This is a genomic window from Helicobacter cetorum MIT 00-7128 (assembly GCF_000259255.1).
Taxonomy (GTDB): Bacteria; Campylobacterota; Campylobacteria; order Campylobacterales; family Helicobacteraceae; genus Helicobacter; species Helicobacter cetorum_B.
On the sequence record NC_017737.1, the window covers coordinates 1,094,117 to 1,151,787 of the forward strand.

Here is a 57,671-nt window from a genome sequence, read left to right on the forward strand (position 1 = left end):
ATATTTTAGTTAAGGGAGCGGATTATCTCAATAAAGAAGTAGTAGGGAGTGAATTTGCCAAAGAAGTGCGTTTGATTGAGTTTGAAGAAGGGCGTTCTACAAGCAAAATTATAGAAAAAATTACAAGGACATACAATGATTAATCTAATAGAGCAAGAATTTTTAGCCCATAAAGAAGCGTTAGAAAAAAGCTTACAAAGTTTGCAAGTAACTTTAACTCAAAGTGTGCATCTTTTGATAGAAACCTTAGAAAATCAAGGGAAAATCCTTATTTGTGGTAATGGGGGGAGTGCGAGTGATGCGCAACATTTTGCTGCAGAATTAACAGGGCGTTACAAATTAGAGAGAAAGGGTCTAAGTGCCATAAGCCTTAATACGGATACTTCAGCACTCACCGCCATTGCGAATGATTATGGCTACGAAGAAGTGTTTTCTAGACAATTAGAAGCAATAGGAGTGCAAAAAGATGTTTTAATAGGGATTTCTACGAGCGGAAATTCCAAAAATATCTTAAAGGCTTATGAAAAAGCAAAAGATTTAGGGGTTAGAACTCTTAGTTTAGTGGGGCGTGATGGTGGGCAGATGAAAGCTTTGAGTGATATAACCCTTATTGTTCCTAGCAATGATACACCAAGAATCCAAGAAATCCATATTCTTATCATTCACATTTTGTGCGATTGTATTGAAAGGCATTTTGCAAATAAGAATTAAATTTTTTTATTTTATTATGATTTTATTAGGTAGGGTACTTTGACAAGAAAAACAGATGGATTTCTGAGTGTAAAACAAGCGAGTGTTTTTGCAAGCGAATATCTGAATAAGAATGTTACCTCTTCTAATATTTCATACCTAATTCAATATGGACTAATTAAAAGGTATGAAATTGACAAGAAGACCTTCATAGCTCAAAAGGATTTGGTGCGGTATTATCAGCAATATAAAGATAGAAGGCAAAACGATTATAAAACTAAATTGGGCGATGATTTAAATTGGAATTTATCTTTTGAACATTTGAAAGAAAAAGACACTACAAAACATGTGCATAGATTACACCCCTATAAGGGTAAATTTATTCCTCAGCTCGTGGAGTATTTTTTAGATAGTCATACAGACAACTTTAAAAAGGAGGTTATTTTTAAAGAGGGCGATATCATTTTGGACCCTTTTTGTGGCAGTGGCACAACATTAGTTCAGGCTAATGAGCTAAGCATGCATGCTGTGGGTATAGATATTAGCTCATTTAATGCGCTCATTTCAAATGCGAAAATCAAAGAGTTTGATCTGAAAGAATTAGATAATGAATTAAAAAAAGTAACTAACTCTTTAAAAAAATATATTTTAAAAAATTCAAATCTAGCTTTTGAAAAAGAATTATTAGAAGAATTGAATGCTTTTAATCAGCAGTACTTTCCCTCGCCAGAATTTAAGATTAAGGTGAGACAAAAACAAATCAATGAAAAAGAATATGCTTTAATTAAAGAGCAAGAATTCAATCTAATCTTTAAAGCATTACAGCAAAAATATCAATTGAAAATTAGACAAGATGATACCAACTCTTTTTTAGGGCAATGGTATTTAGAGCCTGTTAAAAAAGAGATAGACTTTGTCTTTGAAGAGCTAAAACAAGTTAAAAATAAACATTTTCAAGGAATCATTAGTGTTATATTAAGCCGCACTTTAAGGAGTTGTCGTGCTACTACTCACTCAGATTTGGCTACTTTGAAAGAGCCTGTCATAAAACCTTATTATTGTAAAAAACACGGTAAAATTTGTAAGCCCTTATTCTCCATTATTTCTTGGTGGGAACGTTATTGTAAAGATACTTTAAGGCGTTTGAAAGAATTTCAGCCTTTAAGAACTGATGCTGTGCAAATTTGCTTACAAGGCGACAGCAGAACGATTGATATAATCAAGGCTATTGAAAAAGAAAATGAAGAATTGGCAACATTGGTTAAAAAGCAAAAAATTAGAGGAATTTTTTCCAGCCCGCCTTACGTGGGATTGATTGATTATCACAATCAACATGCCTACGCTTATGATTTATTTAATTTTGAGCGAAATGATGACTTAGAAATTGGTCCTTTATTTAAGGGACAAGGTTTGCTTGCAAAACAATCTTATATTGAGGCAATAGCACAAGTTTTAAATAATGTAAAACAATATTTACAAATTGATTACGATATATTTTTAGTAGCAAACGATAAATTTAATCTCTATAAAGAAATTGCAAAAAAAGCTAATATGCAAATTATCAAAGAATACAAACGCCCCGTATTAAATCGCACGGAAATTGATAAATCCGCTTATGCAGAGATTATTTTTCATCTAAAGGAAGCAAATGGCACTAAATGAAAGCGTGAAAGAAAAAATAGCTATAGAAGTTATTAAGACACTTGTTAGCAGATTTGATAATTTTCCTAACGAGTATTCTTTAAATAGAAATGCACCTTTTCATACAGCTTTTTTAAATGCGTTTAAAGATGAATTTTGCACTAAAGCCTCTGATATGGAATTTTTTATTTCATTAAGCAGTTGGATGCATGGATTTAACACAACACTTGGCCAATCTTTTTTTGAAAATATTGCTCATCATATCAGTAATGGCGAAAAAAGAGAATATACTTCTAAGCGACTAGGCAATTTAAAAATATCACAAACTCAAAGGAGCAATATTGCTCAAATTATCGCTAATTTAAGCACTTCTGCTCAAAAACCTGATTTGGACTATGAAAATAAATTGTTGTTTTGTGATTATGATGATTCAAAAATTGATGCGATGGATTTTTCAGCAGATATTTTTATTGAGGATGATAATGCCATTTATGCTATTGAGTTAAAGTCTGTAAAGCCAAATTCCGGTGAGATGAGGGGTGAAAAGCAAAAAATATTAGAGGGGAAGGCAGCCCTGTTTAAAAAATTTCCCCATAAGGAAATTAAGTTTTACATAGGATTTCCTTTTGACCCAACTATTAACCCAAAAACCGAAAAAGTAAGTGGTTTTAATAAAGATAAATTTTTAAAACAAATTATCAATATGACCAAGTATTTTGATAAACAAGAGATTTTAGTGGCTCAAGAATTTTGGGATCTCTTATCTGGTGAAAAAGAAACAATGGAACAAATTTTAGAAATCATTAATCGTATCTCAACTACTGATTTTATAAATAATTATTGCTACCTTATGGATACCTCTAATCGTTCTTATCAAAAATATCAAGAAATTTTAAAAAATTGGTTTTTGATTTCTGAATTAGAGTTAGTACAAAATGATTCAATTATTAAGGAAAGAATAAGAGGAAATCAAAAATTGACAGGAATATACAATAAGCAAATATTTGAGAATAATGGGAGCAAAAAAGGTGTGTATGGGTTTGATAGATATAATGAATTGAAAGGGTTGGTGTCAAGAGGACAGAAAGAATTAAATGCAGAAGATTGAGGTTTTTAAATAGACCGACATAATGACTTGCTAATTGTCAGATTTAAGCATAAAACTGATAGAATACCCGAATTGTAGTTCCTGGTAAGAACATGCAATTGTATGAAAATTAGCAATTTAACCTGTTGTGAAAGGAAAGTAAATATGAAAACCAAGTTGGAACGATATGTAGGAAATTTTATCAATGATAATTTTGACAAAGCAGATCAGGAAAAATCAGATTATTTAAAATTTGAATGGTTTGTTAATTCCATGCATTGCTTTGAATGTTCTAGTCAATCCTATAATCAAAAAACAACAATAGGTAAAGAAATTTCATTGGGAGCTGCTGAGGGCGGAGATGCATTTTTCTTGCTTGTTGGAAATAAGATATATTCTGCAAAAGATAATGTTGATGAAATTAATGAAGAGATTAAAAAGAATAAAAATAGGGCTGAATTACACCTTATTCAAGTTAAAAAAAGTAGTCATGCAAAATTGGGAGATTTTAAGAATTTTGTAGAAATTCCTATAAAACTAATCAAAAAAGAGGGAATATCTGAGAAGCAAAAAGAATTACAGATGCTAGCTAACTTCATACGAGAAATCCTTAATGATAATCCAGAAGCAGTTTTTGATTTTGTGCTGACTTTTTACACTGAAAAGAATGAAAATGATATTAAACGTTTGAGAGAGGAGTGGTGTGAAGATATAGAATATGTTAAAAATAGATATGTCGAGTATGGAGAAGCGTCTATAAGGCTAGAAGGTTCACTGAAACTACAAAATTTGTATGAAAAATTTATTTCTAATGATTATAAGTTAATTATTGATAAATCACATGCTAAATTGGAGGATAATTATTTAATAGGTTTTTTAAGTGCAGAAGAATTACTTAATTGTATTGCTCCTGAAACTGATAACAAAAGGATTCTCTATCCTGATGTTTTTAAAAATAATATTAGATTGTATTTAGGTAATACGGAAGTGAATCAAAAGATTGAAGAAACATTAAAAGAGGAGCCCAAAAAATTTCATCTATACAATAATGGATTGACAATAACAACTAAAGATACAAGCGAAGCTACAAGAAGCTTTATTGTAGCTCCAGTTAATATTGTGAACGGATGTCAAACAGCAAATAACATATACAATGTGTTTAAAGAACATTCTTTAAATATTAGTAATGTAAAAATTCCTGTTAAAATAATCAAGGCCAGCGATGATGAATATGAAAAAATAACTATTAGAACAAACACCCAAAATGGTATTTCTGAAAAAGATTTGGTATCTATAAATGATATTCAAAAGGATTTAGAAAATGTTTTAGCTAAAGAAAGATTTCAGGGAAAGACCTTTTTGTATAAAAGACAAAATGCTAAGGAAAATGATAATAAGGCGGATTATATTGTGAAAATAGATGATGTTTTACGAGCATTTTTTTCTTCTGTTTTGTATCTCCCCCATAAGGTTTCAGGTTATTTTGATAAAACTACTAGTGCTTTGCTTGATATAGTGTTTGAGGATAGGCTTATCAAGTTATATCAAATAGTGGTTTCTTTATACAAGGCTTTAAACAAATATATTGAGATGCAACACCCACATTTTTCTAGAATGCGTTATCATGTATTCTATTTACTCTATAAATTTATAAATAAGGATATAGAGATAGATAATTTAGAAAAATACTTTGTAAAAGATAAAGTGAAGAAAAATTTTGAAGAATTGACAAATGATGAGCTAAAAAAACAAGATGAATTGATTAATAGTATTTATTCAAATCTATATCAATTAAATGATAAAAGTAAAATGGACAAGATTGTTGATTACTTAATTGATACCCTTAAAGAAAAGTATCCGGATTTTATAGATATTGATACCAGAGAAAAAGAAAAAATCTTGTATAGAACTGTGGATAAGACCCAACGAGGAGAGCAGTTATTCAAAAATTTTGAGGAAAATTTTAATAAAAATATTGAAGATATAGTTAATGAAATTAACTAACCAATGAGAAGTAATCTATTGAGAAGGTGATTAAAGAGAGTCTGAGAAGTCATTTGTAGGCTAGAGCTGATTGCTATGCCTTTTCATGCTAAATTATTAAATAAAACAGGTTGGCTTTGCATGCTTTTATTCATTTTTAAACTCATAGTATCATCTTAGCAAAAGATAATCTTAGGGTTAACAAATTACAACAGAAAACCGTTATGCAAATAAGCTAAAAGTAGTTGTAACAAAAAATTTAGACAACGATAGATGACTTGACGATTGCAAACACAAAACCCAACAAAGAAGAAAAGATTAGAATAATTAGAGAAGTTTATCAGTCAAAATTGCATGAAAGATGTTAAATTTCTGAAAGTGGATATTGTTTATAAAGTTATTAAAATAAAATTTACTTAATTAATATTAAAACTACCAAGTCAAATAAGATATAGTTTAAATGAGCTAAATTCTATGAGCCAAATCTTTGCAATCGCTAGATAGTAGTAATACTAGATTTGAGAAGCCTAATAAATTAAAAAGTGGCAGAAGGGTTCTTGAGATTTTCTTGGAAGTAATAGAACTTATAGAAACTTGCTAGTTTGTTTAGAAATACGGGTATTTAAGTATGCTGAGAAATTGGCAATTATTTTAAAAGGTTCGAGCTGGGCTGTAATTTGACTTATGGGGAAGTCTTGGAAATAGTTTTAAAAATAAAAATAGTCTAACTAGACAGCAATGCTTTGATGCTATAAACTACTTTCAAGCTCTTGTAGCAAGCTTATTGATAGCCTCAGCATTCATATCATCTTGATGGGTTTTAAGCACTTTAGAATACATATCTAACATGCGGTTAATTTCTATGAGTGCACCCATTTCACGCACCGCATTCACATTGCTCTTTTCTAACATAAATTGTCTTAAAGCCCCAGAATTAGGCACATTTTCAATCCCTTTGCTCTCATAGGTATAGAGATTTTGCCCTATTTTTTTAAGCATTTTAGGTTCGCTAAAACTCACTAAGGCTAGAGAGCCTGCTTGAATAAGTTCGTTATTATCCCTAAAATTAATGTTGCCATTTTTATCCACTTCAATTTGTGCGTTAGACATCATCATAATGCCTCCACTTTCATTTAATCCAGAGCGTGAAAGCACCTTCAAGCCATCTTGGGTAACCAAAAAGCCCTCTTTATCAATGCTAAAACCCCCATTTCTTGTATAAGCAATACCTTGTGGGGTCTCTACAGCAAAATATAAATTAGGGCTTGTGAGAGCAAAGTCTAAAGAATTATTTGTTTGTTGCAAAGCTCCTAGGCTCTTATCGGTATAGATTTCTGATAAAATTGGCACACGATTAAGATTGCGATTGAGATATTGTGCTGCCTCTTTGGTTTGGTCTTCTAGAGGGAGCTGGTCTCTATGTTCTTGATACAATCTTAAAAAATCACCTGTAATGCTATCATCTCTTTTAAAGCCATTGGTATTGAGATTAGCCAAATTATTAGAGACTAAATCTAGGCGGTTAAATTGTGTAACCATAGCACCTGCGGCAGCATAGTATCCATTTTGCATATGAACTCCCTTTAATTTTAACCCGTATGAATGACAAGTAAGTGTATTGATTTTCTGCTAGGGGTTATAAAATCCCCTTATTATATCAATATTTTAAGAAGTTATTTTTTAATTGTGAATTTCTTTAGGGATTTGATAGTCTTCTATCATTTTGATGAGTTTTTGATTGAATAAATCAATGTTGTTTTCATTCAATAAATATTTTTTGCTCTTAATAGCTTTTAGGATTTGTGTGGTGCATTTTATGCTTAAGTGTCTAGCATTTAAATAGCATTGCAAGTTGGTTGTTAAAGGCATAGTGCGTAAGTCATGGATTTCTACATTAGGATATTTTAATAGATTTTTAGCTACAGAGCCCTCAAAAGTCAGATTGTCTTTTAGGGTTTCTTGGCGATAGTAAGTATAATAAGCTAACATAGCTTCTGGGTCGATCCAAAAGATAAAGTGTATATTAGGATGCTTTTTAACAAAATCTTCTAGTTGTTTTGCCCATTGGAGGTGTTGCTGTTTTTTCTCTTGAAAATATGCTAAATCATAGTTATGTTTAAGATATGTTTTTATCATATGATTTACATTTTCTTGGGGGTTATTTTTACTTCCCTCAATCTTAAACATCATTGGATAGTCGATAAATTTATGTCGCATAGGCGTATTTTTAAAAAAGTCAATATCAAAATCAATATGCAAATAATTGTGAAAGAAATAGTAAAGTGATTTTTTAAAAACAGGTGGATAATATAGATAGGCTAGGGTGCGTATAAAATAAGGATATCCTCTTGCTTCCATAAAAGCTGGAAAACGCTGTCCATTCTTGGTTTGACGCAGAACAAAAAAATCCATTACGATATTTTTAATAGTTCTTTTTTGGGTAACAAGAGATAAAAAAGGTAAAATTGCCGAAATTTCAGCTCCACTTAATGCAAACTTGATAGGCTTTTTTAGGTATAAAATATCCTCTACTTCGTTTAAATTGATATTTAAACTAATGCTAGAGCCGGTTATAATATTATCAAATGGGTAATAAGTGTTTAGGGCATCAAAGAGTAGTGGCTCATCTTGTTCTGTGCTATAGTCTATCCTATAGTTGGCTTTTCTAAAAAACATAAAGGGATCTATAGCATAAACAAATAGTGGTGGGGTTAGAATAAGTATTGCAATAAAACCTACTACAATAGCAACATACTTTTTATACGATTTTTCCATAACTAAAGCCTAAAAATTGAAGTATATGAATTTTGTTTTAGTATTGAAAAACATGCAAGTAAGTCCAATACCAAGCAATAAGCAAGTCAGTAAAGTTTTTTGCATATTGATTGCATTTTGTTGGTATAACATGGCACTATTTTTATTAAAAAAAGCAACTATACAAATTATCAATAGCATAATGAGTAGGGTCTTTAAGTAAAGGGGATTGTGAATGTCTAGGCTCATTAAATCGGTTTTTATAGTTGGGATAAAAGGCGTTTTAAAAAGACTTTTAATATCAATCATCCCCCCTAAAACCCTTAAAGCACTATCCAAATCTTTAGCCCTAAAAAACACCCATGCCATATTGATAAAATTAAAGGTGATAAACCATGCTAAAATCTTTGGCATAACAAAATGAAATCTTTTAGCTACATTAGAATATATTCTATGCACACTGAGTGCAAGTCCATGTAATAATCCCCAAATGATAAAAGTCCAACCAGCCCCATGCCAAAACCCCCCAATTAAAAACACCACGATTAAATTTCTATAAATAAAGATTTCTTTCACCCTATTACCCCCTAAGGGGATATAAAGATATTCTTTTAAAAACCTGCTTAGTGTGATATGCCATCTTCTCCAAAAATCTTGGATATTGAGAGCTTTATAAGGGCTATTAAAATTGATAGGGAGCTTAATGTTAAAAAGTAGGGCAATGCCTATTGCCATATCACAATACCCACTAAAATCAAAATATAATTGAAAGCTATAAGATAAAGAAGTCATCCAAGCTTGGATAAGGCTTAAGCTAGTAGCCTTATCAAATCCAAAATCTGCAAAATGAGCGATATTATCCGCAATCACAACTTTTTTAAACAAGCCTATAGAAAAAATAAATAACCCTAGGGCTATATTTCTATAATTTAAAAATTGATTGCTCTTATCTATAAATTGAGGCATCATTTCTTTATGATGCACAATAGGTCCAGCAATGAGTTGAGGGAAAAAGCTTACAAATAAAGCATAATCTAAGAAATGTGAAAAATTAAAGGTTTTTAATAAAACGCCAGCGTTTTTACTCTCTCTCTCTCTCTCTCGTGGGTGGCTAGCCTATGATGTTTATAAGTATCCATTAAATAAGCGATTTGTTGTAAGGTGTAAAAGCTAATGGCTAAAGGTAGGACTAAGTGTAATAATTCAAAATGGCTGTTAAATACTCCGTTAAGATTGTGTAAGAAAAAATCCGTGTATTTAAAAAAGCCTAAGAGTAAAACATTAGCGCTTAAACCTATGATAAGCAACATTTTTCTTTGTGTTCTTAAATGAGATTGAGTTATTTTTAAGGCAATCAAATAATTAAAAACAATAGAGCCACAAAGTAAAAGCAAATGTTTTTTACCCCAAAAACCATAAAAGAATAAACTTGATAGAACAAGCCATAATTTAGGAAATAGTGGGTTTTTTACATAAGCTTGTAAGATAAAATACATAAAAAAGACAATAGGTAAGAAAGCAAAGATAAACAAGGGAGTGTTAAATAACAAAATATTGCCTTAAGTAAGAGATGAATTAAATAAGGATTATAGCGGAAAAATTTAATCTTAAAATTAGTCATAATTTAACGATTTTAACCCCACTACCGCCTAAATTTATAGGGGCATCGCTAAAGCTACTAACCTTGGGGTGTTTTTTCAAAAATTCTTTCACAAATTTTTCTAAAATCCCACTTCCTTTACCATGACAGATTAGCACTTCTTCAAAGCCCCCTAAAAGAGCGTTATTTAAAAAGGCGTCTAGTAAATCCAAAGCTTCTTCAGTGCGTTGTCCCCTTAAATCAATGCGTAAGCTCGCCTCTTTGGGCTTAGGAATAATCGTTGGGGTTGGTTTAATCTTGTTTTGCTTAATCTTATTTTGGGGTTTTTGAATTTTTTTTAATAAACTTCCATGCACTTTCAAACGCATGCCAAGCTCTGTTTCTATGGAGTAATAGCCTTTATCTAGCGTTTGAATAATGAGCACGCTTTCATTTTTATAGCGTGCTTTTTCATGCACTTGAAAACTCGTTATATTTTTTTCTTTTTCAAAGCTCTTCTTATGCTGGTTTAAAATCTCGTTAGCTTTTTGGATTTCTTTATGCATAGAGCTGGTATTTTTTAAAGCGACTTCACTTTTTAATAAATTTAAGGCTTGTTGATAGGATTTTTCTAATTCAAGTTTTTTCTTTTGAAACATTTCTTTTTGTTTTTCAACTTCTAAAAGCCATGCGTTTTTCAGATTTTCTTGCTCTTTTAAGGCGTTCTCTAAGCTCTCATTTTTTTGTTTCAGCTCTCTTTCTAATGTGCTTGAATTTTCAATCAAAACATTTAATCTTTCTTTATCTTCGCCATAAAATGCCTTAGCATCTTTAATTAAAAAGTGTGGCACACCATAGCGAAGAGCTGTTTCAAACGCATAGCTTTTGCCTATAACACCTTTCAAAAAGGTGTAAGTGGGGCGTTCTTTTTCTTCATCATAAAGAGCGGCTAGTAATTCCACTTCTTTATTCTCTGCCATTAAAACGCTTAGGCGTTTGTGGTGTGTGGTAATAATGATTTTATTGTTTTGTTTGAGCAACTTTTCTAGCAAGGTTTTATACAAACTGCTTGCTTCATCAGCATCGGTTCCTAGCTCAATTTCATCAACGCCTAAGAGCATGTTCTCTTGGGATAAAAGAGTGCTAAATTGCTTCATTCTGCCAGCAAAAGTAGAGATATTGTTCGCACTATTTTGGGGGTCATTAATAATGGCGTGAATTTCTTTAAAATAAGGGATAACAGACTTGTTAGCATTAATTTTCATAGGAATGAGATACTTGCTTAAAAAAGCCGCGCTTAAAAGCGATTTTAAAAGCATGGTTTTTCCGCCAGCATTCACGCCTGTTACAGCGAGCATGGATTTTTCAAACTTCAAGTTTAGGGGCTTTGGCTCTTTTAGAATGGGGTGTGAAAAGTTTTCTAAAATCAATTTTTTTTGCGTAAAACTTGGCATGACAAATTCTAAATTATATTCTTTAGCAAAATTTAGCCGAGCTTGTAAGCTATCTAAAAAGTCAAATTCTTTGAAAATGAATTTTAAAAATAAAAGGTGTTTTTGTAGGCTATTACTTAAAGTTTGACAAATTTCAAGGGTGCAACTTTCTATTTCGTTATGAACTTGCGTGATTTTTTGCGTGATTTTTTGAGCGTTTTCAGGCAAGAGATAAAAATAACCATTGCTACTTCTTTCTAGCACAACGCCTTTAATCGCACTAGAAAACCCACTCTTTAATAAAAGGCATTCATAGCCATGCTTAAGGTGGCTTTGAGTATCCACTAAATAAGGGGCAAGCTCTTTAGAATGGGCGTAATTTTGAATGATTTTTGCACTCTCTTTTTTAAGGCGATTTAAGCTCTCATTTAAAGCATCTAGCGTGGCATTAGCCCCTTCTTTAATTCTGCCTTCATCATCAAGCATGTGCATTAAATCATCAAAAAAAGCGGGTAGAATAATAGCGTTAAGGCGTTCATAAAATTTTAAATGCGTGAAATTTTTAAAAGTATTTTTTAGAATGACGATGTAGCGCAATCTTTTGACAATCTCATCAATTTCATCTAAATGGAGTGTGCCAAACTTAGCGAGTTTGACAAAAATAAGCTCACTCTCTCTCACACTTTTTGGGGTAGGTAAGCCAATCGTATCCACTTCATTTAAGTAAGTGAAAGCTTGTTTCAAATCATTTTCTAAAGTAATACCACTTTCTTTTGCAAAAAAAGTTTTAAAAAGAGCGAGAAACTCTTTTAAATCTAGGCTTTCTTCTAGGGGTTTTTGTGAAGTATTCATTGGGGTTGTATCAAGGGGTCGTTAGTCAATAAATGACAAGAGTCTAAATCCACAAAAACATCTTGCATAGGCGATTGTTTTTTCCCTAAAAAGCTTAAAGTTCCACTCACTAAATTAAAAGTCTTTTTATTTACCTTAATATCTTTGCATAGCAAGGTTTCTCCCCTTAAAAACGCTCTTTGCAAAGCGATTTCTCGCTTATTTTGTTTGTTTTGCTTATAAGTATAAGCACCTATACCTACACCTATAATACCTACGATTAAAAAAGCTAAAATTTTTTGTTTAGGGCTAATCAAACCAAAATCTTTTAAAACTAAGAACAATAAAGACAGCGTTAATAATAAAACAACAGCCACACCCATTACATTTCACCCCTTAATTGATAGGTAATATCCCCCGCTCCAAAGCCTATAACAAAGCCTTTTTTGATAGTTTCTAGTACCTCATCATTGACTAAAAGCTCTAAAAAATCTCCCTTTTTACGCACTCTATCTATAAAGGTAGGGTTATAGTGTTTAAAATGCTCTTTTAAATCAATTTCTCGCTTAGTTTCGCTCGCGCTATAAATAGGTAAAATAATCAATCTGGAGCAATGTTCTAAAAAACATTTTTTAAACTCTTCTAAATTATCCATTAAGCGAGAGTATTTGTGTGCTTGCCAAATGACTATAATTTTTTCCTGTGTGTTTAACAAATTCGCATAGATTGAAGCGCTTTTTAAAGTCGCACTTATTTCTGTAGGGTGGTGGGCATAATCATCAATGAGAGTTAATGCGCCTTTTTGCAGAATATCAAAGCGTTTTTTGATGCCTTTGAAATTTAATAGATTACTTCTAATTTCTTCTAAATTTAATTCATCTAATGCGCTTAAAATCGCTAAACTCGCATTAGTAGCGTTATGTTCGCCTAGTCCCCATACAAGAAAAGTCCCCAAGTTTTTTAACTCAAATGAAGTATAAGGCTCATCATCTTTTAAAATATATTGAATATTTTTAATGTCTTTTTTTTCTAAAACTATGGCGTTTTTAGAATAGCTTTTTAAAAAGGGGTCTTCTTTGTAGATTACTCTTTTTTTAGCGTGGTCTAAAAAATATTCATAAGCGAAGAAAAAACGCTCTAAATCGTGGTTATAATGCTCTAAATGTTCTGGCTCGGTATTTGGCACAATCGCGCAATAGGGGTTAGAAAACAAGAAACTTGAATCGCTTTCATCCGCTTCAAAAACCAAGCTATTATTCGCACTCTCTCGCACATTAGAACCAAACTCTTTAGAATGCGCTCCAATAATGGCTCCAAAAGTGGGACAAATGGCACTAAGCATGGCAGTGATACTACTCTTACCATGAGCACCGCATACGCTAAAAACTCGCTTGTCTTTAAGGATAGAATATAAAGCGTCTTTACGAGATAAAATAGGGATTTCTAATTCTTTAGCTCTTTGGATTTCTATATTGTCTTCTTTGATAATGGCTGAATGAATCACAACATCTTGTTCTTTTAAGGCATTTGGATTATGCGGGATATTAATCTCTACCCCTAAGGCTCTTAAAGCCTTTACGCTGGGGCTACTAGCAATATCAGAGCCACTAATTTTAGCACCTTGAGCCTTAAGATATTTGGCTAAACCTGAAATGCCAATGCCCCCTATGCCGATAAAGTGGATTTTACAATTTTGTAGGTTTTTTAATAAAACTTTTGGGGTTTCAAGCATGATTTTCTCTATAAGTTTCTATTATCTCTAAAGGCTTTTCTAAAAGGGGGGTGTCATAGACAAGGGCTAAACGCACATAATCAGTGCCGATATGATTACGCCCTAAATACAAGGCTGGTAAGGTTGTAATGCCTTCGTTTTGATAAAGCATTTTGGCAAAACTTTCGCCATTTTTAACCGCTAAATACACATAAAAGCTATTAGGATAAATGAGTGTGTCTTTAAAAATTTTTCGTGCTAGTTTAAGATTGTTGGCATAAATGTTGCGCAAAATTTTTGCATGCTCTTCATCTAGCCAAGCGACTTCACTAGCCTTTTGGATTGCATTAGCGCTTGTATAACCTAAATAGGTGCGAAAAGATTTGTATTTTTCTAAGATATGGCTATCTCCTGCAATAAAGCCACTTCTAAGACCCGGAGCACTAGAGCGTTTGGAGAGTGAATGGACAACCAAAACATTTTTAAATTCTTTATTATTAGCAAGGATAGAAGCTTCTAAAAGCGAAGGGGGGGGCACATCTTCATAGATTTCACTATAACATTCATCATTGATTAAAATAAAATCATATTTTAAGGCGAGTTTGACCCAAGCGATTAACTCTTCTAAAGAAAGGGTTCTTCCGGTTGGATTATTAGGGGAATTTAAAACGACTAGATTGACTTCTTCTAACTCTTTTTCATTCAAGCTTGGAGTAAAATTATTTTCTTTAGTTAAAGGCATTAAAATGCTTTTTGCTTTAATAAATTTGCTTGCCCCTTCATAGATTTGATAAAAGGGATTAGGGTAGGCAATCGTAGGGTTTTTATGATTGAATAAAACAAAACTAGGAAAATTAAAGAGCACTTCCCTAGAACCCAGCGTAGAGACTAATTCATTTTCTTTTAATTCTATATTGAAACGGCGTTTGAAAAAACTTCTTTGAGCCCTTCTCAAGCTCTCTTCAAACGCGCTTTTAGGATAGATATTAAGCGAATTAGCGTGTTCTTTTAGAGTGTCTTGAATGAATTTAGGTGTCTCAAATCGTGGCTCGCCTATGCCTAAATCTAGCCCTTTTTTTAAAGGCGTAATATCTTTAAACAAGGCTCTTAATCGTTCAAAAGGATAAGGTTCAAATGTCATGATGTGTTTTAATTCCAAGAAAAATAAAGTGTTTTTTAAAAACTTTTTAGCGATTATAGAATACTTTTACTTAAAAAGAGAGATGATTAAAAAAGTTATGGATTTAAATTTGGTTTAAAATAATGTAATGCAGATAATTTTAGATAGAATGGCTTTTGATTTAACTTGTGTTTTATAGCTAAAAAAAATATAAAAAAGGAATTAAGGTGTTATTTGGAATCAAAATGGGGTTATTGCTTGGTGTTGTGATGACACAATTTTATGGTTGTTTGAGTCATCAAGGCATGTTTGCGCCCCCTAATTTAGATTTAAATTACACTCTTCAAAATAAAAAATCTTTAGCTCATAATCCTAGTATTGCATTAGCGCCTATTGAATTTAGTTTCAAAGATTCAAAAATTAGCCCTTACTATTCCAAGCAATATGCTCTAGCATTAAAAAAGGGCGTTCAAAAAATTTTAAAAAACCAAGGTTATGAAGTTCTAAAAAAGCCCCATAGGACATTTAAGACTCTTTTTGCAAAATTAAATGTGCCAAAAGAATCTCCCTTTTTAAAGCTCAAAATTCAAGCGCATTTAAAATTGGATTTTAAGCAAGTAGGATTTATGCAAGAAGAGAATGCCAATAAGAGCTTTATTTTGCTTGCCAAGGGGTCTATCTTGTTAGATTTTAATCATAATCAAGAAAAATTAGGAACTTTAGCTGTGCCTATAGAAACTAAAGTATTTATGCCAAAACTTGATGATAGCATTGAAACTTATGCGTATGTTAGAGGAAAAGAAGATGCTGATAATAATGCCAATATTAAGCAAGCGCTTAGCCAAATTTATCATTTTATTATGCAAAGCTTAGAGGAAAGATTAGACCAACAAACTTTAATTACTCTTACTAAGCCTTCTAGCAATAAAGAAAAAATCAAACACCTTTAGGTATAATTAACACTAAAAAAGAGAAGATTTAATGCTAGAAAACAGAGTTAAGACCAAGCAAATTTTTATTGGTAATGTTGCTATAGGGGGTGATGCCCCCATAAGTGTGCAAAGCATGACCTTTAGCAAAACCGCTGATATCAAAAGCACTAAAAATCAAATTGATAGGCTCAAACTCGCTGGGGCTGATTTAGTAAGAGTGGCGGTGAGTAATGAAAAGGACGCACTAGCTTTAAAAGAATTAAAAAAAGTGTCTCCTTTACCCTTAATTGCGGATATTCATTTCCATTATAAATTCGCTTTGATTGCAAGTGAAAGTGTAGATGCTATTAGAATTAATCCTGGAAACATCGGCTCTAAAGACAAGATTAAAGCGGTAGTTGATGCGTGCAAAGAAAAAAATATTCCTATAAGAATTGGCGTGAATGCCGGAAGTTTGGAAAAGCAATTTGACCAAAAATATGGGGCGACTCCAAAAGGTATGGTAGAAAGCGCTTTGTATAACGCAAAGCTCTTAGAAGACTTTGATTTTACCAATTTTAAGATTTCTTTAAAAGCAAGTGATGTTGAACGCACCATGCAAGCTTATAGAATGCTACGCCCATTAGTGAATTATCCTTTTCATTTAGGTGTTACAGAAGCTGGTAATCTCTTTAGCTCAAGCATAAAGAGTGCAATGGCTTTGGGGGGGCTTTTAATGGAAGGCATTGGAGATACCATGCGAGTATCTATCACAGGTGAGTTAGAAAATGAAATCAAAGTGGCTAGAGCGATTTTACGCCATAGTGGGCGTTTGAAAGAAGGGATTAATTTAATATCTTGTCCTACTTGTGGGAGAATTGAAGCGAATTTAGTAGATATGGCAAGCAAGGTAGAAAAACGCCTAAGCCATATTAAAACCCCTTTAGATATTAGTGTGATGGGCTGTGTAGTCAATGCCCTAGGCGAAGCTAAACATGCAGACATGGCGATTGCATTTGGAAATCGTAGTGGTTTGATTATTAAAGAGGGAAAAGTCATTCACAAATTAGCTGAAAAGGATTTGTTTGAAACTTTCGTAATAGAAGTGGAAAATTTAGCTAAAGAAAGAGAAAGAAGTTTAAGTTAAACAGGAAAGGATAGGTATGACCAATAAATTCAAAAATTTTGTGAGTAATTACCAGCAATCTAGTAACTATAAAGAGCCTTTAGGCTTTGGCATTGCAAGAGTGGATATTGCCCCTATTTCAAAAAAGATTTTATGTGCGACTTATCCGATACTCAATTGGAAAAATGAAAATCTAGGCTCTTATGCGGTGTTTTGCAATTCATTTTCTAAAGAAAGAGTGATTTTAGAGAGCACGAGTGAATGCGTAGTAGAGATAGATGAGAGTTTTGTTTTAAAAGCACTAGAATTTTATACGCCTTTTTTGAATGAAGCTTATTCCAGTAAGACAGCTCATAAAAACATTCAAGTTGTCTTAGAACTTCAAAAAGCCTTAGAAGAAAATCGTTTGAAAAATAGTAGTGGAGAGTATCTCTATCGTTTGGTTATTATCTATGAAGATAAGCCTTGTGAGAGCGTAGAGAGTGCGTATATGAAACTCTTAGCCCTATCTTTAGGTAAAGCCCCTTTGAGAAGTTTGAATTTAGATGGTATTTTTTCTCAACTTTCTAATGTGGCTTGGAGTGGTAACAAGCCTTATGAATTAGAATGGCTTAGAGAGAATGAAATAGCTCTAAAAATGCGAAATAATTTTCCTAGCATTGATTTTGTGGATAAATTCCCACGCTATCTCATGCAAGTGATTCCTGAGTTTGATAATATCCGCTTACTAGATAGCTCTAAAACTCGCTTTGGAGCGTATTTAGGAACAGGGGGTTATACCCAAATGCCCGGGGCTAGTTATGTGAATTTCAATGCGGGTGCAATGGGAGTGTGTATGAATGAAGGGCGTATCTCTTCATCAGTAGTTGTTGGCGAAGGCACTGATATTGGTGGGGGAGCGAGCGTTTTAGGCGTTTTAAGTGGGGGGAATAACAATCCCATTAGCATTGGAAAAAATTGTTTGCTAGGGGCTAATAGTGTTACAGGTATTAGCCTAGGCGATGGCTGTATTATTGATGCAGGTATTGCCATACTAGCTGGAAGTATCATAGAAATTGAAGAAAATGAGTTTAAAAAGCTTGTTGAGGTTAATAGCAATTTAGAAAAACATGCCAATAATCTTTATAAGGGCAAAGAGCTTTCAGGAAAAAATGGCATGCATTTTCGCTTGAATAGCCAAAATGGCAAGCTCATTGCTTTTAGAAGTGTGAAAAAGATTACTCTTAATCAATCGTTGCATTAAATACCATAAAAAAAAGGGATTGTTATGATGAAAAAAGGCTTGTTGTTGGTTGTTTTGTTAGCTGTAGGGCTTAGTGGGGCTGAAGAAACTCCTAACGCTCAAACTCTACCTAAGCAAAACACGCCCCCTGAACTTAATCCCACTAATACTAAGGGTGTGCCAAGCCCTAACGCTCAAATCAATCCTAAAGAAAATTCTAATTTATTAGACAAACTAGGTTCGCCCGAAAACGCTGAGACCAAGCTTTCTGCAGGCATTGATTTAGCCAAAAAGGGGGATTATCAAGGAGCATTCAAACTCTTTAGCCAATCGTGTGATGAGGGTAATGCTCCGGGTTGTTTTGCGGTTGGGGCGATGTATATGAATGGAGTAGGTATACAAGTCAATAGGCTTAAGGCTGCTCGCTATTATGAAATGGGTTGTAGTGGGGGTGATGCGACTGCTTGTGCGAATTTAGCTCAAATGTATGAAAATAAGAAGAATCCTACTCTAAGTGATAAGGAAAGTGCGCTCCAACTTTATGCGGTAGCTTGTCAAGGAGGGGATATGGTTGCTTGTAATAATCTAGGTTGGATGTATGCTAATGGGAGTGGGGTTCAAAAAGATTATTATAAGGCAATGGGTTATTATAAATTTTCATGCGAAAATGGGAATGATATGGGGTGCTATAACTTAGGCTTAATGTCTAATGTGAATAATATTTATGGTATTGATAAAGCACAACTTAATCAAGTAGACTTGAATTACCTAGCTTGTAATGCGGGGGATATGATGGGGTGTGCGAATTTGGGCTGGATTTATGCTAATGGAGCTTTGGGAGCCCCAGTGAATAACCACTATGCGGCTAAATATTTTCAAATCGCATGTGATGGGGGGGTTTTAGGGAGTTGTAATAATTTGGGTGTCTTGTATCAAAGGGGCTTAGGCGTGCCTCAAGATGACCAAAGGGCTTTAGATTTGTTTTCATATGTGTGTGATAATGGATTGGAATCAGGGTGTAATAATTATGGGAATTTTAAAGAGCGACTACTACGCTTAAATCCTAATTATGGTCGTTTGTTTATGCCCTCTAATTCTTATGATATGCCATAATATAAATATAATTTTTTGAAAAGTTGAGGGGGTTTTGTGTTTTCTTCCATTTTAACAATCCTTAATCGTTGCATTACTAATACTTTTATTTTTTCTTTTAGTTTGTTGGTATTGTTTGGCTTTTTGCGTATTTTGTTTGTTCTGTATGGTGTTTTTATGGAGCAAATTTCTTTTAGTAGCTCGGATTTTTTGCTGACTTTATTGAATGGCTTAAAATATGATGCAAGAAGTTCAGCCTTTTTAGTGAGTGTTTATTTCCCATTGAGTTTTATTCTTGCTATTTCAAAAAATAAACATGCCCTCATTCTTAGAAGAAGTCTTGCTCAAATCTTGTTGATTCTATGCGTAATAATTGGTCTTTCTAATATTGGATTTTATTTTATCTTTCATAGCGCATTTAATGCAAAATTATTTCTTTTGAAAGATGAGAGTTTTACTACCATTTTAAGTATGGGATTTTTAGAGTTTCATCTAGCGTATTATTTGGTTGCATTGATATTGATTGGGGCTATTGTATATTTTAGTTATCTTAAAATTTTAGTAATTGAAGAAAGACTAATGACAAAAGTTTCTTATTTTGTGGCACACAAAATAGGGGGGGGGGGTGAAACCCACTCTTAATATTTTATATATTCTTATTTTTGGTCTTCATATAGTCTTTTTGTTTGCCTCTTCTTTTAGTTTTAAAATGGGTTCATTAAGTCATAGGGTGCGTTTAGTGGATAATAATTTTTTAAGGATTGTTACGCCAACAAGTTTGTATGTGTTTTTAGAGCTTTGTCAAGATAATTCCAAGAAACTTACTTTAAAAAATTTTACCCCTAAGAGTTTAGATGAAATTTATCAAGAGCTAAATACTAAAGACTTAGATACTTATCTAAGCCATAAAGTGCGAGGCGTTGGCAAAAAAGAAATTTCGCATGTTTTTTACATTGTTTCGGAATCTTTAAGCGAATACTATTTTAATAAAGAATTTGATTCTATAGGACTTATGAGTGGATTAAAAAGTCTTTTGAAACAAGAAAATGCTTATAAAATGGAATTATTTTTGCAAAATGCAAGCATGACAATAAAAACTTTAAGCACTCTTATGAGCGGGTTAATCCCTTTTGAGAATGTATCCTTGCCACGCTCTAGTTTTTTGCAAGGGAAAAAGACTTTTGTAACAAGTATTGCTCCTAAAATGCAAGAATTGGGATTTTCAACTAATCTCTACTATGCTGGTTCATCTAATTGGCATAATTTGGGTGATTTTGCAAAAAATCAAGGATTTAATCATTTTTACTCCTATGCCTCTATGATTGATTATGCTAAAAAGAATTATTATCCTAAGCCCATAGAAAACAACTATGGATTACACGATAACATTCTTTTTGACTATATATTGGATAATACTTATTCTAGTTTAAAAAGTTTTAATTTAATTTTGAGCTTATCTCACCATCCTACTCGCAATGTTAATTTGAAAGCTTTTGATGTGCCTACTGAAAAAATAGAACGCTTTTTTCAAAATAATAAAGAGCAAGCACAATTTTTTGCCCATGCGTATTGGTATGATAAGATTTTGAGTCAATTTATCCAAAAAGCTAGACAAAAATATCCTAATGCCTTATTTATCATTACGGGCGATCATTTTGATAGAAACTTTTCCTATCCTAGCAAATACCCCTTAAAAGAGCATTCTAGTGTGCCACTTATTATTCTTTCTCCTTTTAAGCTCTATAATCTCAAAAAAGTTGCCTCACATATTGATATTAGTCCAACCATTTATGAATTGAGTGCTCCTTATAACTTTGAGTATAAAAGCTTTGGAACACCCTTTTATGCACGCTCATTTTTTAAGCAACCTTTTGATTTTGCTCTAGGTGATGAAGTGGTTGCTAATACTTGTATGGTTGCTAGTGATAACCTCATAGAAGAGTTTAAAAAGTCTTGCAACAAAACTAACGCTTCTAGGGCTTTAGAAAAGCTTAATTTGATTAGAGCTCTTTCGTTTATACTTTTTGAAAAGACGCCTTAATTTTATCATGCTTTTAGGCGTTTAATAAGTTGAGAATAAAGAATCATATTTTGTTTTAAGCTGTCCCTTAATATTTGGTAATTGGGGCAAAACTCTCGCACTAAATTCCAAAAATTTTTAGAATGGTTTTTATGAATAGTGTGAGCAAGCTCATGGATAATCACATAATTGATTTCTTCTTTTTTAGCACAAACAATCAAAAGCGCAAAGCTTAAGCGATTATTATAAGAGCAACTTCCTAAAACCCTATGATTATTTCTAATATTAAAACCTTGGTAAGAAGTTTGCATTTTTTGAGCGATTAGGGGGAGTTGTTGCTCTAAATAAATTTTTAAAGCTTTTTTGAGACTCAATAAAGAATGCTTTGATAGGCTTTCTTCTTGATTAAAAACTAAAATTTGATTTTGAAGAGCATTGAGACGATTATTAAGAGCGTATTGCTTTGTTTTCATCTCTAAAAAGGCAGTTCTTAACCAAGTTTCTTGGTTTTTTAAAAAATCGTTTGCCATTTTTTGAGAGCAAGAGTAGGGGATTTTTAAAATTACTTCTAAACTAGGCATTACACTTAAGCTTAGAGTTTTGATTCTTTTGCTCTTTTGAATGGTTATAGGAATATCGTTTAACATAATAAAAGCGATTTTACTAAAGTTTATGTTAGAATTGCAAGACTTAAAAGATTTTAATATCCTACAAAAGGGGTAGCATGAAAGTATTATTATTAGAAAATGTGAAAAATTTAGGAAAAGCCGGCGATGTTTGTGAGGTTAAAGATGGTTATGGAAATAACTTTTTAATTGCTAATAAAAAGGCTAAGCTTGCCACTAATGAAGTGATTAATAAATATAAAGCTGAAGTTAAGAAGAAGGCTGAGTTAGAGGCTTTAGAAAAAGCTCAAAAAATGCAAATGGTAGAAACCTTGCAAACCATTACGCTTAAAATTTCTAAAAAAGTTGGGGCAAATGGCTCATTATTTGGAGCAATTACTAAAGAAGAAATTATAGAGCGTTTGCTTAAAGAGCATGCGAGTTTGAGCTTGGATAAAAAAGACCTTGAGCTTAAACAACCTATCAAAAGCACCGGAATTTATGAAATTGAAGTTAAGCTTGGAGCTGGGATTGTAGGTGCGTTTAAAATTGATGTAATGGCTGAGTAGAAAATGTTTGAAGCAACAACGATTCTAGGTTATAGAGGGGAGATTGATGGCAAGAAATATGCCATTATTGGAGGTGATGGACAAGTTACTTTAGGTAATTGCATAGTAAAAGCGAATGCGACCAAGATTAGAAGTTTATACAACAATCAAGTTCTAAGCGGGTTTGCTGGAAGCACTGCTGATGCTTTTAGCTTGTTTGATATGTTTGAGCGTATTTTAGAGAGCAAGAAAGGCGATTTATTTAAAAGCGTGGTGGATTTTAGCAAAGAATGGCGTAAGGATAAATATTTGCGTCGTTTGGAGGCTATGATGATTGTGCTAAATTTTGAGCATATTTTTATCCTAAGTGGCACAGGCGATGTTTTGGAGGCTGAAGATGGTAAGATTGCCGCTATTGGAAGTGGGGGTAATTATGCTCTAAGTGCGGCTAGAGCCTTAGATAATTTTGCACATTTAGAGCCAAAAAAGCTCGTAGAAGAATCTTTAAAAATTGCAGGAAATCTCTGCATTTACACTAACACTAATATTAAAATTTTGGAGCTTTAATGGGTAAAATAAATATGACTCCCAAAGAAATTGTTGCCTATTTGGACGAATATATTATTGGACAAAAAGAGGCAAAAAAGTTTATTGCTATTGCTTTAAGAAATCGTTACAGACGCTTGCAACTTGAAAAGTCTTTGCAAGAGGAAATCACGCCAAAAAATATCTTAATGATTGGTTCTACTGGTGTGGGTAAGACTGAAATTGCAAGAAGAATGGCAAAAATTATGAAACTCCCTTTTGTGAAAGTGGAGGCGAGCAAATACACTGAAGTGGGCTTTGTGGGTCGTGATGTAGAATCTATGGTAAGAGATTTAGTGAGTAATAGCATAGCGCTTGTTGAAAACGAACATAAAGAAAAACTCAAAGATAAAATTGAAGAGGCAGTTATTGAAAAGATTGCTAAAAAACTCTTACCCCCTTTGCCTAGTGGTGTGAGTGAAGAAAAAAAGCAAGAATATACTAATAGTCTTCTAAAGATGAAACAAAAGATTGCTAAGGGTGAATTGGATAATCAAGAGATTGAAATTGAGGTGCGTAAGAAAAACTTTGAAATTGATTCAAATGTGCCTCCAGAAATCTTAAAAGTGCAAGAAAATTTAATTAAAGTTTTTCATAAAGAACAAGATTCTATTAAAAAAACTCTAAGCATTAAAGAGGCTAAAGAGGCTTTAAGGGCTGAAGTAAGCGATACGCTCTTAGATAGCGAGGCAATTAAAACGGAGGGGTTAAAGCGTGCACAAGAATCAGGTGTGATTTTTATTGATGAGATTGATAAAATTGCAGTAGGCTCTAAAGATGGGGCACGCCAAGACCCAAGTAAAGAAGGTGTTCAAAGAGACTTACTGCCTATTGTAGAAGGAAGTATGGTAAGCACCAAATATGGCTCTATTAAGACAGAACATATTCTATTTATTGCAGCAGGGGCTTTTCATTTAAGCAAACCTAGTGATTTAATCCCTGAATTACAAGGGCGTTTCCCTTTAAGAGTGGAGTTAGAGAGTTTGGATGAAGAGAGCATGTATAAAATTCTTACCCAAACTAAAACTTCTATCATCAAACAATATCAAGCTCTTTTAAGCGTAGAGAATGTAGAGATTATTTTTGAAGATAGTGCGATTAAAGAGTTAGCAAGGCTTTCTTATAATGCTAATCAAAATAGTGAAGACATAGGGGCTAGAAGATTACACACTACGATTGAAAAGGTATTAGAAGATATTAGTTTTGAGGCTGAAAACTATGCTGGACAAACTATCACTATCACCAAAGAGCAAGTTAATTCTAGATTAGAAAATTTAGTCGCTGATGTGGATTTAGTTAAATATATTCTATAGAGCTATAAAGATTTAAGATTATGAAAACAAAGGCAGGTTTTGTAGCTCTAGTTGGTAAGCCAAATGCAGGGAAAAGCACTTTATTAAACACCTTACTGAATCTCAATTTAGCGCTTGTCTCACATAAGGCCAATGCAACAAGAAAGCTAATGAAGTGCATTGTGCCATATGAAGATAAAGAGGGTTATCAAAGCCAAATTATCTTTTTGGATACTCCGGGATTACACCATCAAGAAAAATTACTTAATCAATACATGCTCTCTGAAGCCCTAAAGGCAATGAGCGATTGTGAATTATGCGTATTTTTAGCCTCAGTACATGATGATTTAAAAGGGTATGAAGAGTTTTTAAAATTATGTCAAAAACCCCATATTGTAGCTTTAAGCAAAATTGATATGGCAACAGAAAAACAAGTGCTAGAAAAATTACAAGCTTATCAAACCTATGCGTCTCAATTTTTAGCTCTTGTGCCATTGAGTGCTAAAAAGTCTAGGAATTTAGATGTGCTTTTAGAATGTATTAGCACGCATTTAGAGCCTAGTCCTTGGCTTTATGAAAAAGACTTGATGAGTGATGAGAAAATGCGTGATTTATATAAGGAGGCTATTCGAGAAAGCTTGTTTAAGTTTTTGAGTGATGAAATTCCTTATGAAAGCGATGTAATCATTGATAAATTTATTGAAGAAGAACACATAGATAAAGTCTATGCTTACATTATTGTAGAAAAAGAAAGTCAAAAAAAGATTGTAATAGGCAAAAATGGGATTAATATCAAGCGAATTGGCACTCAATCACGATTAAAAATGCAAGAATTAGGCGATAAAAAAGTTTTTTTAGATTTGCAGGTTGTAGTGCAAAAAGCATGGAGCAAAGAGGAAAAAAGTTTGCAAAAACTTGGCTATGCCAATACGCACAAGAAACAATAATCATATTTTGTTAAAGGATTGCTGATGAAAAAAATGCTATTTGCTTTACTGGCGTGTGCATGGAGTTTGGATACAATGCATGCTAATGAGCGCTTATTGGAAATTCTAAGCATTTATCAAAAACAAGGGTTGCAAAGTGTTGGCGAGAAGTTAGATTCCTATATGAAAGACAAGTCTTTTTGGATGGACGAACTTAAAGATAAAGATACAGACTATGGCTATTATGAAAATAAGCGCTTTTTATTTGTGGCCAATAAGTCTAAGCCAAGCCTAAGTTTCTATAAGATTCAAGATAATATGCTTGAAAAAATCAATGATTCTAAAGCCCTTGTTGGCTCTAAAAAGGGCGATAAAATTGTAGAGGGCGATTTAGCTACGCCTATTGGGGTATATCGCATTACACAAAAATTACAACATTTAGACCAATATTATGGCCCTTTAGCCTTTGTTACTAATTATCCTAATTTATACGATACACTTAAAAAGCGCACAGGGCATGGGATTTGGGTGCATGGAATGCCCTTAAATGGCGATAGGCATGAGCTAAATACTAAGGGTTGCATTGCGATTGAAAATCAGATTTTAAGCTCTTATGATAATTTATTAAGGGGCGAAAAGGCGCTTTTGATTGTCTATGAAAATCAATTTTTGCCAAGTTCCAAAGGAGAGTTGGCTACGATTTTAAGCGCACTTTATCAATGGAAAGAGGCTTGGATTAAGGGAGATTTTGAGCGTTATATGAGTTTTTATAATAAAAATTTTACTCGCTATGATGGCATGAAGAAGAGTGCTTTTAGAGAATACAAAAAAAGGGTCTTTGCCAAAAAAGAGAAAAAAAGCATTTCCTTTTCTTCAATCAACATTGTGCCTTATCCCAATTCTGAAAATAAGCGTTTGTTTTATGTGGTATTTGAACAAGACTACAAGGCATATCAGCAAGCCAAACTTTCCTATACTTCAAATGCAAGAAAAGAGCTTTATGTAGAAGTTAAAGATAATGAAATGTCTATTTTAATAGAAAAATAAAAGGCATTTTCAATAATTTTAATCAAATATTGATGATAAAAGATTAAAAATACATCATATTTTTTTTTAACTTAAACACCAAGAGTTTGTGTTGTATGATAAGTGCTTGATACTCTTATGGGTGCTTGAGCTAAGATTTAAAAAAGTCAATGTCATTTTAAAACAAAGAGCGCAAGACTACCTAGTATTGGGTTTTAAAACTATTCAATACCTTAAAAATAGCTTTTTGGGGGTAAGAGCTTTTAAAACCCCCTTAATATGATGAAGTGATTATTTAGGTTAAAATGGGTTTTATGCTTTTTGATAGCCAACGAAGTAGCCAAGCTATGCAATGTTTTTTAAAGTTTTTAGTTTAAGGCGATTTTGAGCGTCTTTTTATCTTATGGTTTATTTAGTGGCTATCTAGTTGTATTAATGTTCATCGTATTATTAAAAAGAGAGCTTAGGGCTTATTATGGATTTTTTAAAAAGCTAGAGTTTCAGCCAATCTTTAGCTTGTTTTTCTAGCCATGCGACATCACCGCTTGCAAAAAATTCTATCTTTGGGGGGTTATATAAACATTCTTTGAGAGCATATTGTTGTTGCAAATATTCCACAATGGCATCACCTGAATGAATGAGTAGGGGGGGATTAAAGCGTTCAGTAAAATAGTGTGTAATCTCATTGGCAATCAAAGGAAAGTGTGTGCAACCTAAAATAATCGCTTGTGGGGCTGTAGTTAGAGTATGGAAGTAATACTTCATGCAATTTTTTAAAAGCTCGCCCCCTAAAATTCCCTCTTCAATCAATGGCACAAAAAGAGAAGTGGCTAAATTAGAAATATTAGAATAGCCTTGTAAGTTAAGGGCGTTTGCATAAGCATTAGATTGGATAGTAGCCTTTGTTCCTAGCACTAAAATAGGGGCATTTTTATTTTTGATTTGTTGTTTGATGGCCAAAATACTTGGCTCAATCACACCTACAATAGGGATTTTTGAATGCTCTTGCATGTCTTTTAAAGCTAAAGCGCTCGCTGTGTTGCATGCTACAATCAATAATTCAATCTTGTGTGGCTTGAAAAACTCTAAAGCCTCTAAGCCAAATTGTTTGATAGTTTTTGGGTCTTTAGTGCCATAAGGCACTCTAGCGGTATCGCCATAATAGATAATTTCAGCAAACATGTTAGCGTTTAAAAGACTCTTTAAGACACTTAAACCCCCCATACCACTATCAAAAACACCTATTTTCACTAAAAAATACCCTAAAACAATTTTAAAAACAAAAGATTTTATTTTTCATTCATAAGATTTAAAAATTCTTCGTTGTCTTTGGTTTGTTGCATTTTGGAATATACAAAAGTGAGCGCCTCTACATCGTCCATTTGTTGCATCACATTTCTTAATACCCAAACTTTTGTTAAGCGTTCCTTGCCAAGTAAAATATTATCCTTTCTTGTGCCTGATTTCAAAATATCAAAGGCTGGATAAATGCGTCTGTCAGCAATGGTTCTAGCTAGGACAATTTCGCTATTTCCGGTGCCTTTAAATTCTTCAAAAATCACTTCGTCCATTCTAGAGCCTGTTTCTATGAGTGCGGTTGCGATAATTGTTAAACTTCCGCCTTCTTCAATATTTCTAGCAGCTCCAAAAAAGCGCTTGGGTCTATGCAAGGCATTAGCATCTACACCCCCACTTAAGACCTTGCCACTTGAAGGTGTTACGGCGTTATAAGCTCTTGCTAAACGAGTGATAGAATCTAGTAAAATCACAACATCTTTACCCATTTCCACTCTTCTTTTAGCTCTTTCTAGCACCAATTCAGCGATTCTTATGTGATTATTTGCGGGCAAATCAAATGTAGAGCTAAAGACTTGACCCTTAACACTTCGTTGCATATCCGTTACTTCTTCGGGGCGCTCATCTACTAAAAGAATAATAAGTTCTACTTCAGGATGATTAGAAGTAATGCCTTGAGCGAGTTCTTTCATCAGTTCTGTTTTACCGGTTCTTGGAGGGGCAACAATTAAAGCTCTTTGACCCTTACCCACAGGGCTAAATAAATCTAGCATTCTACCGGTTACTTTAGTAGGTTCGTATTCCAATTTGATTTGTTCATCAGGGAATAGGGGAGTTAGATTGTCAAATAAAGGACGATTTTTAATCTCATCTAAAGGCAAGTAATTAACAGCCTCTATCTTTAAAAGGGCATAATATTTTTCATTTTCTTTTGGGGAGCGCACTTGACCGGTTACTATATCGCCATTCCTTAAAGCAAAGCGTCTGATTTGAGCAGGGCTTACATAAGCATCATTTTGACCATCCGAAAAACTTCCATCAAAGCCTCTTAAAAACCCATAACCATCATTCATAATTTCTAAAATTCCGGTAAAAAGAATGTATCCGCCTTGGGTTACTTGGTTTTTTAAGATTTCAAACATTAAATCTTGGCGCTTAAACTCTTGGGGATTTTCTACTTTGAGCTTGTTGGCAATTTCTAAAAGCTTTTCTGTAGGATAAGTGCGTAAATCTTCAATGCGATAGCCACTTACTGGCGTGTGCGTTTTGACTTTGTGAGGGCCCTTGTGGGTTGGCGTTTGTTCGTTCATGTTAAATTAATTTCCTTAACTTTGTAATAAAGAGATTTTGCAATGGCTAATACCGAAAAATGAAATATTCAAAAACAAGGCATTTTCTAAATTTTAATATTGTAAAGATAATCAAAATATACCAAGTAGCGTGTTTGCCACATAGAAGTTCATAATGACTGCGCCATGCTATCATAAAATTTTTATAAAAGTCAAATTATTTGAAAAGGATTTTTAGAGAATTGGTTTTAAAAATGCCTCAAGTAAGTGCTACACAAATGATATTTGCCCAAATTTTAGTCAAAAATGGTATAATTGAAATTTAAAGTTTCAAAAAATAGCGCTATCTTAGAGATTATTTTATTTTGAAATGATAGTGTCATTTATAGTAGTGCTTTAGATTTTAATTTTTAATTCAAGGAATGCAGTCAATGAAAAAAGGAATCCATCCAGAGTATGTCCCTTGCAAGGTAACTTGCGTAACAAGTGGTAAAGAAATTGAGGTAATGAGCACCAAATCTGAAATGCGTATTGATATTTCTAGTTTTTGCCACCCTTTCTATACCGGAAGTGATAAAATCGCTGATACCGCAGGAAGAGTAGAGAAGTTTAAGCAACGCTACAACTTAAAATAGTTTTACAAACAAAAGCGTGGCTTTTTTGTGCTATATTTCTTGCCAACCCCTATAGGTAATCTTGCTGATATTACGCTACGCACTTTAGAGGTTTTAGAAAAGTGCGAGTATTTTTTGTGCGAAGATACAAGGGTTAGCAAGAGATTGTTGCACTTGCTTACACAAAATTCTATTATCAATCATTCTTTCCCCAAAATCGCAACCAAAGAAAGGGAGTTTATTGCCTTCCATTCGCATAATGAGCAAGCCTTTTTGAAAAATACAGAGCTTTCTTTTTTTGATAAAGAAATCGCTGTGATGAGCGATGCAGGTATGCCATGTTTGAGCGATCCGGCTATGAGTTTAGTGGCACATGCGATTAAACATAATATTAAATATGATATTTTGCCCGGAGCTAATGCGCTTACTACAGCCTTTTGTGCGAGCGGATTTTTGGAGGGGCGCTTTTTTTATGCGGGATTTTTACCTCACAAGAGTAAGGAAAGACGCTTAAGAATTACTAAAATTTTAAACGCCCTAGCTTATTTGGAAGAAAAAACGCCTATTATTTTTTATGAAAGCCCTCATAGGCTATTAGAAACCTTAAAAGATTTAAAAGATTTAGCTTTAGGCATGTCCTTATTTGTCGCTAAGGAGCTGACTAAACTTCATCAGCAATATTACTTTGGGGAAGTTTCTCAAATCTATTTACAACTTCAAAAGAGCAATATTCAGGGGGAGTGGGTCTTGGTGCTTTTAAACGAACAAGCAATTGAGCCTTGTATGGGGCTATCAGCATTATTGCAATTAGATTTGCCTCCTAAAATTAAGGCTAAAATTGAGGCGCACATGACACATAAAAATGCCAAAGAGCTTTATCAACAGCATTTGCAAGAAAATGCTTGAACTCATTTAAAACAAAGGTCTCATCATGCAAGCAGTTATTTATGGCAAACAAGTTATTTCTCACATTTTAACTAAGCATTCTACAAAATTTCAAGAAATCTATTTGTCTAAAGAAATTGATAAAAAACTTTTTTTCGCTCTTAAAAAAGCATGCCCTAACATCATTAAAGTGGATAATAAAAAGGCTCAAGCTCTTGCTAAGGGGGGGAATCATCAAGGGGTTTTAGCCAAAGTAGAAATGCCTTTAGCTTGTTCGTTAAAAGAAATCAAAAAAGGCGAAAAGCTTTTGGTGCTTTGTGGTATTACTGATGTGGGTAATATTGGGGGGATTTTTAGAAGTGCATATTGTTTAGGAATGGATGGCATTATCTTGGATTTTGCTAAAGAATTTGCCTATGAGGGGATTGTGCGTTCAAGTCTAGGGCTTATGTATGATTTACCTTTTAGTGTTGTGCCTAACACATTGGATTTAATCAATGAATTAAAAACGAGCAAGTTTTTATGTTTGGGAGCTACTATTAAAGGCTCTAGTAAGTTAGAAACCCCCATTGAAAAATGTGCGCTTTTTTTAGGTGGCGAACATGAGGGCTTGTCTAAAAAAATTCTTGCTAAAATGGATACGCTAATAAGCGTAGAAATGCGTAGAGATTTTGATTCGCTTAATGTAAGTGTGGCAGCAGGGATTTTAATAGATAAAATCAATCAATAAGGTGGAGTAAAATGCAACAAGAAGATTCTATAAAAGATACTCAAGAAAATTTGGAAGTTCCTAATGTTATTTTTAATATTTCTAAAAATAATACAGATTTAGAAGAAACACATAATCTTTTAGATGAAAATTTACAAGCTTTGAAAAATATTGGCGTTCAAGAAATTTGTAAGAAAACAAGAATTTCTTCAACCAATTTAAATTACTTGCTAGAAAAGCGCTATGAATCTCTCTCAAGAGTGCATGCTAAAGGATTTTTACAGATTTTAGAGAGAGAATATAAAATGGATTTGAGTGCTTGGATGACCGAGTATGATAGAGTGTGTGTGTTTAAAAGCGATATTAAAACGCCCTCTATTAACCAAGCTCCAAATGTTAAGAATAGCTCTGATAGCATGCATAAAATTGAATTAGATTATAAAATTAATCAAGCAACTTCTTTTACTCCTAAAAATTCCTCAAAGCTAAAATGGTTTATTGCTGTTGTAGTAGTCGTTGCGATTGTCTGTGTGGTTACTATGCATAATTATTATGAAGATTATCAAGCTAATCATAAAGCCTTGCATAATGAAGTGGATAAAAAACCTACAGAAACACCTATATCAAATCTAGCTACACAGCAAGAAACTCAAGCCTCAAAAGAAGAGAAAAAAGAGGAAGAAGAGATTGGAAAAAAAGAACCTGAAATCATCTATATCACACCAAAGAGAGATATTTGGGTAGAAGTGATTGATTTAGATGATAGGGCTAATTCGTTTCAAAAAACTCTCAAAGAAACTTATTTGTTAGAAACCAATAATCATCGCTTGTTGTTGCGTTTTGGACATGGGAATTTTTCTTTAAAACTTAGTGAAGAATCACGAGCATATAACGATAATAAAACCAAGCGTTTCTTTTATGCACCCAAAAAGGGTTTGGAATTGATTGATGATAGTCAATATAAGAAGTTGCAACAATGAAATACAAAAATATTTTGGCAATTCTTATTATAGGTGGAGCTTGTTTTTTAAGGGCGGATTCTTTAGACCTTAAAACCAAGAGTTTAATGGGAGATAGAGCATATTATACCAATAAGCACTTTTTAGAGCGCTTGTTTAAAAATCGTGCTTTTTACTATGACAAGTTAGGGCGTATAGATTTATTGAAATTGCTCAATACTCTGAAAGAAAATGGGCTTTTATCGCTTAATTTTGATAAGCCAAGCGCACTCAAAGTTACCTTTAAAGCTCAAAGCAACGCTCTTTTATTTGCTAAAAGCATTAGTAGTTCTTTAAGCATGATGGGGTATTCGTATGTGTTGCCTATTAAAATGCAAAGTTCTTCTAGAATGAGCACTTTTTCTTATGAGATTAAGGCTGAATATGCCCTAGACCCTAATATCTTAATTGATACTATGAAAAAACATGGTTTTAATTTTGTGGATATTAGGCGCATCTCTTTAAAAGAATGGGAATATGATTTTTCTTTAGTAGAGGCTAAAATGCCTAATGCTAGGGTTTTAAGCTTGAGTAATGAGCCGGTTGAATTAAAGGAAGCGAGCGGGAAATATTGGCTGAGTGTGAGTCAAAATGCTCGTTTAAATATAAGCTCTAGCAATCCTTTATGGCAACCAAAAATTGTCTTTTATGATAATAATCTTAAAATCATTCAAGTAATTTCTGAACACAATAGAATGAAAGAAATCACCATTAATTTACTTGAGGGCGTGCGCTTTATCCAAGTTAGCGATACTAAAAATCCTATTGTCTTAAAAAATGGTATCAGCGTGGTTTATGACTCTAGCCATGAATAGTAGGGGGGAATGTGATAGAATGATAGATGATGGCTTATTAGAATTTGCAACAGAAAGTGTTCAGCGGTATTCTAATAAGGATTTTGGCGAACAACAAGTCAAGAATAGCCTTATTATGCCATTTCTTAAAGCACTAAACTATGATTGCTTTGACCCTAATATTATCTCTTTAGAATATCGTCCACCTCTTTATAAAGGCCAACAAGCTTGTGATTATATTATTACTTCTAAAAATAAGAGTAAGTTTTTAGTAGAGGCAAAAGCTATCAATGAAAATTTAAACAAGTATATTAATCAATTAGCTAGTTATTTCAATGCTAGTGTTGGGGTGCGTATAGCCATACTTACTAATGGAGTGCAATATTGGGTTTTTAGTGATTTAAAAATTCCAAACCTTATGGACGAAGAACCATTTTTGAAATTAGATTTGCTCAATTTAAGTTTGCAAGATAAAGAGATTTTAGAATATTTTACCTACGAAAATTTTGATGCTAGTAGGATTATTCAAAAAGTTTTAGAAAGAAAGTGTTATCAAGAAATTAAAGACATTTTAAAAAATGCTTTCACAGAACCTAATGAAAAATGGGTTAATTTCATCTCACAACAAACTACCATTAAAGAAATTTCATTCAACACAAAAGACTTGATTAAGAAAGCTTTTAATGAAATAATCCTAGAGCAACATCATTGCACAGATGAAAGCTATCAAGAGATTGAAAAAAGTAGCGTTATCCAAGAAGAATATAATGGCTTTGTGGTGTTAGATGAGAGAATAAAGTGGAAAAATAAGGTTTGTGAGTCTTTTATCTTTCTTGAAAAAGTGGAGCAAACTAAAGATAATCAAGAATTATTATTCAAAACCCTTATGAGATTATATGAGCTTGATGGTAAAAAGTTATTAGAGTTAGCCAAGCAAGATTATCGTGATTCTACTAGAAAATCAAGCAGTAATAGTGGTATAAAGCTTTCTTTAAGCAAGGAAAGAATTAAATCTAGTAGTAATGTAGAAATTAAAAAATTGCCAACACCTACACCCATATATTATTACGCCACGCTTAGTAGCGATTCAATTAAAAAGCTCATTATAAACTTGCTTAAGGAATTTAAACTTGAAGAAGAGAGTTTTAGAATTAAGCTTAGAGATAAAAAGGAAGAGTTGAAATAGAATTGTCTAAAAAATGCATGTTTTGCTAAAGTTAGGGGCTTATGGCATTCTTTTAAGAGCTTCAAAATAAGATAAAAATCTACTACAGAGATAATAAGAGAATAAAAACCAAAATATTAAAATAATATGCTGTTAATATTTTTAAGAGTTTAAAATTAATGATTTTAGTCAAAGAGTGCCGTTTAAATCTATTGAGCATACTTAAGAGCAACCTTAAAGATTACTCTTTTAAAAATTTATTGCTAGGATTATTCAATAATCTTAGGCACAATGAAGTAATTATCTTGGCTGTGTTTGCTTTGACTTAAAATATCTTGTGCTACACTAGGCTCATTTTGTGCTATATCTTCTCTTAGGGGGGTGCTTAGATTGGTATTAGTATTCAAATCGCTTGTTTCTAAAGCAAAGATATTTTCTACAAAGCCTAAAGTCTCAGCTAAATGGCTTTTAACACTTTCTTTATGCTCATCTTTAATCTCTAGCATGCTTAATTTTTCTAAGCGTTGTAATAATTTATCATCAATTTGCATTGTTTTTCCTTCAATTTAAAATAGGGGTTCATCCATGACTTCTGGGGCTTTAATACCCATAAGTTTTAACACGCTACTAGCGATGTTGTTTAAGGCTCCGTTTTTTAAGGCTTTGACACCATTTCCTAAAACAAAGCAATACACACTTCCAGCGGTGTGATTGGTTAAGGGATTGTGATTTTCATCTTTCATATGCTCGCAATTTCCATGGTCGCTTGTTAAAAGCATGGCATAATCTAATTCTTTAACTAATGAAAGGATTTTTCCTAAACATTCATCTACTACTTCTACGGCTTTAATGCTTGCTTCAAAGTTTCCGGTATGCCCCACCATATCACCATTAGCAAAATTAACAATGATTAAATCAGCGCCTAGTTTCATTTGCTCTAAGACTACAAGGGTTACTTCTTTGGCACTCATTTCAGGCTTTAAGTCATAAGTAGCCACTTTTGGGCTACTAATTAGCACTCTATTTTCATTTTTAAAAGGAGTCTCTACTCCGCCATTGATGAAGAAAGTTACATGGGCGTATTTTTCAGTCTCAGCGATATGGCTTTGAGTTAGGTTATGAGAAGAGACAACTTCAGCGAGCGTGTTTTGAATGTTTTCTTTAGGAAATAAAATAGGGTAGGAAAATGTTTTGTCATAAGGTGTCATGGTAGCGATATGGAGTTTTTTAAAAGTTTGACGCTTGAAAGCATTAAAATCTTTATCGCCTAAAGCACTCACTATTTCTTTAGCCCTATCATTTCTGAAGTTTATAAAAATAAAGCTTTCATCATCTTGCATGCCTAAATAACCTTTAAAGCAAGTGGGTAAAATAAATTCATCGGTAATGTTTTCGTTATACTGACTTTTAATATATTCACTAGGACTTAAAGGGGTGGGGTTTGTAAGACCCATTAAGCTGTTATAGGCGAGTTCAATTCTCTCAAAGCGTTTGTCTCTATCCATGGCATAAAATCGCCCGCTAATGGTGGCGATTTGAATGTTTTCATTACAAATAGCCTGCATTTGTTCTAAATAAGTTAAAGCACTTTTAGGGGCAACATCTCTGCCATCAGTGATTAAATGCAAACAGACCTTTTTATTGAGCTTTTGACTCTCTAAGGCTAGAGCGATAAAATGCTCAATATGTGAATGCACGCCCCCATCACTCATCAGCCCCATAAGATGAACAACCTTGCTTTTATGGATAGTATCTAAAAAAGCGGTGTTGTTTTTAAGCTCATCATTTTGAATGCTTAAAGAAATTTTGACTAAATCTTGATAGAGCACTCTACCAGCCCCAATACACATATGCCCCACTTCAGAATTTCCCATTTGTCCTTTAGGTAAGCCTACGCTTAAGCCATGCGTGTCAACGAGACTATAAGGCAAAGTTTCAAACATCAAGTCATAAGTAGGCTTTTTAGCATGAAAGAAAGCATTATAATCGCTATCTTTGCGATACCCAATGCCATCAGTAATAATAAGAAGAGTTTTTTGTGCCATATTTTAAAGTGTTTTAAGGCTCTTGCATGATAGCAATGCGATTGGCCAAAATGGCGTTTCTTTGCCCTTTGGTGCAACGCTTGCATACTTCATGGGGTTGCTTTTTAGTGTGGGTTTTAGCAAACCTTGGAGATACTTTTGGCTTATGGGTGCTCTTAGTTTTAGCGTGAGTGTTTTTAGCCATATGAGCGTGTGTCATAGGGCGTTTATGCTCTTTATTTTCAAACTCTTTGTAAGAAGTTTTAATTTCTTTGATTTCTTGTGTTTCTTTAGCCTTAACTTCTTTTATAGCTTGAATCTCTTGGGTTTTTGACTCTATGGGAGCTATTTGGGGTGTAATCTGATTTTTATTAACACTTGCTAAAAGTTGTGGCATGGTGTTGCCAATAGGGTCTAGGGCTAAATTGCTATTGGCGCTTTTTTGTAAGGCTTGATCCTTTTTGGCATGCTCATTAAAGAGTTTAGATTCTTTTAGGTGCTTGATTTTATCTTGAATGTCTTCATAATATTTTTCAGCATCTTCATTGGATTTTTGGTTTCTTTCCCAACGACTACCCTTATTGTAAGATTTAATCATATTTTTTAAATCGCCGTTATAGCGTGTTTTCCAATAGATTAATTCTTTAAGGGCTACTTCAGAAGCAAAGGTATTATTTTGGATAAGTAATTCACCCATTACATTGCGTAAAAAGGGGCTGTCTTTGTGTCCGTAGCTTTTTAATACGCTTGGAATATAAGCATGATAGACACCAGCACTTGGGTCAGAAAAATTCACTCTATAAGTTCCTGCACATGACTCTTTCCATGCAATACTTGCTAATTCATATCCTAGATTTTCCTTAGAGCCAAATTGATATGCAAATCGTAAGACTTCTTTTTGCTTGGGGTTAAATTCTTTAATATTATCGCATTTAGTCATTGCGGCAATATGTGTAACAGGAGACATGTTTTTATGTTTAATATTCTCAGCATTCTTTTGAGAACTTTCCTCTGCGTGTAAACTTAGGCTTAAAAGCATGCTTAGACTCGCACCTACAAAAAGGGCTTTTAGCTTAGTATTAGTAAATAAGGTTAAATTTTTCAAATGCTTACCTCTGTATTGAATTAAGAATTTATAAATAAGGGCAAATTTGAGTATAATTCTACCACAAATTTAGCCTAGCTTACATTTAGGATAAAGTTAAATTTTGAGGGAGACATAAATTTTGGTTGCAGAAGAATTATTAATAGAGATTTTGACTGAAGAATTACCCGCACAAGCGCTATTGAATGAATATAAAGAAATGCCTCAAAAATTAGAAATGCTTTTTCAAAAATATGCACTAGAAGTAGGGGAATTGGAGATTTTTTACACCCCTAGGCGTTTGTGTTTGTTTATCAAAGATTTCCCCCTTTCAACCAAAGAGACTAGAGAAGAGTTTTTTGGAGCACCCATTGAAATTGCTTGTAATAACAAAGATAAAACGCAAGGCTTAAATGCGGTGGGTTTGGGGTTTTATAAGAAATTAGGACTAGAATTAAAAGACAATAAACATTTCCAAACAGCTTTTAAAAACAATAAAGAAGTGCTTTATTACGCTAAAATCAATGCCCCACAGCCTACAAAACATCTGATTATGCCTATTATTGTGGAGTTTTTAGAGAGTTTGAATTTTGGAAAATCTATGCGTTGGGCTAGCGTAGAAAAGAGCTTTATTAGACCTATTCATAATATTTGCGTGTTGTTTAACCAACAAGATTTCAATGATATTGAAGTAAAAGAATATGGTTTTAAAACCAAACAAGCCACACAAGTGCATAGACAAGAGAGTTTTGAATATATTAAGGTTAGTAGTCCTAAGGAATATTTTGAAATTTTAGAAAAACACCATGTTATTTTAGATTCAAAAAAGCGTGAAACTAAAATCCTTCAAGAGATTAGAGAGTTAGAAAAGCATTACAATATTGTAGTAGAGATTGATACTAATTTACTCAAAGAAGTCATAGCCATTACGGAATACCCTACAGCACTTTTTGGGGAGTTTGACAAGGAATTTTTGAAATTACCCAGTGAAATTATTATCACTTCCATGAAAGAAAATCAACGTTATTTTGCTACCTTTAATAAAGACAGCAAGACATTACACAACGGCTTTATTGTGGTGAGTAACGCCATTAGCAAAGATAAGCAAAAAATTATTCTAGGCAATCAAAAGGTTTTAAAAGCTCGTTTAAGTGATGCAGTTTTCTTTTATGAAAATGATTTGAAAAAGCCCTTAGATAACGCCCCTTTAGAGAATGTTGTCTTTGTGCAAGGCTTAGGAACTTTAAAAGATAAAGTGGAGCGTGAGTTAATTATCGCCAAATATTTAACACAAAAATACTCTTCACATTTAAACATGCCTTTAGAAAAAGCCCTTGAACTCATTCTTAGAGCCATTAAAATCGCTAAGGCAGATTTACTGACTGAAGTGGTGTATGAATTTACAGAACTTCAAGGGATTATGGGCTATTACTACGCTTTAGCCCAAAATGAAGATAAGCTCGTTGCTTTGAGTATCAAAGAGCAATACTTACCCACAAGCGAAAACGCCCCCTTACCTTCTAATGTCTTTAGTGCGATAGTTTCTTTAAGCCTTAAGATAGATAGCTTGTTTGCTCTTTTTAGTGTGGGTAAAATTCCTAGTGGTTCTAAAGACCCTTACGCATTAAGGCGTATGGGATTAGGGCTATTAAAGATTATTTCTCACTATGAATTAGACTTTGATTTAAAAGTAGATTTAGAAAATATACTACAAGAAGTGGGCGTTTATAAAAGCTTTGATTTAGAGATGTTAGAGAAGTTTTTACTAGAGCGATTTGCAAATTTAATAGAGTGTAACCCATCAATTATTAGAAGCGTGCTTAATGCCAATGAGCGAGATATAGTGAAAATCATTCAAAAAGTCAAAGCCTTAAAACGCTTTTTGGATAACCCAAAGAACGCTCAAAAGAAAGAATTACTTTTTAGTGCTTTCAAACGCCTAGCTAACATTAATAAAGATAGAAATCTCAATGAGCCTAGCAATTTTTCAACAAATCTTTTTAAAGAGCCACAAGAACATGCCCTTTTTAGTGCATACAATGAGCTAAAAACGAGCCATTTTGATAGTTTAGATAGCAAGATAGAGGCTTATTTTAGTTTGCATGAGCCTTTAGAAGAGTATTTTAAAAGCGTGCTAGTTATGGATAAAGATAAGGAAATTCAAGAAAATCGCAAGAATTTCTTGCTAAGTATTTATAAGAGTTTCTTAGAAATCGGGGATATTAAAGAAATTGCCATTTAAAATGTTGAAACTTTTCTTTAAAACCAAACCCTTTATTTTAGTTTTAGCTTGTAGTGCTTTTTTAAATCCCCTTAGTGCACGCACTTTTACCTTAAAAGAGTTTTTAAAAGAAGTAGAAACTAACTCTATGGAGTTAATCGCTAAAAAAGCTGATTTTAAGAGCCGATTGAATGAACAGCGCTCTATAAACTCTTGGGATTTTCCCTATATTGATAATGAAACTTCTATGGTTAAAAACTATCAAGGTATTGTAGAGGCTCAGCCTAGAACCGTTTTAGTCATTAAGCCAAAACTCCCATGGGTTAGTTCATTACTATCTAAAAGCCTCTCTATTAAAACCATTCAATATGATAAAAGTTATAAGTTAAGCAAGAATCTTGCCTTTATAGGGGCAAAACGCTTGTATCTCACTTATGTTATCACCAAAGAAAAATACAAAATTTATGTGCAACGAGAAAATAATTTCTACTCTCAGCTAGAAATCGCTAAGAAAAAGGTCAAAGCTGGGAGCATGAGCGAAAAGGACTATATCAATTTTAGAAATTCTTATTTAGAATCTAAGCTTGCTAAAACCAATATTGAAACTAGATTGATTAATTTAGAAAAACTACTAGATACCATGTTAGCGATTGTAGAGCCAGTCAAACAAGATGCTCATTTTGATACTTATTTAAACCATTTGCATGATGTAAAGGTGCTAGGCTTAGATTTTGAGTATGTGCGTTTAGAGCCACAATCTTTAAAGCGCATTTTAGACCATTCTTTATATGTGGATATTTTGGATTTAACAGCTAAGGATTATGGGGTTAATGCTAAACTAGCCAATAGAGATGTGTTTCATAATTTTGAATTTGGACTTGGGGCTGAGAGCTATAACTCTTCTACCAACTTTTCTATGGATATTCGTATCCCCCTACCTTTAACCCCAAAAAATATCTATCAAAAGCGTAAGTTTTTAGATTTGCAAAGTGGGGCACTCGCTCAAAATGAGGTAACAAAGAGAAATATTAGAATTAATGCTAATTCGTATCTTAACCAACTAAAAACTAAAGAAGAGTATATTAAGGTGCAAAAAGAGGCGATTGATAATAAAAAGCGCCTTATGGAAATGGGGCGTGTGGCTTATGAGGCGCAAAAAATTGGTTTGTTTGAATATTTGATTTATCAAAATTCTTACATGGACGCTCTTATTGCCTTAGCAGAGGCAAAGGTTGAGTATGTCAATATTACCGCTCTTTTAGAAGAGACATTAGGAGAAAGTTTGACAAGATTAGGAGAATTGAATTGAAAAAGTCATTATGCTTAATCTTTTTATGCATGGTTTTTAAGCTTTCTTTAGAGGCTAAAAGCTATCAAGAGATTATTTTAAGCGAACAGCAACTAAAGCATATGGGCTTGCATGTGCTTAGATTGGATAAAGAGATTTTTAGTAAAGGACTTCCTTTTAACGCTTATATTGACTTTGATAGTAAAAGCTCTGTGGTTCAAAGCTTGAGCTTTGATGCCTCAGTAGTGGCAGTGTATAAGCGAGAGGGCGAGCAAGTCAAAAAAGGCGATATGATTTGTGAAGTAAGTTCTATTAGCTTAAGCAATCTCTATTTTGAATTACAAAACAATAGAAATAAACTTAAAATTGCCACTGATGTTACTAAAAAAGATTTAGAGCTTTATAAAGCGGGGGTAATTTCCCAAAGAGAATACCAAACAAGCTTTTTAGCAAGTGAAGAAATGAGACTTAAAGTAGAGCAGTTAGAGACTACTTTCAAAGGTTTTGGCATAGACCCTAAAAAACCTAAGGGGGATTATGGTTTTAGAATTGTTGCAAGAGATAGTGGCTTATTGTCTGTTGCTCCTAAAAATGCCGGCGAAAAGATTTTAGCCTTCACTAGTTATGTGCGTATTTCTAAGAGCAGTAATTTGATTGCACGCATTAAATTACCCGTAGATGTCTCTAGGCATATTAAACAAGGCTCTCTAATTTATAGTAGTGATGGCATGTGGATAGGAGAGATTCAAAGCGTTTCAGTTGTTTTAGATAGAGGCTCTAATACTATTTTAGCAACAGCTCTTATTAGTGAGAAGAGCTATCATGTGGGCGAAATGGTGGAAGTCTATATTCAAGGCTCACAGCCTAAAGACTCGGTATTAGTCCCCTCAAAAGCTCTCATTAGAGATGGCAAAAATTATTTAGCTTTCATTAGAACTTCTAAGGGGTTTAGGCCTATCATAGCCCATGTTTTAGAGGAGCGCAATAAGACTTTTGTTGTTAGTAGTGATAGCCTAAAGCCTAGCGATAGCGTGGCAACGGGCGCACTCATTGGATTAAAAGGCATGATAAATCACTTAGGGGAAGAGTAATGTTGGCCTCTATTATTGAGTTTTCCTTACGCCAACGAATTGTAATTATTGTTTGTGCGTTTTTGACCTTATTTTTTGGGACTTATAGCTTTATTAGTACGCCCGTAGATGCTTTCCCTGATATTGCGCCCACTCAAGTAAAAATCATCTTAAAACTTCCGGGTTCAAGCCCAGAAGAAATGGAAAATAACATTGTGCGCCCTTTAGAATTAGAGCTTTTAGGCTTGAAAGGGCAAAAATCTTTAAGAAGTGTCTCTAAATACTCTATTTCAGACATTACCATAGATTTTGATGATAGCGTAGATATTTATCTTGCTCGCAACATGGTTAATGAACGCCTTATTGGTGTAATGAAAGACTTGCCAGTAGGGGTTGAGGGGGGCATGGCACCTATTGTTACACCCCTATCAGATATGTTTATGTTTACGATTGATGGGGATATTAGTGAAGTAGAAAAGCGCCAGCTCTTAGATTTTGTAATCCGCCCACAATTAAGAATGATTAGTGGTGTGGCTGATGTCAATTCTATTGGGGGTTTTAGTAGGGCGTTTGTGATTGTGCCAGATTTTAATGATATGGCAAGACTTGGAGTGAGTGTCTCTGATTTAGAAGAAGTTTTGAGGGCTAATTTAAGAAATAGCGGGGCAGGGCGAGTGGATAGAGATGGTGAGACTTTTTTAGTAAAAATCCAAACCGCCTCATTAAGCCTAGAAGATATTGGTAAAATCACCGTTTCTACCAAAATGGGACATTTACATATCAAAGATTTTGCAAAAGTAGTGAGTGAGTCTCGCACTCGCTTAGGCTTTGTTACTAAAGATGGTTTAGGTGAGACTACACAGGGCTTAGTTCTGTCTTTAAAAGGAGCCAATTCTAAGCAAATTATCACACAAGTGCGTAAAAAATTAGAAGAATTAAAGCCCCTTTTGCCTCAAGGGGTATCTATCAATGTGTTTTATGACCGCTCAGATTTCACACAAAAAGCTATCGCAACCGTTTCTAAGACTCTAATAGAGGCGATTATTTTAATTATTATCACGCTCTTTTTATTTTTAGGAAATTTACGAGCAAGTATTGCAGTAGGAGTGATTCTGCCCTTAAGCCTATCAGTGGCATTTATCCTTATTAAAGCGAGTGATTTGACCTTAAATTTAATGAGTTTGGGCGGACTCATTATTGCCATAGGCATGTTAATTGACTCTGCAGTGGTAGTGGTAGAAAACGCTTTTGAAAAATTAAGCAATAATACCACTACCACCAAATTGCATGCGATTTATCGCTCATGCAAAGAAATAGCTGTTTCAGTGGTTAGTGGTGTGATTATTATTATTGTGTTTTTTGTGCCCATTTTAACTTTGCAAGGACTAGAGGGCAAAATGTTTAAGCCTCTAGCTCAAAGCATTGTTTATGCGCTATTAGGCACTTTGGTGCTTTCAATCACCATTATTCCTGTGGTAAGCTCATTGGTATTAAAAGCAACGCCTCATAGTGAAACCTTTCTCACACGCTTTTTAAATAAAGTCTATGCTCCGTTACTAGAATTTTTTCTTCATAATCCTAAAAAGGTCATTATAGGGGCGTTTATATTTTTGGTCTTAAGCTTATCGCTTTTTCCTTTTGTAGGTAAGACTTTTATGCCAAATTTAGATGAGGGCGATGCGATTTTAAGCGTAGAGACCACTCCCTCTATTTCTTTAGAGCAATCAAGAGAGCTTATGCTTAAGATTGAAAAAACTATTAAAGATAATGTCAAAGAAGTTAAAACCATAGTTGCACGCACAGGCGCTGATGAATTAGGACTTGATTTAGGGGGGTTGAATCAAACGGACACTTTTATCTCTTTTATCCCTAAAAAGGAATGGTCTGTAAAAACTAAAGAGCAATTATTGCAAAAAATTATGGATTCTTTAACGGACTTTAAGGGGATTAACTTTTCTTTCACTCAGCCTATTGAAATGAGAATTTCTGAAATGCTAACGGGTGTTAGAGGGGATTTAGCGATTAAAATTTTTGGCGAAGACATTTCTAAATTAAACCAACTAAGTTTTAAAATCGCTCAGCTTTTAAAGGGCATTAGAGGTTCTAGCGAGGTTTTAACCACGCTTAATGAGGGGGTAAACTATTTATATGTTACTCCCGATAAAGAGGCTATGGCAAATGTGGGGATTGCAAGCGATGAGTTTTCAAAATTTCTTAAATCCGCTTTAGAGGGCTTGATTGTAGATACGATTCCTACAGGGCTTTCACGCACTCCTGTAATCATTCGCCAAGAGAGTGATTTTGCTAGTTCAATTACCAAGCTTAAAAGTCTTGCATTAACCTCTAAGTATGGTGTTGCAGTGCCTATAACTTCTATTGCAGATATTGAAGAAGTTGATGGCCCCGTTTCAATTGCAAGGGAAAATTCAAGGCGCATGAGTGTGGTGCGTAGCAATGTAATAGGGCGAGATTTAAATGGTTTTGTAGAAGAAGTTAAAAAGGTCATTAAAGAGCATGTTGAATTGCCACCGAATTATTTTATCACTTATGGGGGGCAGTTTGAAAACCAGCAACGAGCTAATGCAAGGCTTTCAACCGTGATTCCTTTAAGTATATTAGCGATTTTTTTCATTCTCTTTTTTACCTTTAAGAGCATTCCTCTAGCCTTACTCATTCTTTTAAACATTCCCTTTGCAGTAACCGGCGGACTCATTGCGCTCTTTTTAGTAGGAGAGTATATTTCAGTGCCAGCAAGTGTGGGCTTTATCGCTCTTTTTGGGATTGCAGTCTTAAATGGGGTGGTAATGATAGGGTATTTTAAAGAGCTTTTATCACAAGGTAAGAGTGTGGAAGAATGCGTGATAGAGGGGGCTAAAAGGCGTTTAAGACCGGTTTTAATGACGGCTTGTATTGCTGGATTAGGGCTAATCCCCTTATTATTTTCTCATAGTGTAGGCTCAGAAGTTCAAAAGCCTTTAGCGATTGTTGTGCTTGGAGGTTTGGTTACTTCAAGTGCTTTGACTTTACTTTTATTGCCACCGATGTTTATGCTAGTGGCTAAAAAAATCAAAGTGATTTAGGGGACTAAATGTTAGCTTTAGAATTATTTGTAGAAGTATATTTAAAGGATACTATCATAGACTTTTTATTCGCTCAAGGCTTTGATGACTTTTTTTGCACGCCTTGTCATAAATATGCCTCCCCCTCAGAGCTTTTAAGCCAAAAAGAGCAAGTGAGCGGTTGTAAAGATTATGCGAAATTCAGACTCTTTTTAGCAGATAATGTAGCATTAGAATTAAGCCAAGCTTTACGAGATAAATTTACCTCTAAGGGTATCAAGCTTTTTTATACCCAAGTGCATGAATTATAAGTTTCATTTTGTAGCATAATCTATTGAATTAAAAATTAAGAGATTTTTTTTACGCTACAAAAACTTTTTAAAATCTTAAAAAACATAGCCTAAATTAAAAGCATGAATGCCTCAAAAAGGTATTTATAGCGCTTTTTGCCATGCTAATATTACTAAAATACGCTTTTAAAATAATATTTTCAAAAATGCTAAAAAATCAAGGAAAAAATTACTTTTTTGTTGCTATATTTACATTAAACTATTAACTATATTAGGAATAAAATATGAAATTTTGTAACATTTTCTTAAAGCAACAACAAGCTTTGGGGGGGGGGCGCATTATGAGACCCTTACTCCTTATCCCCCTAGTTTTTTTGACTGATTTAAGAGCTGAAGAGAGTTCGTGGTATGTTGGGGGTAGTTTTTTAATCGGTCAAGGCGAACAAAAGCGCACTATCACAACCCTAGAACCCCCTAGTAGTCCTATAATACCCCCTCAAATAGCCCCACAGCCTCAACCACAGCCAGCCCCACAACCACAAGAGCCAAGCCAAAAGCCTAGCCCTAAGCCTCCTCAAAAACCTGAACCAGAAAAACCAAGCCAACCACAACCACAACCACCAAACCCTGAGCCAAGCCAACCAAACCCTGATGCCCAAAAAGAACAACAAATAAAAGAACAATATACGAAAGCGGTTGAAAAATATAGAGATGATAAAAATAATGCTTTAGAAAACGCACAAAAACAACCGAATTGGGAGAAGTATCAAAAATATTGTGAGGGACAAGTAAAAAAAGGTCAAAAATTATATGATTGCTATTCTGTTCAAGGTCCTAACTATCAACAAGATGAACAAGTATATAATAGACTTTTTAATTCCGAGCAAGACCCAAGTAGTGCGTTGCCTAGCTGTCCGCTCGTTCAATCTAGCACGCCTATTTCACCAAATTATAGTAACGATGCTTTAGCGAACTATAATTGTTATTTTAATTGGCCTAAGAATAATCCCGGTCCGATTATCCCCACTGCTTTACCCGACGGCGTTCCCACCGGTCTTGCTACGCTTTTTAGTTATTTTCATAGATTTTTAGCGAATGTTCCTAATAAAGCTAACACTTCTCAAAACTCTCAAAATCCTACAGCTATTACCACAACTACCAAACAAACAAGCGTGCATTATGGAGGGAGTGTAGCGCTAGGGTATAAATATTTCTTTAAGCCTAGATTTGGTTTAAGGGGGTATATCAATCTTGAATATCTCTATACCAATACTTATTTTTCTAGCTCTAACATTCTTTATGGGGGTGGGGCGGACTTCTTGGCTAATATTATAGATAATAATGACAAGAAAAGCATGGTTTTTGGTGTGTTTGCGGGGGTGAATGTTGCCGGAAACACTTCTATCACACAAATTAAAAACCATAATGTAAGCAACACGAAATTTGACGCCTTTTTGCATACGGGACTTAGATTTGTCTTCAATGGTATGCATGAATTTAATTTAGGTGTGCGTGTGCCATTTATCAAAAATCCTAGCGTGTCTTTAAAGACTAAAGATAAGACTTATGAAGTGCAAAATGACATGTTCTATAGTCTTTTTGTAAGCTATTATTATTTATTCTAGGCTTTGTTTTATTGGGCGCTACAAAAGACTTAACGCTTAAATAGCGTTAAGTGAAAACTTCCTAAGTCTTGTGAAGTTATTGTGGGGATTTTTAATTAAAAAATCTCCCCTTAAAAAATAAAAGATTTATAATCAAAATAAAAACTAAACTATAAAATAAAAACTTAAAAATAAGTTTTCTTAAAAAGACTATAAAAAAGAACTCAAAACTTTTTAATCTCTAAAAAATAGGGGGAGCAAAAGATAAAAAGGGTTTAAAAGCCTTTTTGATTATCCCATAAGCGAATGTGTAGTCTATCACTAAGACTATAGCCATTTTCTAGGGCTAGGGGGGCTAGGGCTTTTAGATTTTTATCTAGTTCATTTTTAGTTGTGCCTAAGGGCATTAAAAAGACTTCATTATTGTTTAAGCTAAGTTGCTTTAAAAGGTTTTGAATTTCCATAATTGATTGAGTAGCATTAATGCTATCTAAGACAAATTTAAAATTCACGCTTTTAGCATTATCTAAGATGTTCTGTAAGGCTTTAAGATTAATGCGTTTGTTTTCTTTCTCTAAAGAAAGAGAGAGTTTTACGCTTAGGGTAAAATGCAATTCTTTTAAGATAGGGCTAAATTCAAAAAAGATAGAGCCGTTACTTTCTACAAATAAAGGAATCTCTTTTTGATGAAAATACTCCAAAACGCTCAATAAAGTAGGATTATTAAAATGCAAGCTTGGCTCTCCGCCTGTAAGAATGAAATCAAAATTGTTGTAATTAGGAGCTAGACTTTCTAAGTGCCTGATTAAGGCTTTAGGCCTACTATAATAATCCCAAAAATCTTTAAACTTAGAATGCACCGCATACAAACTATCACAACCAATTAGAATTTCATCATTTAATGGGGTTTTACAATCAAAGCCCTTACAAGAGAGATTACACCCCCCTAAGCGTAAAAATAGGCTTGGTCTGCCTATCCTTTTGCCCTCGCCTTGGAGAGAAAAAAAGCTCTCAACTACCGGAAGTTTCATTATTTTTAAGGGATTTGATGTAGGGGTTTAGCATGAAAAAAGCATTTTTCTTCATCACTAATGATTTTATTAAAAAAGTCTTTATCTTGCCATAGACTTTGAATGCCTTGTGAAAAGGATACGCAATTTTTATGAACGAGTGCTTTAAAATTAGGGTTTTCTAAATCTTTTAAAAATGCCTCAGCGTAGCCGTTTTTGGTCTCATGCACTCTTACGCTAGAGACTTTCAGCTCCCCTTCGTTATTAGAAAAAGTGCTTTTTTGTAAAATCAAGCTTAAGTAGTATAAAAACATCAAAGCATAACTTTCCGCACTCAAATTAAACGAGCATTTCACATAACGCACACAATTTTTTTCTATAAAATGCTGAAATTCTGCACTTTCTTTATCCCAAAAATGATGGGCATGGTCAAAGGAGTCTATAAAAATTTGCATTTCTTGTTGCATGATTCCAAAATCTAATGCCATGCACGCATTATCCAAGCGATTAGTTTCAATAAAGACTTCTACTTCATAATTATGCCCATGAATATTTTGAGCGCATTTTAAAGAGGAGCAATTACGCACCACATGACTAGCACAAAATTTATATAATCTTCTAATAATCATTTTTGACTACTTGTAGCATGGTTGGTAAAAGGGTAGTCTCAAGCGATAGTAATAATGCTCGGGGCGGTTAAAATCAATGCGTTTAATGGTGCTTTTAATCAAATCTCTATAGAGCATTTGATAACCACAAGTCTTCCCGCTCACACTTCCATCTATGTATAAAACTCGTTTTTGCAATACCATATCATACCAATCTAAGATAAAATGCGAATTAGCGCTCATAAACACTTCTTCACTAAAGCCATTAATGGCGTAATAATCTGTAGGGGCTGGCGAGCAATAAAACTGCCCTCCAATCCAATAACAAGGTTTGCTATCATGGTCAATCAATTGGTAATTATAACGATAAATAGGTATAGATGCAATATTACGCACCACTCGTGCATAAATCACATTTTTGGCTCTATCTAGCGGAAATTCCTCTTGTGTGAAGACATTATAAAAGCCTAATTTTTGTAACTCATAAATAATGGTGTTAATATAATAAGAGGTCATCATATCACTTCTGTTATAAGCTACCACGATAGTAGAATTATAATTGAAAAGATAACCCCCCGTAACTTCTGAGTAATAGCCCATGTGTAAGCGGTGCTGACATGCACTCAATAAAAAAAGAAACCCTAATATAAAACCAAAAAAAGTTAAGCGATAATTTTTACTCACTCCAATACACCCCTATGCCAAGATTCTAAGGCGTTTAAATCTTTATAGCTTGTTAAGTCTAAGAGTAGGGGTGTAATAGAAACATAATTATTGTGGATAGCTTGAAAATCAGAGAGCTTGTCTTTATTCTCTCGTTCGTTCCACATTAAGGGGTGCTGACCTAACCAAAAATAATTCTTGCCCTTAGGGTCTGTGCGTTTATGCACTTCTTTTTGATATATTCTATAACCTTTTGGTGTGATGAGTGTGCCTTGACAATCCTTAATTAAGCAAGTAGGGATATTCACATTTAAGAGTTTACGCCCTTTTAAAGGATAGCCTTGTGTAAAAATCATTTGCACTAAATCTTGTATAGTTTGTTTGGCTAAATCAAAATTTAAAGGAATGCTTTTATCTTTATTAGAGATGATTTGCGAAATTGCAATAGAAGCAACGCCTTGAATCGTGCCTTCAATCGCTCCAGCAACCGTGCCAGAATAGATCGTATCTTCACCCATGTTAGAACCAAGATTTATGCCTGAAATCACTAAATCAAATACAACATCTTTAAACAGCTCATTGATAGCCAAATACACGCAATCACTTGGTGTGCCATCATCAATTCTATAATGTCTGTCTTTGACTTTTTCTGCTCTTAAAGGCTCAGTGATAGTGATACTTTGCGAGCATGCACTTTTTTCATGTTTTGGGGCAACAACATAAATTTCTGCCATTGGTTCTAAGGCTTTTTCTAAAGCCTTAATGCCTTGTGCATGATAGCCATCATCATTAGTGAGTAAAATTTTTTTCATTTTTCGCCCTTAAGCCATGCGTTTAAAAGTTCTTGTAAATTCTCTTTTAAAAGAGTGTGTGAAAATTCTAAACTATTTAAATCGTTTAAAATCTCTGTTTTTAAAGTGTTAGCATAATGGTTTGCTTTATCTAATCCTAATAAATTCACAAAACTATTTTTAGCACTATCCAAATGGGTGGTTTTACCGCTTTCTTCTTCATTTTGTGTAACATCTATAATATCATCTAGCACTTGAAAACACAGACCCACTTTTAACCCAAAAGCACTAAGCCATTTTAAAAGCTCTGTATCTTTAATACCACTTGCAACAAGTCCCATAATGAGACTCGCACTAATGAGTTTAGCAGTTTTATGCTTGTGTAAAAAAGTGAGTTGCTCCAAGTTCAAAGGCGTGTTTTCAAAATAGCAATCTATTGCTTGCCCTAAAACCATGCCCTTAATCCCACCATTAGTGCTTAAGATTTTGACTAACTCTACAATAATAGGACTTTCTAATAGGGAGCTTGAGAGTAATTCAAAGGCGTAAGTATTTAAAGCATCGCCTATTAATACGGCTGTAGTCTCATTGTATTTGGCGTGTAGTGTGGGGTGATTTCTTCTTAGACTAGCATTATCCATGCAAGGTAAATCATCATGGATAAGCGAATAGGTGTGCAGGCATTCAATGCTTAAAGCGATTTTAAAATATTCTGTTTGTTTTGTAAGATAATGTTTTTTGTCCACTAAGGCACAAAGTGAGGCTAAAAAAAGCTTGGGGCGAAACCTTTTGCCCCCATTAAGCACCATTTCAAAAAAGGCTTCTTCAAGATAAGGGTGAAAGCTCTTAAGCTCCAAATTATGGTTATTTAAAAAGCTTTCAAAATTTTCGCATTCATTGTAATAAAAGGATAATTTAGGATTATTCATGCGTAAAATTATAGCCTAAGATTTTAAGAGTTGCATAAATTCAGCTCTAGTTTTAGGGTCTTTTTTAAACAAGCCTTTTAAGGCACTCGTTTTTATGATTGTATTTTGCTTTTGCACTCCTTGCATGCTCATGCATAAATGCTTGGCTTCACAGACCACTATTACGCCCTTTGGCTCAATGATTTCATTAAAGGTTTCTGCAATTTGAGTGGTAAGTCTTTCTTGGATTTGTAAGCGTTTGCTATAAATTTCAATAAGCTTAGCTATCGCACTAATGCCCACAATCTTTTCATTAGGAATGTATCCCACACTAATATGTCCAAAAAAGGGCAATAAATGATGCTCGCAAGTGGAGTAAAACTCAATGTGTTGAGCGATAACCATTTCATCACAAACCCCTTGAAAATACGCACTTTTTAGAGCAACTTTTGGGTCTTCTTTATAGCCTTTATACAAGAAATTCCACAATTCAATAACTCTTTTAGGCGTATCTTTTAAGCCTTCTCTATTCTTGTCTTCGCCGATATTTTCAAAAAACTGGTTGAAAAATTTTTCCATAGTATTATGCACGCCTTGTGAGTGATTGAATACGATTTTTAATGCTAGGGTGTGTGCTAAACATTTCAGAATTAAAAATATAAGCCGCATAGCGAGTGCTATTAGTATCTATTTCTCTATAATCATTCTTGCTATAATCGTTAGAAATTTTTTGTAAGGCTCTAATCATAGGCTTACTATCATGCATTAAAAATGCGGCTCCACTATCCGCCATGTATTCTCGTGTGCGGCTTAAATACATTTGTAAAATGAGCGTTAAAAAAGGCAAGATGATTTGTAAGATAAACAAAATGCTTCTAGCTAAATTCGCTCCATTATTCCTGCGATTACCCATAAAAAAATACACGCTAAAATTAGCCACTAAGAGCATGATATTGCTTAAAATCCCTACACACATAGTTAAGCGAATATCATTGTGCCTAATGTGGCTAAGTTCATGGGCTATCACTGCTTTTAATTCATCTCTGTCTAATCTCTCTATTAAGGCACTTGTAAGAGCAATAAGAGAGTTAGATTCATTCCAGCCACTTGCAAAGGCATTCATATAAGGGGCATTAATGATATAAAGCTTAGGCTCAAAATTAAGCTTAGCTTCTTCTAAAAGCTCTGAAAAAACGCCATAAATTTGATTTTCTTTAGAGCTTAAAACCTTGTTAGGGTCAATGAGCTTATATTCATCGCCACTTAGCATGATAGAGCTAAAATTTTGAATACAAATGAAAATAATTACAGAAGCTATAAGAAACATAGTTAGGGTAATGGTAGGAAAAATTTGAAAAGTGATGAGTTTAAAAAGGGCTATGCCTAAATCATTAGCATTAATTCTAATAACATCTACTAACAAGCCTATAAAAGCAAAAATCACGCAATAAGTCGCTAAAACCGCATTAGTCTTGAGCCTATTTTGTGCGATAATCTTTTCAAAATTCATGCTAATATTCCTCCTTCTCATGTTTGATTTCTTTAAGTAACGCACTCGCATAACTCCCCTTAGGCAAGTAAAATTCTAGCTCAAATTGTGCTTTTTCTTTCACATATTTAGAAGTCAAATTTTCTACAAACACCCAAAAAAACCGCCTAGAACCTAGCGTTTTAGCATGATTATTTAAAACTTCGTGTTGAAATTCTTTTTCAATTTCTAGGCTCAAATTTTTTGCATAAAGAGCTTTTTTGCCATCTAATAAACCGGTAGGCACAACTTTTTGATTTAAAAATCTCTCGCTTTCTTTTTCTAAGTCTAAAACATCAAAAAACTTCCCATAAGGGTAATGGCACATCACATCGCCTTCTAAGATTTTAAAGGGGTGGGCTTGTTGTTTAAGGATTTTTAGGGCGTTTGAAGGGATACTTAAATGCTTTTGTTTAAAAAACTCTAAACTCTCTTTCAAACTAAAATCGCTGATAATTTTACTGAGCTCTAATCGTTTACTTAAATGCGAGTTAAACAAATAGCTTTGATAGCTTGAGATTAAAAAAGCGTTTAATTTCTTATTTTTGAAACGCCTTTCATTTTGTAAGATTTTTAAACCTTCTTTGTGGTTGTCATTAAACTTCCCAAAGCGTTGTGAGCCAAAATAATTAGGCATGCCAAATTGAGCGATTTTTTCTAGGACAAGCTCGGTCTTTTGAGCGTTTAAGGGGGTCATTTTTTTAAAACGCATAAAAAATTTATTCCCTTTCAAATGCCCTAGTTTGATTTTATTATGATGATAAGTTAGAGATAGGATTTTAATGTTTCTTGCTTGTAAAACACTAGCATGAGTTTCTAATAGGGGGGCGTATTTTTTAGGGAGTGAGATAAATTGCGTTGTTAGTGCGTTTTTATCTTTCAAACCTGCATAACCCATTTCTCTAACTTTTATGCCTAAAATTTCAGAAAAAATTTGAAGCATTTCTAAAGTGCTTAAGCCACTTTTTCTTACTTGAATAATGGCATGCTCGCCTGTGTTGCTAAACTCATATAAAGGCACTTCATGCACACAAAAATCTCTCGCACTAGAATTGAAAACAAAATCAATACTCGCATGATTATAAGCATGTAGTAGGGGCATAAAATTTAAATTCATGCTTTTATCCTTGCGTTAAACGCCCTTGAAAGTGAGACTAAATCAATGTTTTCAAAATTCACTCCAGTAGGCACGCCTTGAGCGATTTTAGTAAAAGTGAGATGAAATTTTTGTAATTTATCTTCTATATAGAGCATTAAAGAATCATTAGCTAGAGTGGGGGGGAAAGCAAAGATGATTTCTTTAATATTTTCTTCAACTAGGCGTTTTTCTAGGGCGTTAAAATTCAAATCTTCTATGGAATTTAGCACATAGTAGCGTCCTAAAAAGTCCTTTAAATCTTCTAAGATAAACACATCTCTTGGGTGTAAAACCATGCAAAGCTGAGAATTTTGCCTACTTTCATCAGAACAAATCTCACAAATCTCACTCTCACTCAAGGCGTTACAAGATGAACATGTTTTGAGATTTTCTAGGGCATTTTCTAAAGCGTGAGTGAGTTTGAGTGCCAAATAGGGGTTTTCCAAACCTAAATGATACGCCATTTTAAAGGCAGATTTTTTACCCACACTTGGGATTTTTTCCAAACAATCCACTAAATTTAAAAAATGATTCAAGCTGTTTTTATAAGTATTCATGCTTGTATTATACTAATATTTTAAATTGTGCTTTTAAAAGCGTGATACAATAAAATAAAAAATTAAGGAAAAACATGAAAATCGGTGTTTATGGAGCTAATGGGCGTATAGGAAAATTGCTTTTAGAAGAATTAAAACATGGCTATAAAGGGCTTGTTTTAGCAAGCGTGTTTGCAAGAAATAAGTGTGAAATAGATTTTAGCGATTTTTCACACACACCCTTGGTAACTAATGATTTAAAAGCGTTTGCAAAAGCGTGTGAATGCGTGATTGATTTTTCTTTATCAAAAGGGACTGATAGCTTATTAGACGCTCTTTTAGAATGCCCTAAAATTTTAGTTTCTGGCACAACCGGATTAGAAGAAAAAACGCTAGAAAAAATGCAAAGTCTTTCTTTAAAAGCCCCCATTTTACATGCGCATAACATGTCTTTAGGCGTTGCAATCCTTACTCAATTAGCTTTTTTAGCCTCATCACAATTAAAAGATGCGGATATTGAGATTGTAGAAACGCATCATAATCTTAAAAAAGACGCACCAAGTGGCACAGCATTAAGCTTGTATCAAGCTTGTGCTAAGGCTAGGGGCTATGATGAAAAGAAAGCTTTAGTAACTCATAGAGAAGATTTACGCTCCAAAGAAAGTATTGGCGTAGTCGCTTTAAGAGGGGGTGATGTAGCAGGGAAACATACGATAGGCTTTTATTTACAAGGCGAATATATAGAACTCACTCATACGGCTACAAACCGCTCTATCTTTGCTAAAGGAGCTTTAGAAGTCGCTCTATGGCTTAAAGATAAAAAGGCTAAAAAATATGAGATTAAAGAGATGTTTAATTAAGGAATGGTAATGGAAATAAAAAATAACGAACGCTTAGAGGCTTTAAAACAATTGTTGCCTGAAATTTTTGATAAAGACAACGCTTTAAATATAGAAAAATTACAAAGCTTTTGTAAAGATAGCGAAATAGCCATAAGCGATGAAAGCTATCGCTTGAATTTTAGCGCCAAATTTGTTGCCTCTAAATTAGCAAATGTAAAACCTAGCACGATTATTTGCGCTGATAATAAGCATAACATTATAGATGAAAATAAAGAAAGCCAAAATATTTTGATTAAGGGCGATAATTTAGAAGTTTTAAGGCATTTAAAAAGGGCTTATAAAGAAAAAATCAAAATGATTTATATTGACCCCCCTTATAATACAAATAATAAAGATTTTGTTTATAATGACACTAGAGCGTGGGATTTAGAAAGCTTAGTTAAGCTAGGCATAGAAGAAAAAGAGGCTAATAGGGTGCTAGAATGGTCTAGCAAGGGGGCAAATAGTCATAGTGCATGGCTATCTTTTATGTATCCTAGATTATTTCTAGCTAGAAAGCTTTTAAAAGATGATGGCGTGATTTTTATTTCTATAGATGATAATGAAATGGCACAACTCAAACTTTTATGCGATGAGATTTTTGGGGAAGATAATTTTGTGAATTTGCTGTCTGTAGTAGATAATCTTAAGGGGAATAACAACACAGATGGCATAGTGAATACACATGAATATTGCCTAATATATGCAAAAAATAAGGAATTATTACACCTTAAAGACATATTGATTGATGAATATGAAGATGAATTAGCTAAATGGAATATTGATGAGTATGGATATTGGAAAGAGGGACGCAATATTAAAGGAACAGGGGAAAATGCTCCGAGAGAAAAGCGACCTAGCATGTTCTATCCTATTTATTTAAGTGATGATTTGGAAATATCTTTAGAAAAATCTAACAAATACAATATTGAAGTATTGCCACTTACAAATGGCAAGGAAGTATGCTGGAATTGGGGTAAAGATTTCTTACAAGAGAATAAGCATGAACTGATTGTTAAGAAAGTAGGAAATAATTATAATTTTATAAAAAAACAACGCCCTAGCTTAGGGGATTTACCTAGCAAAAAAATGAAAACAACTTGTTACAAACCTAAATATTCTACTTCTGTAAGTTCAGCGACAATGAAACAACTTTTTGGCGAACCTATTTTTAATTATTCTAAATCAGTTTATTTTATTTGCGATTTAATCCAAATCGCCACAAACGAAGGCGACCTAATTTTAGACTTTTTCGCCGGAAGTGGCACAACCGCCCATGCCGTGTTGGAAAGTAATAAAAACGATTATCAAAAATTAAGTGCGGGGGGGGGGGTTATTTAATAGCCTAAATGCCGGATTTAAAGAAAGACAATTTATTCTCGTTCAGTTAGATGAGATTATTGATGCAAATAAAAATAAAAGTGCGTTTGATTTTTGCAAAAACACCTTAAACTCACAAAGTCCTAGCATTTTTGACATTACGAAAGAAAGGATTAAAAGAGCTGGAGCAAAAATTAAAGAGCAATACCCAAGCTTAGATTGTGGCTTTAAGATTTTTGAAATTAAAGAAATAGAAAAAGACAATCTTTTTAATGATATAGAAAACTTAGTGTTAAGTGCGAGCGTTTATGATGGCTTAGTCTTAAATAGTGCATGTGAAGTCATTCTTTTAGATAATGAGCGTAAAGAACCTTATCAAGCTTATTACGCCAAAGACACGCAATGCTTGTATTTATATGAAAAAGGCTTCAACGATACAGCCTTAAAAGAGCTTTTTAATAAAATCAATAATGATAGGGATTTTAATGTGAAATCTATCATTTATTATGGCGAAAATATGGATAGCAAAATGCAATTAGAGCTTAAAGAAGGCAAGGCGCATAAAAACAATAAAAATAGCCATATCCTAGTGAAAGCGTGGTATCCTAAAAATGTATGAAAATTTAGATTACCAAGAAAAGGCTATCAACTCTGTTTTAAAACTCTTTGAAAATATCTCTATAAAGAAGAGCGATGAGCCAAATGCCAATGATGAGCTAATGCTAAATAAGCATGTTTTAGAAAATAATCTTAAAAGTATCCAAGAGCAAAACCACTTAAAAAATGTGCCTTTAATTTTTGATACGCCCCTTAATGTTGATGTGTGCATGCAAACAGGCACGGGCAAGACTTATACTTTTACTAAGCTTATGGCAAATATTTATCATTATTACGCACAAAAGGTGCATAAATTTATTATCGTTATCCCTAGTTTAGCCATAAAGGCGCAATTAGTGGATTTTTTAAAAAACAATACGCAAACTTTTGGCGTGGATTTTGAAGTTTTTGTTTTAGAAAGCAAGAAAAATAGCAAAAAGGCTAAAAACTTTTTAAGCGTAGAGTTAAGAAATTTTATAGAAAAAGAAAATGAGCTGAGTATTTTAGTTATCAATCAAGGCATGTTAAATTCTAAAAGCTTAGAAGAAGAATGCGAGGGCTTATTTGGGAGCTTTAGTATTTTTGAAAGCATTTCAAAATTAAAGCCTTTTATTATTATGGATGAGGTGCATAAATTTAAGCAAGAAAATGTTACTTATGCTAATTTAATGAAGTTTAAGCCTCAAGTTTTAGTGCGTTTTGGGGCGACTTTCCCTTATAAAAATAAAAAGAATAAAGAAATAGATTATAAGAACTTGGTGTATCATTTGAGTGCTAGAGAGGCGTTTAATAGGGGTTTGACTAAGGGTGTGAGAGGGCATGTGATTGATACTTCTTGTATAACAAGCCAGAAATTTAAGCTTAAAGAAATTTTTGATGATTATGCAGTGTTTGATGTCATCAGCTATTTAGGGAATAAAACAGAGAGCAAACAAGAGCAAATTATCCCTAAGCTTGGCAAGATTTCTGATTTTGTTTTAGAAAAGATTAATGCTAAAAGAACCAAAATTGAGCTAAATAATGGCGAAACTTATCAAAAGGGCGATATGATTAAGGGGGTGAATAAAGATTTTTGTAAAGGTTTTTTAACTAAGGCTATAGAAGAGCATTTAAAAATTG

The 57,671-nt window shown here is 33.6% G+C and carries 52 protein-coding genes and 2 pseudogenes (2 of these 54 running past the window's edge); 32 read left to right on the top strand and 22 right to left on the bottom strand.

Going from position 1 to position 57,671, the window contains the following annotated elements:
* The 5 genes from rfaE1 to HCW_RS05120 form a co-directional block, all read left to right on the top strand.
* Positions 1-143 carry the 3' end of a D-glycero-beta-D-manno-heptose-7-phosphate kinase gene (gene rfaE1, locus HCW_RS05100; protein WP_014661156.1) on the top strand. It extends 1,249 nt beyond the left edge of the window, so 143 of the gene's 1,392 nt are visible here — the last part of the coding sequence; its start codon lies beyond the left edge, outside the window; it ends in the stop codon at positions 141-143.
* Complete coding sequence (gene gmhA / locus HCW_RS05105; RefSeq protein WP_014661157.1) at positions 136-711, top strand: D-sedoheptulose 7-phosphate isomerase; 576 nt, start codon at positions 136-138, stop codon at positions 709-711. The genes rfaE1 and gmhA overlap by 8 nt, the downstream gene beginning before the upstream one ends.
* 39 nt (positions 712-750) lie before the next feature.
* Entirely contained in the window at positions 751-2,352 is a 1,602-nt protein-coding gene (locus HCW_RS05110) for a DNA methyltransferase (protein ID WP_014661158.1), read from the top strand.
* Positions 2,339-3,439 (top strand): TdeIII family type II restriction endonuclease, encoded by a 1,101-nt coding sequence (locus HCW_RS05115; RefSeq protein WP_014661159.1) that lies wholly within the window; start codon positions 2,339-2,341, stop codon positions 3,437-3,439. Before HCW_RS05110 ends, HCW_RS05115 begins: the two co-directional genes overlap by 14 nt.
* A gap of 144 nt (positions 3,440-3,583) precedes the next feature.
* Complete coding sequence (locus HCW_RS05120) at positions 3,584-5,422, top strand: AIPR family protein (protein WP_014661160.1); 1,839 nt, start codon at positions 3,584-3,586, stop codon at positions 5,420-5,422.
* A gap of 741 nt (positions 5,423-6,163) precedes the next feature.
* Here the strand turns inward: HCW_RS05120 and HCW_RS05125 are convergent.
* The 7 genes and pseudogenes from HCW_RS05125 to HCW_RS05155 all read right to left on the bottom strand — a co-directional run bounded on the left by HCW_RS05125 (position 6,164) and on the right by HCW_RS05155 (position 14,850).
* Complete coding sequence (locus HCW_RS05125; protein ID WP_014661161.1) at positions 6,164-6,973, bottom strand: flagellar hook-basal body protein; 810 nt, start codon at positions 6,971-6,973, stop codon at positions 6,164-6,166.
* Between the two features lie 108 nt (positions 6,974-7,081).
* On the bottom strand, positions 7,082-8,176 hold the full coding sequence (locus HCW_RS05130) for a hypothetical protein (RefSeq protein ID WP_014661162.1): 1,095 nt from the start codon (positions 8,174-8,176) through the stop codon (positions 7,082-7,084).
* 9 nt (positions 8,177-8,185) lie between these two features.
* A pseudogene (locus tag HCW_RS10010) lies at positions 8,186-9,705 on the bottom strand (MBOAT family O-acyltransferase).
* A gap of 67 nt (positions 9,706-9,772) precedes the next feature.
* Positions 9,773-12,019, bottom strand: coding sequence for an endonuclease MutS2 (locus HCW_RS05140; RefSeq protein ID WP_014661163.1), 2,247 nt, complete (start codon positions 12,017-12,019; stop codon positions 9,773-9,775).
* Positions 12,016-12,381 carry a hypothetical protein gene (locus HCW_RS05145; RefSeq protein WP_014661164.1) on the bottom strand — a complete coding sequence of 122 codons (366 nt, stop codon included), beginning with the start codon at positions 12,379-12,381 and terminating at the stop codon, positions 12,016-12,018. The genes HCW_RS05140 and HCW_RS05145 overlap by 4 nt, the downstream gene beginning before the upstream one ends.
* Complete coding sequence (gene murC, locus HCW_RS05150) at positions 12,381-13,730, bottom strand: UDP-N-acetylmuramate--L-alanine ligase (RefSeq protein WP_014661165.1); 1,350 nt, start codon at positions 13,728-13,730, stop codon at positions 12,381-12,383. Before murC ends, HCW_RS05145 begins: the two co-directional genes overlap by 1 nt.
* Positions 13,723-14,850: a succinyldiaminopimelate transaminase gene (locus HCW_RS05155; protein WP_014661166.1), complete on the bottom strand. Its 1,128-nt coding sequence runs from the start codon at positions 14,848-14,850 to the stop codon at positions 13,723-13,725. The genes murC and HCW_RS05155 overlap by 8 nt, the downstream gene beginning before the upstream one ends.
* 206 nt (positions 14,851-15,056) lie before the next feature.
* Between HCW_RS05155 and HCW_RS05160 the strand changes: the two genes are divergently transcribed.
* From HCW_RS05160 to HCW_RS05185, 6 genes are read left to right on the top strand one after another with little or no spacing between them, the layout of a single operon-like run.
* A complete protein-coding gene (locus HCW_RS05160; RefSeq protein ID WP_014661167.1) occupies positions 15,057-15,779 on the top strand; it encodes an HpaA family protein in 723 nt (240 codons plus the stop codon).
* A 31-nt stretch (positions 15,780-15,810) separates the two neighbouring features.
* A complete protein-coding gene (ispG, locus tag HCW_RS05165) occupies positions 15,811-16,887 on the top strand; it encodes a flavodoxin-dependent (E)-4-hydroxy-3-methylbut-2-enyl-diphosphate synthase (protein WP_014661168.1) in 1,077 nt (358 codons plus the stop codon).
* A gap of 16 nt (positions 16,888-16,903) precedes the next feature.
* The gene (locus tag HCW_RS05170) at positions 16,904-18,109 is read left to right on the top strand and encodes a 2,3,4,5-tetrahydropyridine-2,6-carboxylate N-succinyltransferase (RefSeq protein WP_014661169.1); all 1,206 of its coding nucleotides are present in this window, start codon (positions 16,904-16,906) and stop codon (positions 18,107-18,109) included.
* Positions 18,110-18,133: 24 nt separating this feature from the next.
* Positions 18,134-19,201, top strand: coding sequence for a tetratricopeptide repeat protein (locus HCW_RS05175; protein ID WP_043902635.1), 1,068 nt, complete (start codon positions 18,134-18,136; stop codon positions 19,199-19,201).
* A 36-nt stretch (positions 19,202-19,237) separates the two neighbouring features.
* Positions 19,238-19,822: a hypothetical protein gene (locus tag HCW_RS05180; protein WP_014661171.1), complete on the top strand. Its 585-nt coding sequence runs from the start codon at positions 19,238-19,240 to the stop codon at positions 19,820-19,822.
* On the top strand, positions 19,806-21,221 hold the full coding sequence (locus HCW_RS05185; RefSeq protein WP_014661172.1) for an LTA synthase family protein: 1,416 nt from the start codon (positions 19,806-19,808) through the stop codon (positions 21,219-21,221). Before HCW_RS05180 ends, HCW_RS05185 begins: the two co-directional genes overlap by 17 nt.
* 5 nt (positions 21,222-21,226) lie before the next feature.
* Here the strand turns inward: HCW_RS05185 and HCW_RS05190 are convergent, their stop codons facing one another.
* Complete coding sequence (locus HCW_RS05190) at positions 21,227-21,847, bottom strand: M48 family metallopeptidase (protein ID WP_014661173.1); 621 nt, start codon at positions 21,845-21,847, stop codon at positions 21,227-21,229.
* 77 nt (positions 21,848-21,924) lie between these two features.
* Here HCW_RS05190 and rplI point away from each other — a divergent pair, with 77 nt between their 5' ends.
* From rplI to HCW_RS05215, 5 genes are read left to right on the top strand one after another with little or no spacing between them, the layout of a single operon-like run.
* Positions 21,925-22,374 carry a 50S ribosomal protein L9 gene (rplI, locus tag HCW_RS05195; protein WP_014661174.1) on the top strand — a complete coding sequence of 150 codons (450 nt, stop codon included), beginning with the start codon at positions 21,925-21,927 and terminating at the stop codon, positions 22,372-22,374.
* 3 nt (positions 22,375-22,377) lie between these two features.
* Entirely contained in the window at positions 22,378-22,920 is a 543-nt protein-coding gene (gene hslV, locus HCW_RS05200) for an ATP-dependent protease subunit HslV (protein WP_014661175.1), read from the top strand.
* Complete coding sequence (hslU, locus tag HCW_RS05205) at positions 22,920-24,251, top strand: HslU--HslV peptidase ATPase subunit (RefSeq protein ID WP_014661176.1); 1,332 nt, start codon at positions 22,920-22,922, stop codon at positions 24,249-24,251. The genes hslV and hslU overlap by 1 nt, the downstream gene beginning before the upstream one ends.
* A gap of 20 nt (positions 24,252-24,271) precedes the next feature.
* Positions 24,272-25,177 carry a GTPase Era gene (era, locus tag HCW_RS05210; protein WP_014661177.1) on the top strand — a complete coding sequence of 302 codons (906 nt, stop codon included), beginning with the start codon at positions 24,272-24,274 and terminating at the stop codon, positions 25,175-25,177.
* Between the two features lie 24 nt (positions 25,178-25,201).
* On the top strand, positions 25,202-26,203 hold the full coding sequence (locus HCW_RS05215) for a L,D-transpeptidase family protein (protein ID WP_014661178.1): 1,002 nt from the start codon (positions 25,202-25,204) through the stop codon (positions 26,201-26,203).
* Between the two features lie 471 nt (positions 26,204-26,674).
* On the opposite strand, the gene murI is transcribed toward HCW_RS05215, so the two are convergent.
* Positions 26,675-27,433, bottom strand: coding sequence for a glutamate racemase (murI, locus tag HCW_RS05220; RefSeq protein WP_014661179.1), 759 nt, complete (start codon positions 27,431-27,433; stop codon positions 26,675-26,677).
* Positions 27,434-27,471: 38 nt separating this feature from the next.
* Complete coding sequence (gene rho / locus HCW_RS05225; protein ID WP_014661180.1) at positions 27,472-28,788, bottom strand: transcription termination factor Rho; 1,317 nt, start codon at positions 28,786-28,788, stop codon at positions 27,472-27,474.
* 410 nt (positions 28,789-29,198) lie between these two features.
* Here rho and rpmE point away from each other — a divergent pair, with 410 nt between their 5' ends.
* The 6 genes from rpmE to HCW_RS05255 are packed head-to-tail and all read left to right on the top strand — an operon-like array spanning position 29,199 to position 33,953.
* Complete coding sequence (gene rpmE / locus HCW_RS05230; protein ID WP_014661181.1) at positions 29,199-29,402, top strand: 50S ribosomal protein L31; 204 nt, start codon at positions 29,199-29,201, stop codon at positions 29,400-29,402.
* A gap of 27 nt (positions 29,403-29,429) precedes the next feature.
* The gene (gene rsmI / locus HCW_RS05235; protein ID WP_014661182.1) at positions 29,430-30,287 is read left to right on the top strand and encodes a 16S rRNA (cytidine(1402)-2'-O)-methyltransferase; all 858 of its coding nucleotides are present in this window, start codon (positions 29,430-29,432) and stop codon (positions 30,285-30,287) included.
* Between the two features lie 25 nt (positions 30,288-30,312).
* A complete protein-coding gene (rlmB, locus tag HCW_RS05240) occupies positions 30,313-30,996 on the top strand; it encodes a 23S rRNA (guanosine(2251)-2'-O)-methyltransferase RlmB (RefSeq protein ID WP_014661183.1) in 684 nt (227 codons plus the stop codon).
* Between the two features lie 11 nt (positions 30,997-31,007).
* Positions 31,008-31,955, top strand: a complete 948-nt coding sequence (locus tag HCW_RS05245; protein ID WP_014661184.1) for a hypothetical protein — start codon at positions 31,008-31,010, stop codon at positions 31,953-31,955.
* Complete coding sequence (locus HCW_RS05250; protein ID WP_014661185.1) at positions 31,952-32,788, top strand: hypothetical protein; 837 nt, start codon at positions 31,952-31,954, stop codon at positions 32,786-32,788. Before HCW_RS05245 ends, HCW_RS05250 begins: the two co-directional genes overlap by 4 nt.
* Positions 32,769-33,953, top strand: coding sequence for a type I restriction enzyme HsdR N-terminal domain-containing protein (locus tag HCW_RS05255; protein WP_196794362.1), 1,185 nt, complete (start codon positions 32,769-32,771; stop codon positions 33,951-33,953). The genes HCW_RS05250 and HCW_RS05255 overlap by 20 nt, the downstream gene beginning before the upstream one ends.
* A 248-nt stretch (positions 33,954-34,201) precedes the next feature.
* On the opposite strand, the gene gatC is transcribed toward HCW_RS05255, so the two are convergent.
* From gatC to HCW_RS05270, 3 genes are read right to left on the bottom strand one after another with little or no spacing between them, the layout of a single operon-like run.
* Positions 34,202-34,483: an Asp-tRNA(Asn)/Glu-tRNA(Gln) amidotransferase subunit GatC gene (gene gatC, locus HCW_RS05260; protein ID WP_014661187.1), complete on the bottom strand. Its 282-nt coding sequence runs from the start codon at positions 34,481-34,483 to the stop codon at positions 34,202-34,204.
* Positions 34,484-34,498: 15 nt separating this feature from the next.
* Positions 34,499-35,977, bottom strand: a complete 1,479-nt coding sequence (gpmI, locus tag HCW_RS05265; RefSeq protein WP_014661188.1) for a 2,3-bisphosphoglycerate-independent phosphoglycerate mutase — start codon at positions 35,975-35,977, stop codon at positions 34,499-34,501.
* A 13-nt stretch (positions 35,978-35,990) separates the two neighbouring features.
* Positions 35,991-37,061: a hypothetical protein gene (locus tag HCW_RS05270; RefSeq protein ID WP_014661189.1), complete on the bottom strand. Its 1,071-nt coding sequence runs from the start codon at positions 37,059-37,061 to the stop codon at positions 35,991-35,993.
* Positions 37,062-37,182: 121 nt separating this feature from the next.
* On the opposite strand from HCW_RS05270, the gene glyS reads away from it, so the two are divergent.
* From glyS to HCW_RS05300, 6 genes are all read left to right on the top strand, one after another.
* Complete coding sequence (gene glyS / locus HCW_RS05275; protein WP_014661190.1) at positions 37,183-39,282, top strand: glycine--tRNA ligase subunit beta; 2,100 nt, start codon at positions 37,183-37,185, stop codon at positions 39,280-39,282.
* 1 nt (position 39,283) lies between these two features.
* Positions 39,284-40,570: a TolC family protein gene (locus HCW_RS05280; RefSeq protein WP_014661191.1), complete on the top strand. Its 1,287-nt coding sequence runs from the start codon at positions 39,284-39,286 to the stop codon at positions 40,568-40,570.
* A 29-nt stretch (positions 40,571-40,599) separates the two neighbouring features.
* A complete protein-coding gene (locus HCW_RS05285) occupies positions 40,600-41,640 on the top strand; it encodes an efflux RND transporter periplasmic adaptor subunit (protein ID WP_419470989.1) in 1,041 nt (346 codons plus the stop codon).
* Complete coding sequence (locus tag HCW_RS05290) at positions 41,640-44,699, top strand: efflux RND transporter permease subunit (RefSeq protein ID WP_014661193.1); 3,060 nt, start codon at positions 41,640-41,642, stop codon at positions 44,697-44,699. Before HCW_RS05285 ends, HCW_RS05290 begins: the two co-directional genes overlap by 1 nt.
* Positions 44,700-44,707: 8 nt before the next feature.
* On the top strand, positions 44,708-44,989 hold the full coding sequence (locus HCW_RS05295; protein ID WP_014661194.1) for a DUF3240 family protein: 282 nt from the start codon (positions 44,708-44,710) through the stop codon (positions 44,987-44,989).
* A gap of 263 nt (positions 44,990-45,252) precedes the next feature.
* Positions 45,253-46,593, top strand: a complete 1,341-nt coding sequence (locus HCW_RS05300) for an outer membrane beta-barrel protein (RefSeq protein WP_014661195.1) — start codon at positions 45,253-45,255, stop codon at positions 46,591-46,593.
* Positions 46,594-46,847: 254 nt separating this feature from the next.
* On the opposite strand, the gene HCW_RS05305 is transcribed toward HCW_RS05300, so the two are convergent.
* The 9 genes from HCW_RS05305 to recR are packed head-to-tail and all read right to left on the bottom strand — an operon-like array spanning position 46,848 to position 53,775.
* Positions 46,848-47,603 (bottom strand): 7-carboxy-7-deazaguanine synthase QueE, encoded by a 756-nt coding sequence (locus HCW_RS05305; protein ID WP_014661196.1) that lies wholly within the window; start codon positions 47,601-47,603, stop codon positions 46,848-46,850.
* A gap of 5 nt (positions 47,604-47,608) precedes the next feature.
* Entirely contained in the window at positions 47,609-48,211 is a 603-nt protein-coding gene (locus HCW_RS05310; RefSeq protein ID WP_014661197.1) for a 6-pyruvoyl trahydropterin synthase family protein, read from the bottom strand.
* Between the two features lie 6 nt (positions 48,212-48,217).
* Positions 48,218-48,874 carry a hypothetical protein gene (locus HCW_RS05315; RefSeq protein ID WP_014661198.1) on the bottom strand — a complete coding sequence of 219 codons (657 nt, stop codon included), beginning with the start codon at positions 48,872-48,874 and terminating at the stop codon, positions 48,218-48,220.
* Positions 48,871-49,665, bottom strand: coding sequence for a 5'/3'-nucleotidase SurE (surE, locus tag HCW_RS05320; RefSeq protein ID WP_014661199.1), 795 nt, complete (start codon positions 49,663-49,665; stop codon positions 48,871-48,873). Before surE ends, HCW_RS05315 begins: the two co-directional genes overlap by 4 nt.
* A complete protein-coding gene (locus HCW_RS05325; protein WP_014661200.1) occupies positions 49,662-50,573 on the bottom strand; it encodes a polyprenyl synthetase family protein in 912 nt (303 codons plus the stop codon). Before HCW_RS05325 ends, surE begins: the two co-directional genes overlap by 4 nt.
* A gap of 15 nt (positions 50,574-50,588) precedes the next feature.
* Positions 50,589-51,131, bottom strand: coding sequence for a GTP cyclohydrolase I FolE (gene folE, locus HCW_RS05330; protein WP_014661201.1), 543 nt, complete (start codon positions 51,129-51,131; stop codon positions 50,589-50,591).
* Positions 51,132-51,135: 4 nt separating this feature from the next.
* Positions 51,136-52,062, bottom strand: coding sequence for a zinc metalloprotease HtpX (htpX, locus tag HCW_RS05335; RefSeq protein WP_014661202.1), 927 nt, complete (start codon positions 52,060-52,062; stop codon positions 51,136-51,138).
* A gap of 1 nt (position 52,063) precedes the next feature.
* The gene (gene truD, locus HCW_RS05340; RefSeq protein ID WP_014661203.1) at positions 52,064-53,197 is read right to left on the bottom strand and encodes a tRNA pseudouridine(13) synthase TruD; all 1,134 of its coding nucleotides are present in this window, start codon (positions 53,195-53,197) and stop codon (positions 52,064-52,066) included.
* On the bottom strand, positions 53,194-53,775 hold the full coding sequence (gene recR, locus HCW_RS05345; protein WP_014661204.1) for a recombination mediator RecR: 582 nt from the start codon (positions 53,773-53,775) through the stop codon (positions 53,194-53,196). Before recR ends, truD begins: the two co-directional genes overlap by 4 nt.
* 74 nt (positions 53,776-53,849) lie before the next feature.
* Here recR and dapB point away from each other — a divergent pair, with 74 nt between their 5' ends.
* The 4 genes and pseudogenes from dapB to HCW_RS05365 all read left to right on the top strand — a co-directional run.
* Positions 53,850-54,614: a 4-hydroxy-tetrahydrodipicolinate reductase gene (gene dapB / locus HCW_RS05350; RefSeq protein WP_014661205.1), complete on the top strand. Its 765-nt coding sequence runs from the start codon at positions 53,850-53,852 to the stop codon at positions 54,612-54,614.
* A 258-nt stretch (positions 54,615-54,872) separates the two neighbouring features.
* Positions 54,873-56,211: pseudogene (locus tag HCW_RS05355) on the top strand (site-specific DNA-methyltransferase); the annotation flags it as partial.
* 21 nt (positions 56,212-56,232) lie between these two features.
* A complete protein-coding gene (locus HCW_RS10015) occupies positions 56,233-56,574 on the top strand; it encodes a hypothetical protein (RefSeq protein ID WP_419470990.1) in 342 nt (113 codons plus the stop codon).
* Positions 56,567-57,671, top strand: the 5' portion of a protein-coding gene (locus tag HCW_RS05365) for a type III restriction-modification system endonuclease (RefSeq protein WP_014661208.1). 1,739 nt of this gene lie beyond the right edge of the window; the window shows 1,105 of its 2,844 coding nt (coding positions 1-1,105); the start codon lies at positions 56,567-56,569; the stop codon falls past the right edge of the window. The genes HCW_RS10015 and HCW_RS05365 overlap by 8 nt, the downstream gene beginning before the upstream one ends.

Excerpts from the sequence above, each read along its gene's own strand:
- HCW_RS05170 (WP_014661169.1), top strand. The coding sequence starts at position 16,904 with ATGACCAATAAATTCAAAAATTTTGTGAGTAATTACCAGCAATCTAGT.
- HCW_RS05145 (WP_014661164.1), bottom strand. The coding sequence starts at position 12,381 with ATGGGTGTGGCTGTTGTTTTATTATTAACGCTGTCTTTATTGTTCTTA.
- hslU (WP_014661176.1), top strand. The coding sequence starts at position 22,920 with ATGGGTAAAATAAATATGACTCCCAAAGAAATTGTTGCCTATTTGGAC.
- HCW_RS05125 (WP_014661161.1), bottom strand. The coding sequence starts at position 6,973 with ATGCAAAATGGATACTATGCTGCCGCAGGTGCTATGGTTACACAATTT.
- HCW_RS05310 (WP_014661197.1), bottom strand. The coding sequence starts at position 48,211 with ATGATTATTAGAAGATTATATAAATTTTGTGCTAGTCATGTGGTGCGT.
- HCW_RS05255 (WP_196794362.1), top strand. The coding sequence starts at position 32,769 with ATGACTCTAGCCATGAATAGTAGGGGGGAATGTGATAGAATGATAGAT.
- rlmB (WP_014661183.1), top strand. The coding sequence starts at position 30,313 with ATGCAAGCAGTTATTTATGGCAAACAAGTTATTTCTCACATTTTAACT.
- hslV (WP_014661175.1), top strand. The coding sequence starts at position 22,378 with ATGTTTGAAGCAACAACGATTCTAGGTTATAGAGGGGAGATTGATGGC.
- HCW_RS05295 (WP_014661194.1), top strand. The coding sequence starts at position 44,708 with ATGTTAGCTTTAGAATTATTTGTAGAAGTATATTTAAAGGATACTATC.
- folE (WP_014661201.1), bottom strand. The coding sequence starts at position 51,131 with ATGGAAAAATTTTTCAACCAGTTTTTTGAAAATATCGGCGAAGACAAG.
- dapB (WP_014661205.1), top strand. The coding sequence starts at position 53,850 with ATGAAAATCGGTGTTTATGGAGCTAATGGGCGTATAGGAAAATTGCTT.
- htpX (WP_014661202.1), bottom strand. The coding sequence starts at position 52,062 with ATGAATTTTGAAAAGATTATCGCACAAAATAGGCTCAAGACTAATGCG.
- gpmI (WP_014661188.1), bottom strand. The coding sequence starts at position 35,977 with ATGGCACAAAAAACTCTTCTTATTATTACTGATGGCATTGGGTATCGC.
- rplI (WP_014661174.1), top strand. The coding sequence starts at position 21,925 with ATGAAAGTATTATTATTAGAAAATGTGAAAAATTTAGGAAAAGCCGGC.
- rho (WP_014661180.1), bottom strand. The coding sequence starts at position 28,788 with ATGAACGAACAAACGCCAACCCACAAGGGCCCTCACAAAGTCAAAACG.
- HCW_RS05250 (WP_014661185.1), top strand. The coding sequence starts at position 31,952 with ATGAAATACAAAAATATTTTGGCAATTCTTATTATAGGTGGAGCTTGT.
- HCW_RS05175 (WP_043902635.1), top strand. The coding sequence starts at position 18,134 with ATGATGAAAAAAGGCTTGTTGTTGGTTGTTTTGTTAGCTGTAGGGCTT.
- HCW_RS05140 (WP_014661163.1), bottom strand. The coding sequence starts at position 12,019 with ATGAATACTTCACAAAAACCCCTAGAAGAAAGCCTAGATTTAAAAGAG.
- HCW_RS05305 (WP_014661196.1), bottom strand. The coding sequence starts at position 47,603 with ATGAAACTTCCGGTAGTTGAGAGCTTTTTTTCTCTCCAAGGCGAGGGC.
- HCW_RS05285 (WP_419470989.1), top strand. The coding sequence starts at position 40,600 with ATGGTTTTTAAGCTTTCTTTAGAGGCTAAAAGCTATCAAGAGATTATT.
- era (WP_014661177.1), top strand. The coding sequence starts at position 24,272 with ATGAAAACAAAGGCAGGTTTTGTAGCTCTAGTTGGTAAGCCAAATGCA.
- HCW_RS05280 (WP_014661191.1), top strand. The coding sequence starts at position 39,284 with ATGTTGAAACTTTTCTTTAAAACCAAACCCTTTATTTTAGTTTTAGCT.
- gmhA (WP_014661157.1), top strand. The coding sequence starts at position 136 with ATGATTAATCTAATAGAGCAAGAATTTTTAGCCCATAAAGAAGCGTTA.
- rpmE (WP_014661181.1), top strand. The coding sequence starts at position 29,199 with ATGAAAAAAGGAATCCATCCAGAGTATGTCCCTTGCAAGGTAACTTGC.
- HCW_RS05290 (WP_014661193.1), top strand. The coding sequence starts at position 41,640 with ATGTTGGCCTCTATTATTGAGTTTTCCTTACGCCAACGAATTGTAATT.
- HCW_RS05215 (WP_014661178.1), top strand. The coding sequence starts at position 25,202 with ATGAAAAAAATGCTATTTGCTTTACTGGCGTGTGCATGGAGTTTGGAT.
- HCW_RS05245 (WP_014661184.1), top strand. The coding sequence starts at position 31,008 with ATGCAACAAGAAGATTCTATAAAAGATACTCAAGAAAATTTGGAAGTT.
- surE (WP_014661199.1), bottom strand. The coding sequence starts at position 49,665 with ATGAAAAAAATTTTACTCACTAATGATGATGGCTATCATGCACAAGGC.
- HCW_RS05300 (WP_014661195.1), top strand. The coding sequence starts at position 45,253 with ATGAAATTTTGTAACATTTTCTTAAAGCAACAACAAGCTTTGGGGGGG.
- gatC (WP_014661187.1), bottom strand. The coding sequence starts at position 34,483 with ATGCAAATTGATGATAAATTATTACAACGCTTAGAAAAATTAAGCATG.
- HCW_RS05115 (WP_014661159.1), top strand. The coding sequence starts at position 2,339 with ATGGCACTAAATGAAAGCGTGAAAGAAAAAATAGCTATAGAAGTTATT.
- HCW_RS05120 (WP_014661160.1), top strand. The coding sequence starts at position 3,584 with ATGAAAACCAAGTTGGAACGATATGTAGGAAATTTTATCAATGATAAT.
- HCW_RS05190 (WP_014661173.1), bottom strand. The coding sequence starts at position 21,847 with ATGTTAAACGATATTCCTATAACCATTCAAAAGAGCAAAAGAATCAAA.
- recR (WP_014661204.1), bottom strand. The coding sequence starts at position 53,775 with ATGAATACTTATAAAAACAGCTTGAATCATTTTTTAAATTTAGTGGAT.
- HCW_RS05130 (WP_014661162.1), bottom strand. The coding sequence starts at position 8,176 with ATGGAAAAATCGTATAAAAAGTATGTTGCTATTGTAGTAGGTTTTATT.
- truD (WP_014661203.1), bottom strand. The coding sequence starts at position 53,197 with ATGAATTTAAATTTTATGCCCCTACTACATGCTTATAATCATGCGAGT.
- ispG (WP_014661168.1), top strand. The coding sequence starts at position 15,811 with ATGCTAGAAAACAGAGTTAAGACCAAGCAAATTTTTATTGGTAATGTT.
- HCW_RS05325 (WP_014661200.1), bottom strand. The coding sequence starts at position 50,573 with ATGAATAATCCTAAATTATCCTTTTATTACAATGAATGCGAAAATTTT.
- murC (WP_014661165.1), bottom strand. The coding sequence starts at position 13,730 with ATGCTTGAAACCCCAAAAGTTTTATTAAAAAACCTACAAAATTGTAAA.
- HCW_RS05155 (WP_014661166.1), bottom strand. The coding sequence starts at position 14,850 with ATGACATTTGAACCTTATCCTTTTGAACGATTAAGAGCCTTGTTTAAA.